Source organism: Pseudonocardia sp. DR1-2, from assembly GCF_023717215.1.
In the GTDB taxonomy this organism is placed as follows: domain Bacteria; phylum Actinomycetota; class Actinomycetes; order Mycobacteriales; family Pseudonocardiaceae; genus Pseudonocardia; species Pseudonocardia alni.
This window is the reverse complement of sequence record NZ_JAMQOF010000003.1, coordinates 1-57,050: the sequence shown is the minus strand read 5'-3', so window position 1 is coordinate 57,050 and position 57,050 is coordinate 1. Positions and strand designations below refer to the sequence as shown.

The window sequence follows — 57,050 nt, the reverse complement described above, 5'->3', positions numbered from 1 at the left end:
CGTTCGTCGAACAGCCGCTGCCCGCACCGGAACCGGTCGGGCAGCTGCGGATGCGCCTGGTCGGGCAGACCCACTACGCCGACCTGCGCGGCCCGACCGCCTGTGAGCTCCTCACCTCGGCCGAGGCCCGCGCCCTGCGGGCCCGGCTGGGTGCGGACCCGCTGCGCCCCGACGCCGACCCGGACACGGTCTGGGCCCGCATCTCGGCCTCGCGCAGCCCGCTCGCGACGCTGCTGATGGACCAGAAGGTGCTCGCCGGCGTCGGGAACGTCTACCGCGCCGAGGTGCTGTTCCGGCACGGCCTGGACCCGCAGCTCCCGGGCCGGTCGCTGGACCGGGAGACGTGGGACGCGATGTGGGCCGACCTCGTCGCGCTCATGCGCGACGGCGTGCGGACCGGCCGTATCGACACCGTGCGTCCCGAGCACGACCCACGCCGGCGCGGTCGGGCCGGACGGAAGGACCGGCACGGCGGCGAGGTCTACGTCTACCGCCGCACCGGGATGGAGTGCCTCGTCTGCGGGACGCCGGTACGGCACGCCGAGCACCAGAACCGCAACCTGTTCTGGTGCCCGGCCTGCCAACCGTCGCGGGTCTAGGGTCGGCCCCGTGGAGCAGAAGCCGATCGAGTGCTGGATGACCGACATGGACGGTGTCCTCGTCCGCGAGGGCAGCATCGTCCCGGGTGCGGACACGCTGCTGTCGCGGCTGCGGGACAAGGGCGTGCCGTTCCTGGTCCTGACCAACAACAGCATCCACACCCCCCGCGACCTGCGCTACCGGTTGCAGGCCACCGGCCTCGACGTGCCGGAGGAGTCGATCTGGACCTCGGCGCTCGCCACCGCCGCGTTCCTCGGCGAGCAGCGCCCGCAGGGCAGCGCCTACGTGATCGGCGAGGCCGGGCTGACCACCGCGCTGCACGACATCGGCTACGTCATCACCGATCGCAACCCCGACTACGTCGTGCTCGGCGAGACCCGCACCTACAGCTTCTCCTCGATCGCGACCGCGATGCGTCTGGTCGAGCAGGGCTCCCGGTTCGTCGCCACCAACCCCGACGCGACCGGACCGTCCCCGGAGGGCATCCTCCCCGCGACCGGCTCGGTCGCCGCGATGATCTCCAAGGCGACCGGGGTCGACCCGTACTTCGTCGGCAAGCCGAACCCGCTGATGATGCGGGCCGCGCTCAACCGGCTCGGCGCGCACTCGGAGTCCACGGTCATGATCGGCGACCGGATGGACACCGACATCCTCGCCGGGCTGGAGGCCGGGATGCGCACGGTCCTGGTGCTCTCGGGCATCACCAAGGAGCACGAGATCGACCGGTTCCCGTTCCGCCCGACGCGGGTCGTCTCCTCGGTCGCGGACCTGATCGACGACGTCTGACCCGCCCCGGACCTGCGGGGTTGCGAACTACACCGATGTGGTTCACCCTCGAACGCATGTACGGAGAACTGGTGTCCTGGCAGCGGTGCGCCGGCTGCGGCGCGGAGGCCGAGCTCCCCGGTGACGAGACGGCGGGCGTCGCCGTCCCGTGCCCGGACTGCCCCGGCTCGATGACCGAGGAGTTCAGCTGGGACGCGGTCGCGGCCTGAGCGGTCCGCTCAGACCTTGAACCCCAGTGCGCTGGGCTCGCCCCGGCGCAGCGCCGCGACGTGCTCGACGACCGTGGTCAGCGAGTGCAGGTCGTGGCCGTTGCGCATGGCCGAGACCAGCGCGCGCTCGGCGGCCTCGATGCCCTCGGCGGTGTCGACGACCTCGGCGAGCCGGTCCGGCGCGGCGATCAGCAGGCCGTCGTCGTCGCCGCACACCAGGTCGCCCGGGCTCACGACGAGCCCGCCGAACGACACCATCTCGTCGACGGTGCCCGGGTCGCTCGTGCTGCCCGAGGCCGGGCAGGTCCCGCGGGCGAACACCGGCAGCCCGATCCCGCGCAGCCCGCGGACGTCGCGGACCAGCCCGTCGACGACGATCCCGGCCAGCCCGCGCCGCTTCGCCTCGGTCGCGAACAGCTCACCGGACACGGCGCGGTGACCACCCGCCCCGGCGACCACGAGCACCGAGCCGGGGCGGGCCGCGGACAGCGCGGCGAACATCGGCAGGTGGTCGTCCACACAGGACACCGTCACCGCGGGCCCGGCCATCGACACGTCCGGCACCAGGGCCCGGATCGCGGGGTCCACCACGGGAAGCGACTTGTCGGCGTCGCAGATGGAGGACACCTGCAGCTCGCGCAGACGGTCCAGGAGGTCGGTCATGGACGTCATCCTGTCGCACCGTCCGCCGTTGCGCGCCGTCGAGCGTCCGCGGCGCGCGCGGCGATCTCCGAGCGGCGCACCTTCCCGGCGTCGTCGCGCAGCGGGTGGTCGACGACGTCGATGCTCCGTGGCTGTTTCGCCCTGCTCAGGCGCCCGTCGAGGAACTCGCGAAGATCGTTCTCGATGCCCGGTTCGGCCTGCACGACGGCGTGCACGACGTGCCCGTAGTCGGCGTCCGGCAACCCGACGACGACGGCGTCCCGCACCCCGGGGTGCGCGGTCAGCGCCGCCTCGACCTCCGCCGGGTACACGTTCGCGCCGCCGACGAGGATCATGTCCGCGCGTCGGTCGGCCAGGTAGAGGTAGCCGTCGGCGTCCAGCGAGCCCATGTCGCCGAGTGACTCCCAGCCGTCGCGCTCGCGGGCGGAGGCGCCCAGGTAGTGGTACGTCGGCGCCCCGCCCGACCGCATCCAGATCTCACCGGTGACACCGGGGCCGAGCTCGCGGCCGTCGTCGTCGCGGACGGTGATCTCGCCGCGGGTGACCCGCCCGACCGACCCCGGGTGGGCCAGCCAGTCGTGGCCGTCGATCGCGGTGCCGGCCTGCGACTCGGTGCCGGAGTAGATCTCGAACACCGTCTCCGCGCCGACCCGGTCGATCCAACCGCGCTTGACCTCCGGCGGGCAGGGCGCGCCGACGTGCAGCACGGTCCGCAGGGTCGCGGTGTCGCAGGCGGCCCAGTCGGCGTCGGGCAGGCGCAGCATCCGGCTCATCATGGTCGGCACCGCGTAGAGCCAGGTGACGCCGTACGCGGGGATCATCGCGAGCGCGCGGGCGGCGTCGAACCGGCCCATGAGCACGACGTGGTGGCCCTGGAGCAACGCCATCAGCGTGAACATGAAGGGCGCGTTGTGGTGCAGCGGCGCGGTGCAGCCGAAGACGCCGTCGCGGTCGATGCGCAGCCCGTCGGCGCGGGCCAGGACCTGTTCGACGCAGGCGGCCTGACCGGCGACGATCACCTTCGGGGTACCGGTCGACCCGCCCGAGGTGGGGGCCTTCCAGCTGGGCCCGACGACGTCGGGGAGCGGGCCGTCGTCGTAGGAGCCGGCGTCGACCGGGGTGTCGACGACGAGTGCCGGCGCGGCGACGGCGAGCACCGCGTCGCGCTCGACGGCGGGCAGCCGGGCCGACAGCGGCTGGGGCACCGCGCCGACCTTCCACGCCGCGACCGAGCTCTCGAGGTGCGCGGCGGTGTTCGGCAGCGCGATCGACACCAGGTCCCCGCGCCGCACCCCGCGGTCGGCGAACGCCCTGGCCAGACGGTTGGTGCGGGCGTCGAACTCCGCGCGGGTGCGCACCACACCGGGGCCGTCCGCGGTGTCCTCGGTGACCAGCGGGCGGTCCGGGTCGGCGGCGACGAGCGCCCGCAGCCGGGCGGCGAGCGCGGTCGCGCCGGCGGGCACCTCGGGCTCGGGGAAGCGGGGCTCGCGGAGTCGTGCGGTCATGCGGTCCTCCCGGTGGTACCGGCGACGGCGGCGTCGAGACGCTCGTCGTCGGGGACCGGTCCGCGGGCCAGCACGTACCGGGCCGCCAGCAGCGAGACGAGCACGATCACCAGCGAGTACCCCACGACGGGCACGATCGACCCGGTCGCGGCCAGCAGCGACTGCCCGACGAGCGGGGCGGTGCCGCCGAACAGCGTGCCCGCCAGCGCGTAGGACAAGGAGATCGCGGTGTAGCGCATCCGCGCGGGGAACGCCTCGGCCAGCATCCCGGCGAGGATCGCGTAGTACATCGTGTGCGGCAGCGTCGCGAGCGCCATGCCGAGCGCGGCCAGCCCGAAGCTGCCGGTGGAGATCAGCCAGAACATCACCGGGAACAGCGGCAGCTCGATCAGCAGCAGCGCGGTGACGACCTTCCGCGGGTTCCACCAGGTCGCCATGAACGCCCCGAGCGGCTGGGTGAAGAACTGCACGGTCGAGCTGATCAGCACGACGTTGAGGAACACCTGGCGGTCGAAGCCGAGGTCGTTGACCGCCCAGGACAGCGCGAACGTGTTCTTGAAGTACGCGGCCGCCGCCACCAGTGCGCACGCGCCCACCGAGACGACCACCAGCATCGTCCGCTCGCGCAGCAGCTCCGCGAGCGGGAACCGCGCCGTCGTGCCGCGCGACCGCATCGCGACCAGCGCCGGGCTCTCCTCGATCCGCAGCCGGATCACCAGCCCGACGACGACCAGCGCCGCCGACACGAGGAACGGCACGCGCCAGCCCCAGGACAGGAAGGCGTCCTCCGGCAGCATCGCGACGAGCGCGAACGAGCCGGTGGCGAGCATCTGCCCTGCCGGGCTGCCCTGCTGGGCGAAGGCGCCGTAGAGGATCCGGCGGTTCTTCGACGCGTGCTCCGAGGCGATCAGCACCGCGCCGCCCCACTCCCCGCCGACGGCGAGCCCCTGCACGAGCCGGGCCACGACCAGCAGCACGGGGGCGAGGACGCCGATGTCGTCGTAGACGGGCAGCAGCCCGATCGCGAGCGTCGAGACGCCCATCAGCAGCAGCGTCGCGACCAGCGCGGTCTTGCGGCCGAGCCGGTCACCGAGGTGGCCGAAGACGATCCCGCCGATCGGCCGGGCGAGGAACCCGACCCAGAACGTGGCGAACGAGGCCAGCACGCCTGCGGCGGGGGAGGCGTTCGGGAAGAACAGCGGCCCCAGCACCAGCGCGGCGGCGGTGCCGTAGATGTAGAAGTCGTACCACTCGATGGTGGTGCCGACGAACGAGGCGATCCCCGCCTTGCGGCGCATCGACGGTGTGCTCGTGCTCAACCCGGTGCCCCCTTGCACTCGTCGTGGAGCGACGGTCGCGACCACGCCGTCGTGACCACCGCCACGCAACGGTAGAACAGCATTGGGACGCCATCGGGACGCTCTTGCTTCCATTCCTGTCGTCGGATCGACATGATCGGAGGGTGGAGCTACGGCAGCTGGAGTCGTTCGTCGTCGTCGCCGAGGAGTTGCACTTCGGCCGGGCCGCGGCCCGCCTGCAGGTCTCGGGGCCGCCGCTGTCCCAGCAGATCCGCAGGCTCGAACGCGAGGTCGGCGCCACGCTGTTCGACCGGCACACCCGCGCCGTCGCCCTCACCCCGGCGGGGGCGGCGTTCCTGCCCCGGGCCCGCCGTGCCCTCGCCGCCGCGGACGAGGCCGTCGAGGCGGCGCGCGAGGCCGCCGCCGGCGGCACCGGCTCGGTCCGCCTCGGGTTCGCCGGACCCAGCTCCAACGCCTGGCTGTACCGGACCGCCCGCCGCTTCCGCGCGCACCGGCCGCAGGCCCGGCTGGTGCTGGTCACCGGCCGGTTCTCCGGCGAGCTGGCCGAGGACCTGCGCACCGACCGGGTCGACGCCGCGCTGATCCGCACCCCGGTCGACGACGACGGCCTCGTCGTCCACGAGATCGACCGGCACCGGCTCGTCGCCGCGCTGCCCGAGGAGCACCCGCTCGCCGGGCGGGACACGATCGAACTGGCGGAGTTGGCCCACGACCCGTTCGTCACCTACCCGGCCCGGCGGATGGCGGTCATGCGCACGTCGGTCGACGCGGCCTGCCTGCACGCCGGATTCCTGCCGCGCATCGAGCAGGAGGCCCCCGAGACGCACACCCTGCTGTCCCTGGTCGGGGCCGGTGTCGGGGTGGGGCTGGCGCTGGACGCGACGGCGGAGCTGCGCACGCCGGGGGTGGTGCTGGTGCCGCTGACCGACCCGCCGGAGGTGCCGCTGGCGCTGGCGTGGAAGGCCGGTGCGGTGAACCCGGTGCTGGCGGGGCTGCTGGAGGCGGCCGGTGTGGGTGGGGCGGTCGTGCGGGGTATCGGGTCGATCTGACAGTCTTCTCGTGCGGGTGTCGCGGACCACAGGCGGCGGACAGGGAGTACGGGCACGGTGACCACGGGTAGCGGCGGCGGAGGTTCCTCCACCTGGTGCCCACCCGGGCGGGCCGTCACGGTCGGCGGGGTGGCCGTGCGTGACGGCGGCTTCTACATCGGCCCGGGGCCCGAGCCGTCGACGGTCGACCCGTACCTCACCGTCGACCTGCAGTTCCCGGACTGGGACGGGCACACCGTCGGCGTGCTGTCCTACGACCGGTTCTCCCCGGCGGCCCGTGGCGCCTACCTGATGTGGCTCGCGACGGGGCGCCGCGCCGCACAGGCACCTCCGGCGTGGGCGGCGCTGTACCTGCGCGGGCTCGAACGGCGGCTGCTCGTCGACGGCGACGACGACCCGACGCTGCTCGCCGAGGCCCGAGCGCTCGGCGCGATCTACGGCGCCACCGACCCCTCGGTCGCGGCGCTCGCCGCCGGGCTGGCGCAGCCACCGCGGGCGACGGCCCCGCCGCCGACGGTGCCCTTCCCCGCGGCGTTCCCCTCGATGCTCGCCGTCGAGGTGGGACGACAGGCGCTGGCCGCCGCGCCGCTGTCGGCCGAGTGGGCCCTCGCCTGGGCGTGGTACTCGCCGGAGGTGCCCCACGGCGAGGCCGCCCGACGTGCCCCGGACCAGTTCGCCGAGCTGTGGCGCCACCACTTCCGGGCCCGCCACCCGCGCGGCTTCGTGATCCCGACCCGGCGCCGGAGGCTGGTGCTGGAGTACGTCCCGGCCAACCCGACCCTGTCGCGGCCGATGGAACGCATGGTGGCCGACGCCTCCGACGTCGTCGACCACCCGGCGGCCCTCGCGGCCCTGCGCGCGGTCACCGCCGAGGTCGAGCGGGAGCTCGCCCCGTTCGCACACCGGGTGGCGCGCAGGCCGGACAGCGTGACGGACGTGGCCGCCCAGGCGGCGCTGCTGCCCGAGCCGCTGCTGTCGGGCAGTGGCGCCTACGCCGCTGTCGTACCGCTGCTGGACTGGGCGGCCGAGGCGGTCGCCTCCGGAGGTCCGGTCGTCGTGCACGCGTCGGAGCTGGCGCAGCGATGGTCCGGTGACCTGGACCGGGCCGGTTCGCTCGCCGTCGCGCAGGTACTGGAACGGCGCGGTGTCGGCGTCGAGCCCGACGTCCGGTTCGGCGGCAGCCCGCTCGGCGACGACGGCCCGGCCGTCCTGTTCCACACCGGTCCCGAGCCGGTGTCGGCCCCGGGCCCGGCCTACGTGCTGGCCGCGGTCGCCACCGAGCTCTGCCTCGCGGTCGCCGCGGCCGACGGACGGATCGACGACGCCGAGGTCGAGCAGCTGACCGACCGGGTCGACCGGATCGAGGAGCTGAGCGCCTCCGAACGGGCCCGCCTCGGTGCCCACCGTGTCCTCGTCGGCGAGCGACGCGTGGACCTGGAGGAGGTGACCGTCCGCGCCGCCGCGCTCGACGCGAGCTCCCGCCGGGAGCTGGCCGGGGCGGTCATCGACGTGGCGCTGGCGGACGGGGCGATCGGGCCCGACGAGCTGCGGGTCGTCGTCGCGGTGCACGAGGTGCTCGGTGTCGTCGTGGACGACCCGCGGCTGGTCGCTCCCGGTGCCACCGAGACCGACCTGGCCGAGCCTGTCCCCGCCGAGCCCGTCCCCGCTGATCCCGATGTCGCCGAGCCCGACCGGGCCGGTGGCGAGCCCGCAGCCGCCGGCGTCGTCGCCCCGGGTGAGACGACCGACCCGGTCCCGGCGGACGGTCGGGAGCCGGCCGGCTCCGAGCGGCCCGAATCCGGGCGTCCCGAGCCCGTCGGCCCTGAGCCCGGTGACGACGGGGCGGAGGACCACGAAGCCGGAGGACCCGCGCCCGTGGTCGAGGTGCCGCCTCACCCGGTGGTCGTCGTGCCGGCGCCGCGCACGGTCTCGCTCGACGAGGTCCGCCTGGCCCGCACCCAGGCGTCGAACGCGGACGTCCGGGCCCTGCTCGGCGCGATCTTCGCCGATCCCGACGAGGACGAGTCCGACGAGGCCACGGAGGCCGCGACCGGCGACGGTGCCGCGCCCGCCCCGGTCGACGACGGCCGTCGCGTCGGCCCGCTCGACGGCCGGCACTCGACGCTCCTGCTCGACCTCGCCGAGGCGGGCGAGTGGTCGCGCTCCGACTGGGAGGCGGCCTGCGCCCGTATCGGCGTCCTGCCCGACGGCGCCCTCGACGTCGTCAACGAGGCCGCGTACGACCTCGCCGACGACGTCGTCATCGAGCTGCTGGACGACGGCTCCGTCGTCGTCGACACCGACATCCTGGAGGAGATGCGCGCATGACCCGACCGGCACGGATCAAGGCCCGCGACCGCGACGCGCTGATCCAGTCCCTGCGGGCCGGCGTGGTCCCACGGACCGGACAGCATCTGATCCAGGTGGGCCGCGCGCCCGAGCTGCACGCGTTGCTGGCCGACATCGGCCGGATCTCCGACGGCGGGTCCGCGGTCCGGTTCGTGATCGGCGACTACGGCTCGGGGAAGACCTTCTTCCTCAACCTGGTCCGCGCCGTCGCGGCCCAGAAGAAGCTGGTCACGCTGCACGCAGACCTGAACCCGGGGCGACGGCTGGCGTCGACCGGGGGCCAGGCCCGCGGCCTCTACACCGAGCTGATGCGCAACACCGGCACCCAGACGAGGGCGGACGGAGCCCTGGCGGCGGTCGTCGAGCGGTTCGTCACCCAGGCCATGGACCCCGCCCGCGAGCAGGGCACCACCCCGAGCAAGGTGATCCGGGCCCGGCTCGACGAGCTCACCGAGCTGGTCGGCGGCTACGACTTCGCGACCGTCATCGACGCGTACTGGCGCGGCCACGACACCGACGACGACGCCTTGCAGGCGCACGCCGTGCGATGGCTGCGCGGCGAGTACTCGACGAGGACCGAGGCGAAGTCCGACCTCGGTGTGCGCACCATCGTCGACGATGCGTCGTTCTACGACCAGCTCAAGCTGCTCGCCCGGTTCGTCCGGCTCGCCGGCTACCAGGGGCTGCTGGTCTGCCTCGACGAGATGGTCAACCTCTACAAGATCGCGCACAAGGGCGCCCGCGAGGCCAACTACGAGCAGATCCTGCGCATCGTCAACGACGTCCTGCAGGGCAACGCCGAAGGCCTCGGCTTCGTGTTCGGCGGCACCCCGGACTTCCTCACCGACTCCCGGCGCGGCCTGTACTCCTACGGCGCGCTGGCGTCGCGGCTCGGGGAGAACAGGTTCTCGACCTCGGACCTCGTCGACTACTCCGGCCCGGTGCTGCGGCTGGAGCAGCTCACGCCGGAGGACTTCCACGTGCTGCTGGAGAACGTGCGGCACGTCTACGCCTCCGGGGACCCGGCGAAGTACCTCGTCCCCGACGAGGCCGTCGACGCGTTCATGGCGCACTGCCGCCGCCAGATCGGCGACGCCTACTTCCGCACCCCGCGGAACACGATCAAGGCCTTCTGCGACCTGCTGTCGCTGCTGGAGCAGAACCCGGGACGGGACTGGCAGGAGGTCCTGGGGCATACCGCCGTCGTCGTCGAGGAGAACCCCGACCTCACGCCCCTGGAGGACGACGACGATGACCTCGTCAGCTTCTGACTCGGCCTACGCCCGCCTCGCCGAGCCGGTCCGCCGCTGGATCCACGGCCAGGGCTGGGAGGGATTGCACGACGTGCAGGCCCGCTCGGTCGAGCCGATCCTGGCCGCGGACCCGGACGTCCTGATCACCGCGTCGACGGCCGGGGGAAAGACCGAGGCGGCGTTCCTGCCGGTCCTCTCGCACCTGGTCGAGCGTCGCGAGTCGGGCACGGCCCCCGGCGGTGTCGAGGTGCTCTACCTGTCACCGCTCAAGGCGCTGATCAACGACCAGCTGCGACGGCTGGAGCCGCTGGGGGAGGAACTGGGGATCCCGGTGCACCCGTGGCACGGGGACGTCCCGGCGGGGCGGCGGAAGAAGGTGTGGCGGGACAGGGCCGGGGTCCTGCTGATCACCCCGGAGTCGGTCGAGGGCATCCTCTGTCATCGCGGGGAACGGGCGAAGTCGCTGCTGGGGGACCTGCGGTTCATCGTGGTCGACGAGCTGCACGCGTTCCCGGGCAGCGCCCGGGGCGCGCAGCTGTCCGCGCTGATGCACCGGGTGGACCTGCTGGCCCGCCGACGGGTCCCGCGGATCGGGCTGTCCGCGACCGTGGGGAAGCTCGACGCCGCCGCCGAGTTCCTGCGCCCCGGCCGCGGCGGTCGAGTGCACGTCGTGGAGTCGACCGTCGACGGCCGGGACCGCCGGACCCGGATCCACGGCCACCTCACCACCCGTGGCGCCGGCGGGTCGTCGGCCGTGGCGCGCCGCCTGCACACCCGGTTCCGCGGTACGACGAACCTGGTGTTCGCCAACGCCCGCAGCGACGTCGAGTACTACGCGGACCGGCTGCGTCAGGAGTGCGAACGCACCGGAACCCCGAACGAGTTCTTCGCCCACCACGGCAGCCTGTCCAAGGTCGAGCGCGAGGACGTCGAGGAGCGGCTGCGCTCCACCGACCTCCCGGCCACCGCGGTCTGCACCTCGACCCTGGAGATGGGTGTCGACATCGGTCAGGTCCGTGAGGTCGCCCAGGTCGGGCCGCCCCCGTCGGTCGCGGCGCTGCGGCAGCGGTGGGGCAGGGCGGGCCGGAGACCGGGGGACCGCTCCGTCCTGCGCACCTACGTCGCCGAGAACGAGCTGGCCGACGATCCCGAGCCGGTGGACGAGCTCCGCCCGCAGCTCGTGCAGACGGCCGCGATGCTGCGCCTGATCCGGGTGCACGACTGGTGCGAGCCGCCCGAACACGGCGGCCTGCACCTCTCGACGGTCGTCCAGCAGGTCCTGTCGCTGACCGCCCAGTTCGGCGGGGTGCGGCCGGAACAGGCGGAGTCCGCGCTGTGCTCGCGTGGGCCGTTCCGCCGGGTCGACGGCGAGACCTTCCACCGGCTGCTCGAGGCCCTCCACGACGCCGACATGCTGATGACCGCCGGCGACGGCACGCTGCTCCCCGGCGGCCGTGGCGAACGCGAGATCGAGCACTACTCCTTCCTCGCCGCCTTCGATACCCCGGCCACCTACCGCGTCGTCGCCGGCGGGCAGGAGATCGGCTCGGTCGACGCCGGCTCGCCGCTGGTCCCGGACTCGAACCTGGTCCTGGCCGGACGGCGCTGGCGGGTGGTCGCCGTGTACCCGGGGGAGTCGGTGGTCGAGGTCGTCCCCGACAGCCGCGGCTCGGTCGCGAACTTCCCGCCGACCGGCGCCGCCAGGGTCCACGACCGGGTCCGCGAGGAGATGCTGGAGGTCTACCGCGGCACCGACGACGGCATCGCCGACCTTCTCGACGACCGGGCCCGCGATCTCCTCGACACCGCACGGCGGGCGTTCGACCGCCTGGGCCTGCGCGACACCGACCTGATCCCGCGCGGGAACTCCGCACTCGTCCTCCCGTGGCGCGGCGACCGGATGCTCGACACCCTGCTGGTGGCCCTGCACCAGCGCGGGCTGCGGGCGGGACGGGAGGGCCCCGCACTGCGGGTCTCGGCGCCGCTGCCGCAGGTCGAGGACGCGCTCGCCGCGCTGGCCCACGCCCCGGCGCCCGACCCGGTCGACCTCGCCGCGACGGTGGCCGCGAAGGCCGAGGAGAAGTGGGACGAGGTCCTCTCGCCCCGTCTGCTCGACCAGGCCTACGCCGCCCGGGCACTCGACGTCGACGCGGTGTGGAGCTGGCTGCGCACTCGCACCCGCACCCCCGCCCCGCGTCCGGTCTCCACCGGGTCCGCGGTCGCGCTGCCGGTCGACGAGCCCGCCGCGGTGATCACGCTGCCCGGTGCCGGGGCGATCCCGGCCGGGACGGGCTACGCCGTCGTCGACGTCGAGACCACCGGTCTCGCGCCGAGCAGCGGGCACCGGATCGTCGAGATCGCCGTGGTCCGCTGCCGCGCCGACGGCACCGTCGAGGACGAGTGGCACACCCTGCTCGACCCGGAGCGCCACCCCGGTCCGGCCCGCGTCCACGGTCTGCGACCCCCCGACCTGGCTGGTGCCCCGCGGTTCGCCGACATCGCGGGCGACCTCGCCGACCGCCTGTCCGGCCGGATCGTCGCCGCCCACAACGCGAGCTTCGACCTGCGGTTCCTGACCGCCGAGTTCGAGCGGACCGGCCACACCCCACCGGCCTGGCCGGTGCTGTGCACCATGCGGCTGCTGGACCGGCTACCGGAGGTCCCGGGCCGCACCGGGCGCCGGCTGCCCGACGCCTGCGCCGCCTACGGGGTTCCCCTGCGGGACGCGCACAGCGCCGCGGGGGACGCCCGCGCCACCGCGGGGCTGCTCGCCGCCCAGCTCGCCGCGGCCGGACGGGCCGACCCGGCCGGGCTCGGCGTCCGGCCCGCGGCGCTGCCCGGGGCGTGGGCGCCCGCTGCGCCGTCGGGCCGCGTCCTGCACCGCAGCGGGGCCGGCCCTGCCGCGGACGCGCGTACCGGTGCCGGTGTCTGGCCGGACGCGGGGACCACCGCCTACGCCGAGGCCGTCGCACGTGCCCTCGACGACGGCGAGGTCACCAGCGCCGAGACCGACCAGCTGATCGAGGTGGCCCGGCTCTGGGCCGTCGGCGACGACGTCGTCGCGACGGTGCACGACCGGCTCACCGCCGGGCGCCCGCTGTCCACGGAGAGCCGGCGCCACCTCGACGTCGTGTCCCGCAGCCGGGTGCTGGCGGCCTGACCGGCCGCAAGCGGCTCAGCCGGTGACCCCGGCCCGGGCGATGTAGTCGATCATTGCCTGGTCCGGGCCACCCGCCGCGGTCACCTCGTCGGGGTTCTCGTCCCGCAGCCGGTACAGCTGCCGCTGCAACGACTCGTCACCACGGTGGAAGGTCGCCAGCAGCTCCGACCACCGCGCGGCGAGCGCCTGCACGCGCGGCTCCGCCGGGTCGGTGCCCGCGTCCATCTCGGCCTGCACGTCGGCGATCAGCCCGGGCCACGCGGCCGCTGCCGTCTCGCCCTCGGCGCGCCGCGCACGGAGCTCGGCGACCTGCTCGGGAGTGAAGTACTGCGCGAAGGTGTCGTTCACCCTGCTCACCTCGTCGATCATCATCAACACGTCCGACGGGTCGGGGTCCGGCGCGTCCCGGAGCCGGTCGACGACCGCCGCGAGCGTGCCCCGCAGGGCGTGCAGCGCCGCCAGCCGGGCGTCGACTTGGTCCAGGTGCGCGGTGAGGACGTCGGCGAACGACCCGGACGAGAGCAGCCCGCCGATCGCCTCCAGCGGCAGGCCCAGCTCCCGCAGGGCGACCACCTGGTAGACGCTGCGGACGTCGCCGTCGTCGTAGACCCGGTGGCCGGAGGCCGTCCGCGCCGACGGCACGACCAGCCCCCGCTCCTCCCAGTGGTGCAGTGTCCGCACGGTCAGCCCGGTCACCCGGGCCAGCTCGCCCACCTTCACCGGAATCCCCTCCTGTCGGGCCGCCACGTCGTGGCGGCATGATGGACGGTGCCGCCTCACGTCGCGTCAGGTGCAAGCCCCGGACGCCACGGTCCCGCCGCGACACGCCGGGTCCCGCGACACGCCGGTCACGGATTCACCCCCGCGAGTGGTCGCCCCCCGCCCACGGTCCGGTCGGTCGATCACCCTTCGCATCGGCCGCCCCGGACGTGGGGACGGAGGGTGTCCGGCGTCCTGGGAGAACCGGTTCCGTCCGTTTCACACCACACTTTTGGTACCCGTGGTGACCGGGTCACCCGTTGGTGTCGCTGCCGTATCCCCGCCGGTGAGCGGCTGCCTACTGTCCGCTTGCCGCGACGCACAGGCGTCCCGGTGGTGCTCACGGGAATCGTGAGACACGTCCGTCCCACCGGACACGATCGGGGAGAAAGACATGCGCAGGAAGCTTGCGGTCACCGGCGTCGCCGTCATCGCCACCATGGTCGCCTTCAGCCCGCTGGCGTCGGCTGCGCCCGCGCCGAAGGACGACGACGGTGACTCCTTCGTCCAGGACGTCGGCAACACCCGGGGCGACCAGTTCGGCCTGGTGAACCTCGATGACGTCAACGTCCTCAACAACGCCAACATCTGCCCGGGCGTCAACGCGGCCCTCGGCAACGTCCTCGGGATCCTCGGCGGCGGGGCGGCGCAGAACCGCGACAACCCGACGTCCTGCGACTGACCCCGACGACGACCTCCGCCCCCTGCCTCCCGCCGCCACGGGACGCAGGGGGCGGTTCCGTCCTGCCCGATGCCGGCCGGGGCTCAGTGGAAGACGTAGTCCGACGGCTCGACGCGGCGGGTGCGCTCGTCGTACTCGCGCATGTAGCCGGGCCAGTTGGTGACGATGCGCCCGGTGTCGTCGCGGTACCAGGAGTCGCAGCGGGTCCACGCGGTGCCGGGGAAGCGGGCCTGGACCTCCTCGTCGTAGGCCTGCTCGACCTCGGGGCGGACCTCCACGCCGGACGCGCCGCGGCGGGCCGCCTCCTGCAGGGCCTCGCGGACGTAGCGGACCTGGTGCTCCAGGTACCGGATGATCGAGCCGCCGGAGGTGTTGGTGTTCGGGCCGTAGAGCACGAACAGCGAGGGGAACCCGGGGACGGTCATGCCGAGGTAGGCGTGCGCGCCGTCGGACCACTCGGTGCGCAGCGACCGTCCGCCCGGGCCGCTGATCTCCATCGGGAACATGAAGTCGGTCGCCGCGAACCCGGTGCCCCAGATGATCGTGTCGACCTCGTGCAGCGTGCCGTCCTCGGTGCGCACCCCGGTCGGCTCGACGGCGGCGATGCGCGACGTCTCGACCGCGACGTTGGGCCGCTGCAGCGCGGGCAGCCAGTGCGAGCTGAACAGGATGCGCTTGCAGCCGAACGTGTAGTCCGGCCAGACCTTGCGGCGGACCTCGGGGTCGCGCAGCTGGGCCCGCATGAACAGCGTCGCGTAGAGCCGCCCCAGCCTGCCCCAGGTGGCGGGGTGGCGGATCATCAGCGTCAGTGCCTCGCAGTACTCGGTGATGAACCGGCGCCGCGCGGCCTGCAGTCCGGGCACCCGCGCGATCGCGGCCCGCCACCACGCCGGGAACCTCCGGTTCCGTCGCGGCAGGAACCAGTTCCCGGACCGCTGGAACACCGTCATGTGCCCCACCTCGGGGGCGATCGCCGGCACGAACTGCACGGCGCTGGCTCCGGTCCCGATCACGGCGACGCGACGTCCGCGCAGGTCGTGGTCGTGGTCCCAGCGCGCGGAGTGGAACATCGTCCCGGCGAACGAGTCGACGCCGGGCAGGTCGGGGGACACCGGCCGGTTCAGCTGCCCGGTCGCGACGATCAGCACGTCGGGGGTCCAGGTGCGGCCGTCGTCGGCGGTGACCGTCCACGGTCCGTCGGCCTCGTCGCGCCGGGCGTCGACGATCCGCACACCGGTCTGCACCAGCTCGTCGACCCCGAACTCGGCGGCGACACCCCGCAGGTAGGCGAGGATCTCGGGCTGCGGTGAGCAGAGCCGCGACCAGTCGGTGCGCTGGGCGAACGAGTACGAGTACAGATGGCTCGGCACGTCGCAGGCGGCGCCCGGGTAGGTGTTGTGCAGCCACGTACCGCCGATGCCGTCGGCGGCGTCGACGATCGTGACGTCGCGGATGCCGTGGGCCCGCAGCTCGATCGCGGCGGCGATGCCGCCGAACCCGGCGCCGACCACGAGAACGCTCGGTGCGTGCACGGGACCTCCCTGTCTCCGGAATGCAGCAGCGATCACCGTAGCGATGCGGCCCGGGGCCCCGGGTGCCCGTCCCGGCCCGTGCGGGCCGTCTCCGACCTCACACGACGGGGCCGTGCGACCCGGCCCGCGACGGAGCACAGTGGAGGGTGAACGGCCGACACCGGGCCGGCCGGGAACGGAGCACAGTGATGAGCACCGTCGTCGTCGGCGTGGACGGATCGGACGCGGCCCTGGACGCCGTCGCATGGGCGGCCCGCGAGGCCGCCGCCCGGCACGCCGACCTGCTGCTCGTGCAGGCCTTCAACGTGGCCGGGCTGTACGCGGACGCCGCCGTCGCACCCCTGCTCGACGACGTCGAGGAGTCGATCCGCGAGGAGTCCCGCGCGACCCTCGACGCGGCCCGGCACGCCGCCGCGCAGGCCGCACCCGAGGTCGCGGTCGACGTCGCCGAGGACCGGCGGGCGCCGTCGACGGCACTGGTCGAGCGGTCCGCCACGGCGGAGCTGCTGGTGCTCGGGTCCGCCGGGCGCGGGGCGATGGGCACCGCGCTGGGGTCGGTGACCCTCGCCGTGGCCTCGCACGCGGGCTGCCCGGTCGTCGTCGTCCGCGGCACGTCGTCCGACGGGCCGGTCCTGGTCGGGATCGACGGCGGCCCGCTGTCCGACGTCGCGCTGGAGCACGCCTTCGCCGCGGCCGCCGAGCACGGCACCGGGCTGGTCGTCCTGCACGCCTGGCACGACGGCCGGTCCCCGGCCCTGCGCGCGACCGGTGCGTTCGACCGGCTGCGCGAGGCCGAGGAGCGGGCGCTGGCCGAGCGGCTCGCCGGCTGGTCGGAACGCTATCCCGACGTCGCCGTCGAGCGGGTGATCGAGCGCGCCGAGCCGGGACGGGTGCTGGCCCAGCGCAGCGGGGCGGCGCGGCTGGTCGTCGTCGCCACCCGGGGGCGGGGCGGGTTCACCGGGCTGCTGCTCGGCTCGACCGGACTCGCGCTGGTCCAGCGCGCGGACTGCCCGGTGATGCTGGTCGGGCCCGCCGCGACGGCCTGAGCGGCTACGACCGGAGCGCGGGGTCCAGCGCCGCGGTGAGCGCGGCGACCGTGACGTCGCCGCGGTACTGCTCGCTGTTGACGAACAGGGTCGGCGTGCCGCGCACGCCCGAGCGCACCGCCGCGTTGAACCCGGCCTCGACGCGGTCCTCCGCCAGCCGCGTCGCCGGCCAGACGACCCGGTCCGGCCGCACCCCCGCGGCGACGGCGTGCTCCCGCAGGTCGTCCTGGCGCAGCCGCGGCGGACCGGGGGCGAACAGGGTGTCGTGCATCTCCCAGAACCGGCCGTCGAACCCGGCCATCTCGGCGGCGAGGGCGGCCGCGATGGCGTGCGGGTGCACCTCGTGCAGCGGGAAGTGCCGGAACGCGAACCGGAGCCGCCCCTCGAAGCGGTCGCGGACCTCCTCCAGCACCGGTGCGGCGTCGCGGCAGTAGGGGCACTCGAAGTCGCCGTACTCCACCAGCGTCAGCTCGGCCTCGGGCGGGCCCAGGACGTGGTCGTACGGTCCGACGGGCGGATCCAGGCTGATGACGGCCTCCTCGTTGCGTCCCGCGACGGGCGGGGCAGGATCAGCACATGGCGGTGGTGACCTTAGCCGAGCGCGGCGACCTCTCCGATGCCGCGCGGCGGTTCCTCGGGACCGAGTCCGGATCGGCGGTCCTGCTGGTCGGGGCGGCCGTCGTCGCGCTGCTGTGGGCCAACCTCGGCGGCGGGTACGAGACGTTCTGGCACACCCCGCTGGCCGTGTCGTTCGGGGAGTCCGCGCTCGACCTGGACCTGCGGCACTGGGTCAACGACGGCCTGATGGTGCTGTTCTTCCTCTCCGTCGGGCTCGAGATCGCCCGCGAGACGACGCTGGGCGAGCTGCGCGGGTTCCGCGCCCTCGCCGCACCGGCCGCGGCCGCGCTCGGCGGACTCGTCGTGCCCGCGCTGTTCTTCCTCGCGCTCAACGCCGGCGGCGAGGCGGCGGGCGCCTGGGGGATCGCGATCTCCACCGACACCGCGGTGATGCTGGGTGTGCTCGCGCTGCTCGGGCCGCGCTGCCCCGACCAGCTGCGGGTGTTCCTGCTGGCTCTGGCCATCGTCGACGACATCGGCGCGGTGCTGGCGATCGCGCTGTTCTACACCGACGAGGTCGACCTGCTCGCGCTGCTCGTCGCCGTGGTGCTGCTCGCCGGGCTGCTCGCGCTGCGCTGGGTGCGGTTCTGGCGGACGCCGTTCTACGCCGTCGTCGGGATCCTGTGCTGGGTCGCGGTGCTGCGGTCGGGGGTGCACCCGAGTGTCGTCGGCGTCGCGCTCGGGCTGCTGGTCAACGCCTACGCGCCGCGTCGCACCGAGATGGTCGAGGCCGTCCGGATCGGGAAGAACTTCCTGCTCGACCCCACCCCGGAGCGGGCCCGCACCGCCCGCGCGGTCGCGGTCGCCGCCGTCTCCCCGAACGAGCGGCTCCAGCAGGCCATCCAGCCGTGGAGCAGCTACGTCATCGTGCCGCTGTTCGTGCTCGCCAACGCCGGGGTGGTGCTCTCCGGCGAGACCCTGTCCGCGGCGGCCACCTCCCTGCTGACCTGGGGAATCGTGCTCGGTCTCGTGGTGGGCAAGCCGATCGGTGTCGCCGTCGGGACCTGGGTCGCGCTGCGCACCGGGATCGGGCGGGTGCCGGACACGCTGCGCTGGGGACAGCTGCTCGGCGGTTCGGCGCTGTCGGGCATCGGGTTCACCGTGGCCCTGTTCGTCACCGAGCTCGCGCTCACCGACGAGCTGCTCGTCGCCGAAGCCAAGATCGGGATCCTGGCAGGGTCGGTGCTGGCCGCGCTGTCGGGCTGGCTGGTGTTCCGGCTGGCGGGGGAGCGGGGCGGGCAGTGCGCACCGAGCGGGCTGCCGACGCTGCCGCCGCGGCCCTGGCGCCCGGTCGACTGATCTGCGTGGTCCTACGGAGGCCCCGCCGCCCGGGATCCGGGCACGGTGGACGGGACCGACGGAAGGAGACGGCCGTGCACGGTGCACTGCGCGCGATCCCGGTCGGCCTGGTCGCGGGGCTCTGCGCGGCCGTCCTCGCCTACCACCTGATCGGCGATGTGAGCGCGGCGTCCGCGCTCGCGGACGGGATCCGGGCTCACGAGCCGCCCGTGGTGGGGTGGCCGGGTGCTCTGCTCGCGGCGGCCGGGCTGGCCGGATGCGGGACCGCGGTCGTCCGCGGGTGGGCCCTGGCCTCGCCGGTCGTGCTGTGCGTCCTGGCCGGCCTGCTGGTCGGGTGGGCCGGGCGCGTCATGACGGCGGCGTCGATCGGCGCGAACATCGGTGGCGGCCTGATGCTGCTGATCGGGCTGCCGCTGTCCGGGATCCTGGTCCTCGCCGCGGTCGTGACCGCGCTCGTGATCGCCCGGCGGTCTCAGAGGGACGCGAGGATGTCGAAACCCGACCCGTCGGCGACGGCCATGTAGATGCGCTGCTCGGCGCGGCCGTCGCGTACGGTCACCGGTCCGCGCGGGCCGACGTAGTGGCACCGTCCGGCGGCCTCGGACAACCGGACCGCGTCGGTGGTGCCGACCCGGTTCGCCAGGGCGGCGAGGACCCCGACGCCCTCGTAGCAGGACTCGCCGGGCGCGCACGGCAGCGGTGCGCCGGGGCCGAACCGGCGGGCGTAGCGGGCGCCGAAGGCCAGGCTCTCCGCGGTCGGGAGGGCCTCGAAGTAGCCGGCGGCGGTGAACACGTCCTGCGACGCCCCGGCCCCGGCGCAGGCCAGCATGCTCTCGTCCATCAACGGGGAGAACCGGGCGTACCGGCTCTCCAGCCCGCGCCGGGCGAACTCGCGGTGGAACGCGACGGCGTCGGAGCCGACGAGCAGCGTCAGGACCCCGTCGACGTCGAGGTCGGCCAGGTCGTCCAGCACCGCCCGGTGGTCCGAGGTGCCGAGCGGCACGAACCGGGTGTGGTCCAGCGTCGGCCCGCCGGACCCGTCGAGCGCGGCCCGGGTCCGCGCGATCGACCGGTGCGGCCAGCGGTAGTCGTTGCCGATCACCGCCCAGCGCCGGACGCCGATCTCCCGGGCCATCCACCGCAGCGCCGGGGTGAGCTGGATGTCCGGTGTCTCACCGATCGGGACGACACCCGGCGTGGTCTCACCGCCCTCGTAGAGCGCGGTGAACACGTACGGCACCAGTCCGCGCAGCGCCGACGCGAGCCGCACCCGCACCGGGGAGATGTGCCAGCCGACGACGGCGTCGATCGCCCCGGTCCGCGCCGCCTGCGCGACCGCCGTCGCCACCTGGTCCGGCGCCCCGGACCCGTCGAGGATCCGCAGGTGGACGGGGCGGTCGAGGACCCCGCCCACCGCGTTCAGTTCCTCGACGGCCAGCCGGGCGCACAGGATGCACGACGGCCCGTAGATGCCGTCGGAGCCGGCCGAGGGCACGACGAGGCCGACGGTGAACGACGGTCTCGCAGTCGACGGCATCGGACGCACCCCCACGGACGCTTCGACGACCGGAACGCCGGCGCGGGGCGGGGTGTTCCCGCCGTCACACCGCGCGGGCCCACGGTCCTTCGGCCCTGAGCGGACCGGCGCCGGCCCCACGAGGATCGACGGCGAGGAGGTGGCCGACGATGACGACCCGACGGACGGTCCCGGTGGTGCTCGCGGTCGCGGCGATGATGACGGTGCCGCACGGATGGCCCGCCGGACCGGGGCGTCCCCGGCCGAGGCGCGCGTGCCGCGGCCCGGCGACACCCTGCTGCCCCGTGCCGGCCTGCAGTACGACCGCGCCCGCACCCTCGCCGCGCCGCCCGCCGAGGTGTGGCCGTGGATCGCGCAGCTCGGCCAGGACCGGGCCGGGTTCTACTCGTTCCAGGCCCTGGAGAACCTCGCCGGGTGCCGGATCACCGGCGCCGACCGCGTGCACCCGGAGTGGCAGCACGTCGAGCCGGGGGACCGGTTCCGGCTGCACCCCGACGTCGCGCTGCGGGTGGCCGCCGTCGAGCCCGGCGCCCACCTGGTGGTGACCTCCCGGGGCGGCGACGCACCCGGCCGCACGGACACCTCGATGACCTGGCTGTTCCACCTCGCGCCGGTCGCGCTGCCCGACGGCACGCCGGGCACCCGGCTGCACCTGCGTGAACGCTACGAGACCGGAGGTCTCGTGGAGCGGGCGGCGGTCCGGCTGACCGGCGTGGTCAGCGCGGTCATGACGTGGCGGATGCTCGGACGGCTCGCGGTGCTCGTGACCGGGGCGCCCGCGCACCCGTCCGGGTGGTCGGGGCCCGGCGTGCCGCTCGGCTCCCGCCGGCCGGCCCGATGCCTGGCAGGGTGGTCGGCCCAGAGGCGCTGAGCCGACCGGACCCGGAAAGGACCTCGATGTCGCAGCCGCACCCCTCCGACTCCAGCCGGATCGCCGCGATCCTCGCGCACCTCTCGGCGCCGATCGCCGCGATCCTCAGCGCCGGGCTGCTGAGCCTGGTCGGCCCGCTGCTGGTCTGGCTGGTCAAGAAGGACGACCCGTTCGCGCGCCGGGCCGCCGCCGGGGCGTTCAACTTCAACCTGTCGTTCTGGGTGCTGTTCATCCTCTGCTGGATCCTGATCTTCACCGTGGTCGGGATCGTGGTGGCGCTGCCGCTGATGCTGGTGCTGTTCGTGGTGTCGGCGTGGTGCCACATCAAGGGCGCGGTGCGGGCGTCGAACGACCGGCCCTACGACTACCCGTTCCAGCTGCGCCTGCTGTCCTGAGCGGGGCGGCCCTCAGCCGGCGTCGGCGGGGGTGAACGTCTCCCGGTGGATCAGGCGGGGGGCCATGCGGCGCCGCTTGAACGCCCTGACCCCGGCCTCGACCATCCCCGGCGGCCCGCAGAGCCAGCCCGACCAGCCCCGGGCCGATCCGACGTCGTCCAGGAACAGGTCGGTCGGGAGTCCGGTGCGGTAGAACGTGCCGTCGGGCGGGCTCTCGTGGGAGAGCACCGGAACGACGTTGACGTTCGGGTGGGCCTCGGACAGACGGGCCAGGAGGTCCAGGTCGTAGAGATCGGCCGCACCGCGGACCCCGTGGTACAGGAGGATCTCGCGGCCCGGTCGGCCGGCGAGCGCGGTCCTCACGATGCCCAGCAGGGGGGCCAGCCCCGTGCCGCCCCCGATCAGCACCATCGGCTCGCCGCCGTCGTCCTCCGGGTCGAGGAAGAAGTCGCCCAGGGGCCCGGCGGCCCGTACCCGGTCGCCGACGGCGAGCCCGTCGAAGATCCAGCGGTCGGTGGCCGTGCCCCCGGGGACGAGCCGTACGTGCAGCTCCAGGACCTGGTCGTCGTCGGCGACGTTCGCCAGCGAGTACTGCCGACGAGCACCCGAGCCCGGGACCGTGAGCTCCACGTACTGGCCCGCGTGGAAGGCGAGCGGGTCGGCCAGCCCCAGCCGCACCCGGCGGGTGTCCCGCGCCATGTCCTCGATGTCGACGACGACGGCGTCCAGATCGCGCAGGGGGTGGGTCCGACGCCCCGCGCTCCCGCCGCCCGGCCCCGACGGTGCGACCTCCGCGTCGGAGCGGAGCCGGGCCTGGCAGGCGAGCGCCAGACCGGCGGACCGCTCGTCCTCGGTCAACGTGCCGAGCGGCGAGTCCCGGTGGTCGACCTCGCCGCTCAGCACGCGCACCTTGCAGGTGCCGCAGGTGCCCTGGTTGCACGAGTTCGGCATCCACGCCCCGGCGCGGAGGAACGCGTCGAGGACCGACTGGTCCGGCCCGCACGTGACCCTCCGCCCGGCGACGGTCGCCGTGAACGCCATGCCCTCACACCTCCCACACGGTGTGCAGGGTGGTCGGACCGCGGAATCCCCAGCCCCAGAACTCGACGTCGGAGGAGGTGTCGCGTTCCAGGTTCGGGATGGCCTCGAGCAGCTCCTCGAGCGCGATGCGCATGACGTGGTTGGCGTAGTAGATACCGGCGCAGGCGTGGTTGCCCGCCCCGAAGGCCAGGTGCGGGAGCGGGGGCCGGTCGATGTCGAACCGGGTCGGCGCCTCGTACCGGTCGTGGTCGTGGTTGGCGGAGCCGTAGGAGAGGATCACCGGGGTGCCGGCCGGGAGGTCCACGCCCGCGACCGTCACGGGCCGGGTCGAGATGCGTGCGGTGGCCGACCAGATCGGCGACGTCCAGCGCATCCCCTCCGAGACCGCTCGCGGGATCAACGCGGGGTCGTCGACGACCCGCTCCATCTGCTCGGGCTCGCCGAACAGCCCGACGAGGGTGGAGGCGATCCCGTGTCCGGGCTCCTGCATCGCGCCGAGCAGGTACACGTAGACGGTCGGATAGATGTACTCGCGGTCGCGGGTGCGCCCGGGGGGCATGCCGTCGTGCAGCCAGCGCGAGATCGCACTGTCGTCGGGGTGGGTGATCCAGTGGTCGATCAGCGGGTCCACCACGGCCTGGATCTCGGCCTTCGCCCGGTCGCCCTCGGCGAAGCCCTCCGGGTTGGCGAACTCACCGCTCTCGGTCATGGCCGCGTTCGTGAACGATCGGTTGAGCTTCGCGAACCAGTCGCGCAGGACGTCGGACTCCACGTCGCGGAGCCCGAGGAGGTCACCGAGGGACCGCACACTGACCGGCTCGCAGTACTGCGCGACCAGCTCGGCGCGGCCGTCGTTCTCGAAGCTCTCCAGGTAGCGGCGGGCGATGGGACGGACGAGGTCCTCGACGTAGCGGTCGACCTCGACCGGCTGCAACGCGGGCTCGACCATCCCGCGCAGGTCGGCGTGGACGTCCCCGTTGACCCCGATGATCGCCGGGTGGCCGAAGGTGCGCCCGCCCGCCGGGGTGATGACGGCCTCGAAGGCGGCGCTCGTGGCCACCTCGCGGCAGACCTCCTCGGTGGACGCGACGTAGGAACCCAGTACCGGGACGTAGGCGAGTGGTGCCTCGGCACGCAGCCGCTCGTAGGTCGCGTACGGGTTCCGCTCGAGGTCGGTCATCGTCACGTCGTCCAGCCACGAGAGGTCCGGGGTGCGGGCGTCGTTCACCGCCGTCATGGGGGTGGCTCCTTCACTGCGTCGGTTCGGGACGGCGAGAAGGTAGGCGGGGTCGTCGGGGCCTGACGACACCGATCGCGCGGTTTCGGCACCCATCGCGCGAGGAGTTCGAACGTGATCGGTGTCGGATACGATCGAGGGCATGGCCGCACGCAGGGGTGCGCCACCTCGGGACTGGGACCAGGTGTCGCAGAGCGTCGCTGACGTGTACTTCCCGCACGAGCTGACGCCCATCGGTCCTCGGAGCAGGCCTCGGCTCACCCTGCAGACACTCGATCTCGGCCCGGTGCTCCTCGGCTACGTCGGCTGGGGCGCCGACATCGCCATCGACTGCGACTATCCCGGAGCGTACGAGGTCAACATCCCGTTGACCGGTCACTTCGTCAGCCAGACCCGTCGCGGATCGATGACCTCCGTCTCCGGCCAGGCTGCGGTCTTCCGGGCCGACAGCGCGTGCCGGATCACGCACTGGGACGCGACGTGCACCGTGCTGGGGGTCAAGTTCGACCGCACCTGGCTCGATCGCGAGGCGGAACGCGTACTGGGCAGCGACCCCGTCCGGGTCGCCGGCGTCCTGCCCGACCAGCTCGATCTCGACCGGGGCGGAGGTGAGGACTGGCGGAGACTCGTCAACAGTCTCGCCAGCCACCTTCGTCGCCCGTCACTGTTCGCCGGCTCGCCCGTGGTCTCCGAGCAGCTGGCCGGCGCGGTGGCCGCGGGATTCCTGCTGACGAGCTGCCCCGACCTGGGCACCGGGTCGCCCGCGCGGCCGCGCACGGTGTCCCGGGTCGTGGACGCGGTCCGTGACGACCCGGCCCGGCCCTGGACCGTGGCGGACATGGCGGTCCTCGGGAGCACCACCGTGCGACGGCTGCAAGAGGGCTTCCAGGAGTGGATCGGATGCTCCCCGATGGAGCACCTCACGACCGTCCGCCTGCAACGGGCGAAGGCGGACCTGGAGAGCCGGACGTCGCACTCGGTCAGCGATGTCGCGGCGAACTGGGGGTTCTCGAGCCCGAGCCGGTTCGCAGCCGCATTCCGCCGTCGCTACGGCCTGTCGCCCTCGGAGTTCCGTCGGTACCACCACCACGGCGGCTCGCCCTGAGCACGTCGCCGCTGCGGGCGGGCGGCCGGACCACGGCTCGGTGCGGGCGCCGGGCGGGACCACCGGCCGGGGCCGGTCGCTGTCGGACGTCGCTGTCGACCGTCTGCGGAACGCCGCTCTCGGCGACGTTCCCGCTGGTCGGGGTGGCGGGATTTGAACCCACGGCCCCTCGCTCCCAAATCGGTGAATCGGTGTCCGGGGGTGTGCACGACCGGAGGCGTTGCGTCCAGGCAGCCCAGGATCATGCGCCTGTGTCGTGGGGTGTTGCTGTCAGCGTTCGCTGTCAGGCTGATGCCGGTCCGGGGCGGGTGGCGCCGGCAGGCTTCCGGTCAAGCGTCTGGCTCCGCCGTGTGGTCACGACGGTACCGGAGCCAGGTTCGGACGATCATGGCAATGCATATCGCCGCGAGACCGAACCCCAGGATGGAGATCATCAGAGAGCCAGTCCGGCCAGCGGCAGAGTAGGTCAGAGCGGACCCCGTTCCAGTGCACGCCATCGCGACACACAAGCCCCACCACGGCGCGGATCTTCGCCAGAAGGAGCTAGCCACCAACGCAGTGTGGCGCAGGTACACGATCATCCGCCTCGGTAGGAGGCGGTTGGGGGTGATCGGCGAACGGCTGCGCGCCGGGCCGACCGAGTTGCAGGTGAGGTTCCACCGTCGGGCGACTGTCTGCTCGCCTGGCACCTAGAGATTCCCAGGTCGTGGTTCTGGACGGTCCGGGGGAGTGCGGGACGGTGCCTCTGAGCTGGGGGAACGCATCGGGACGGTCGTGGCCGGTGGGTGCTACTGGTGGTGGTTTCAGGTAGGTAAACGTGGGGTTCGCTCTTGAGGTAACCGGGTGAGGGGGTTGGGCCCACACCTCCCCGGCTTCCTCGTCCTGACCCCGCACCTCGTCGTGGTGGTGGTGTCCAGGGGCGGCGTAGCCGCTCGCGTAGCGACGCGGAGCGCCCTGGACGGCAGCGCCGCGGCGTGGACACTACGAGGAGAGGGGCAGTGCTGCCCCCGTGGTTCACCCGGTGTCCTCTTCGATGTGAAGGCTGTCCCGGTGTGTCAGGCCGTCTCGGGAGCAACCGTCGAACGTGCGATGAACAGCGATCTCCTGACGCTATGTGGTATCGCTACACGGGAGAGCGAACGCTGTCGCTGCCTAAATGCTGCCGACGATCACAGCGTGCCCCCGGACGTAGCACTCGGCTCGATCTAGTTCGGCCGCCGTCCAAAGTTCAGATTGAGCGAGAGCGCCAGGGCTGTGTGGACAATAAACGGCCCGCCTAGCGAGAGATCCGCATGATTGCGTCGATGGTAGAATTTGACATAGTTCTCATCTCTACCCGGGAAAATGTTGGCTATAGCGCCCGCCAGAAACAACTGCTGAAGAACCTGGTCAACATCGAAGTCTTCGGTCTTTGCAATCTGATCGAAAAGCGCTTCGAACTCACTCCTTGTGAATCGTCGGTATTCCAGGCGAGACATGCTTCCGATAACAGTATTCGAAAGGTTAGCCGGAAGTAGCCCAATAAGTTCGTTTGCCATCTCGTTGCCAAAATACTGCTTGCAGTAGGAGTTAACACCCGCTCGAATATTCTTTATCGACAGCTCAGAGACCTCACGAGACTGCTCCTGAATCTTCTTCAGCAGAACGATCATGTCGCGAGGGGTACCCCTCGTTAGCTCCATCAAGTAGCGCGACATTCCGAACGATCGTCCGCCGGTCCGCTGAGCAACTTCCATGCGTGCAGGAAAATAAGACTCGACCAGGTTATCAATCACAGCGCCGCTTGCGGAGGCTTTCTTCTCGATGAGATCCCAAAGGTAGCTATCCTCGGGGGTGTCAAGACCATAAGACCAGTCGAGCTCAATCGCCCAGCTTTGGCGAATCTTATTCGAGTCCGGAAGCGGAATCTTCATGAAGATATCGCTTCGACATAGCAATACAATCCGTAGTCCGCTACGCGCCCCACGAAGGCGCATGTGCACCGCGTTTGCGGCCCTCAGTAGGGCGGCAAGTTGATCCCAGTAGCCTGCACTGCCGATTACTGCGCTGTCCAAGCCATCGATCGCCAATATATGCTCGTTCGGCGAATCAACCGCCGCACATATCTCGGATAGAACATCTCGCAACTGACCTAGATTTACCCGCCGAGCTCCGCTCGCCTCAGTCGAGTATTCGTAGACTTTTGGTGCCGTAAACTTGTGCTGCTTCTTTCGAATCTCTTGAATCACCGAGCGAAAATCACCGTCGATGGCACCGAGAGTCCTTAGTTCGGAGAATAGAGACTGCGAGTCAAGGTCGCGCTGACACGAGGCAGCCTGATCGCTCATTACCGAACCGAACAACTGGCACCAGATCCACACCGACCAAGATAGTTCAGTAACCTCGTGACTGCCCGACATTGTCGCATCATTCTTCAGGGCGCCGCGAATCTCTCCCAAGTCACGCCGGATTACGAATGAGTCGTAAGCACCTTCGGCTTTCAGTCGACGATACTCGACATAACTGGATTTTCCTGCACCTTTTGGGCCAATCAACAGAAACGCGTCACGTGATTCGACACGCTCAGATGTGTCCGCGAGATCGTAGTATCCTCGAACAAGCAGCTCTGGTCGCTTCTCTCCCTCGGCTTCTGCGGACGCCTCGCCAAAGTAGAGCCTACTGAACTCCCGCAGGTTCCGGGCCACAGTGCACATCCTCGATCGGGGCCAACGTCATGGATCTCCACCGAGCAGCTTAGCGGAGACCGTGCGGCACCATTACCATCATCAAGTACTGCTCGTTCAAGGTCTCCGTGGTCATGTGGCGATCAAAGTCGTTGACCTCTGACTTGTCGGCGCCTGTCGGCCCCGTCCCTGGTGGCGGGGTGCGTTCCCCCGCCTCCGCGCGGAGCGCCGGTCATGACCGTGGAGGCTGCTGTGTCAAGGGCCGCCGAAAGTAGTCGGCGCTAGTCGATGCGCAGCACCCTTGATGCAGGGGGCGGCCATGTGACGCTGCAGGGGCCGTCAGGTCCCCGTAGGAGGCGGTCCGCCCGATCCCTTGGCCTGCGGCCTTGAGCACGATCCTAATCCGCAATCGTCCCCCGGCCTGGGTCGCTTGTCCCTGTCGCCTCAGCTCGTCGGCGGTGGGGCTTCTCTGTCTGCGCCGGGACTGACTCCGTGGCGGGCGTGCGCGCGCCGGCCGCCGGGCCGGAGGCAGGAGGCGGATGGCGGCGACGCCGCCCGTCCGGCCCGTCAGGGCCGGCTTGAAGACGTAAAGAAAGTTCTCACCGACTCGAGCGCTGGTTGCTGGACGCCGAACGGGCGTCGTGCTGGCCGCCGTTCAATGGCATCGGTCAGTCGACTGGGTCGGGTGATGACGGCCAGAAGCGGATGAGCCAGGACTCAGTTCCGCTCACTGGTCTCGCCAGACCGATGGCATAGATTTCAAGCGACGCTGCTCGGCCGTGAACAATCGCTTCTACTGTGTAGTGACCTGCGGTCGGGAGGGGTACTGTCGACTCTTTGTCGCTTCCCCACAGGATCACTTGATTTTTGCTGAACTCCGCTTGCACAACCACTAGCTGGCCTCCCTCTCCGGTTGAGCAGGTCTCGGGAGGGCCGTCCCAGACTTCGTACTGGCACCGGATGACCTGATATGTGGCACCGGTGGTGAAGTAGACACCATCCTGGTTCGTTGCCGCGACAGGTTGTGAATCGCCGAACAGGACGTCTGGGTAGTCGAATGCTCCAGGGGTGACCTCGAAGGAGAACGTCCCGGCGTCGACGGTCAGCGCGACGTCGTGGCTGACGTGTAAGCGAGCAGGGCGCGGTCGTTCAATGGTCACGACTGTCAGGATTGCATCGGACAGGCATCCGATGCTGACAGTCCACTCTGACGGGTCCTTTCGGCTGCCCCGACTCTTGGTGGCTCATCGGATCGGATGCTCCAGTGGGAGCTGTCGGCTACTCGCCGAGCAGGGGGATGAGGTCTCCGAACAGTTCGGGCGAGAGTGCCACCGTGCTGGTCGACTCCAGGGAATGCTGCTCGCCGAAGCGGTCGACCACCAGCGCACCGGACTCCCGGGCGATGAGCGTTCCCGCTGCGGTGTCCCACGGCTTGTTCGCGAGGATGACGGTGGCGTCGATCTTGCCGTGGACGACCCAGGCGAGGTCGGTGGCTGCCAACCCCACCATGCGGACCACCACGAAGAACGTCGACGACGCCATCGCGGTTCGGCGCCAGCGGGTCACGTCCGGTGCTGCCCCCCGGCCGGTCCAGCTTGCCGCCCGCGACCTCGACGACGCCGCGGAGATCACCACGACCGCCGTCGCCGCCTACCTGGCCGAGTACGCGACCAAGGCCACCGAGACCGCCGGGCACCTGTCGACCCGGCTGCGGCCGGACACGGTGCGCTCCTACACCGACCACACCACCCACACCGGGCGTCAGATCGACGCCTGCTGGCGCCTCGGACAGCGCCCCGGTGGCTGGGACCCCGACGAGTGGTCCGCGTCGTGGGGGCCGTTGTGGCGGTGGGCGCACATGCTCGGGTTCGCCGGGCACTTCTCCACCCGCTCGCGGCGCTACTCCACGACGTTGACTGCGCTGCGGCAGGCACGGCGGGACTGGCAGCGCGACCACGCCAACCCCCGCCCCGCCGCCGACGAGGTCGAGCGCCTGGAGAGGGCGAGGACACCACCGAGGTCGTCATCTCCGCCCTGCACTTCGCCGGGATCGGCTGGCACACCGCCGACGCCCTACTGGCCAACACCGCCGCCGCACAGGCGCGGGCCAGGAGGCGCACCGCTCGCGAGGAACTGGCCACCACGACCGCATGAGCCCTGGGAGACCCCATGAACCGCGTGTTCCTCACGGCGGAGGAAGCCGCCGACGCACTGCACATCAGCCGCAGCAAGATCTACGACCTGATCCGCAACGGCGACATCGTCTCGATCAAGATCGGCCGCCTCCGTCGCGTCCCGGTCGACGCCGTGCAGGACTTCGCCCGGCGGCTGATCGAGGCGGGGGAGGACGCCGCATGAGCAAGAACGTCAACGGTGACGGCAGCGTCTGGAAGCGCAACGACGGCCGCTGGTCCGGCGCCGCGTACGTGAGCACCAGTACCGGCCGGATCGAGCGTCGGTATGTCTACGGGAAGACGAAGAAGGAGGCCCTGAGCAAGCTCGTCGGCCTCCAGGGCCGCCACGACAAGGGCATCCCGGCCGGGCCGACGAAGCTCACTGTGGAGCAGTTTCTGACCGAGTGGCTGGACCACATCAAGCTGCACGTGCGGCCTCAGACCTGGGCGGGCTACGAGAGCAACGTGCGCAACCACCTCGTGCCGAGGCTCGGTAGGAAGAAGGTCACCGCGCTATCGGTGCGCGACGTCCGGCTCATGGTCGATGACCTGAAGGCCGGCGGGACCAGCGCGCGCATGGTCCAGTGGATCCACTCCACGCTCCGGGTCGCGTTGCAGCACGCCGTTTCCGAGGAACTGGTGACCCGCAACGTCGCCCGCAGCGTCCGGGTCGCCCAGCCGCCGCGCGACACCCTGAGCGAGCCGCTGACCGCCGACGAGGCCACGGCGTTCCTGCGGGCGGTCAAGACCCATCGCCTGCACGGGCTCTGGGTGACCGTCCTCGTACTTGGTCTCCGGCGCTCGGAGGTGTGCGGGCTGCACTGGGACGACGTCGATCTCGACCGCGGCACCCTCAAGATCCAGCGCGGACTGCAGCGCACGGGGGGACGGTTGCAGGAGCTGCCGACCAAGACCCGCCGGTCCCGCCGGACGGTGCCGCTGCCCGCGATGGTCGTCGACGCCCTGCGCGAGCACCAGGAGCGCCAGCGCGCCGAACGGACCGCGGCCGTGCGGGGGACCTGGACCGACACGCCCTACGTGTTCACCTCGTCGATCGGCACCCCGCTCGAACCGCGGACCCTGACTCGCACGTTCCACGCGCTGCTCGAACGGCACGGGTTCCGCAAGGTACGGCTGCACGACCTCCGGCACACCTGCGTGAGCCTGCTGCTCTCGCTCGGCGTGCACCCACGGATCGTCACGGAGATCGTAGGCCATAGCGCGATCGAGATGACGATGAACGTCTACGGGCACGTGACGCTCGACAGTCAGCGCGACGCCCTGGACCTGCTGAACACCCAGCTCGGCGCCGGTGCCGAGAACACCGACGAGCACTGAGGTTGCTGTCAGCTGCCGCTGTCAACCGCCTCCGGAACGCCGCTCGCGGCGACGTTTCCGCTGGTCGGGGTGGCGGGATTTGAACCCACGGCCCCTCGCTCCCAAAGCGAGTGCGCTACCAAGCTGCGCCACACCCCGTCGCCCGCAGTCTAGCCCCGTCCCGGCCGCGCCCCGGCGCCGCCGTCGGCCCCCGGTGTGTCCCGCGCTACAGCGACCGGGCGTTGCTCCCTCCGCTCCCGTCTTCCTAAGGTAAGCCTTACCTTAGTGAAGGAGGAGCGCCACGTGGCACCGTCCGGACTGCACGACCCCGCCGCCGACCACGCGAGCTGCGGCGTCGGGCTGATCGTCCGCAAGGACGGGGTGCAGACCCACGACGTGCTCACCCTCGCCCATCGTGCCCTCTGCTCGGTGCCGCACCGCGGCGGGATGTCCGCCGAGGGTGTCGGTGACGGCGGCGGCGTCTCGGTGGACCTGTCGGTGCCGTTCTTCTCCCGGCTCGCCGGCCGCAAGCTGACGCCGGGGCGGTTCGCCGTCGCCAACGTCTTCCTCCCCGCCGACCCCGGACGCGCCGCGGCGGCCGCAGCGCTGGTCACACTCACCCTGACCGCGCACGGCTGCACCGTCCTGGCCGTCCGCGACGTGCCGGTCGACCCGTCGGTGCTGCGCCCGGCGGCCGTGGCACAGCAGCTGCCGGTGCGGCAGTGGATCGTCGAGGTGCCGGACGTCGCGGACCCGGAGCGCCTGGCGCACGGCGCACTGCTCGACATCGAGTCCGTCGCCTACACCGATGACGCCGTCGCCGGCCTCTACCCGCTCAGCCTGTCCACCCGCACCCAGGTCCTCAAGGGACGGCTGAACTCGTGGGAGGTCGTGCCGTACTTCGCCGACCTGACCGACCCCGAGCACCGGGTGCGCAGCCTCTACTTCCACACCCGCTTCTCGACCAACACCGACCCGCACCCGTCGATGGCGCAGCCCTTCCGGCTCCTCGCGCACAACGGCGAGCTCAACACCGACCGGAAGAACCGGATCGCCGACGAGGCCCTCGCCCGCGCCCGGGGCCGCCGGATCGTGCGCCCGCCCGGGCAGTCCGACAGCGCGCGGTTCGACCAGACCCTGCACGCGCGCGTGGCGGGCGACGGGCTCGACCTCGTCGCGGCCGTCGTCGCCGCGATGCCCCCGGCCTGGGAGAACGACCGCACGCTGCCCGCGCCGGTGCGCGCGATGCTGGAGTACCGGTCGCTGGTCGAGGAGATCAACGACGGCCCGGCCGCGCTCGTCTTCTCCGACGGCGAGGTCGTCGGCGCCCGCCTCGACCGGCTCGGCCTGCGTCCACTGCGGACCTGCGAGACCGCCGACTACCTGACCGTCTCCTCGGAGGCGGGCCAGTGGGCCTTCCCCGACGACGACGTGCTGCGCCGCGGCCGCATCGAGGCCGGCGGGATGCTGTGGTGGAGCACCCGCGAGCGTCGCAGCTACGACACCGCGCAGACCCTGGAGCTGCTCACCGCCCGCGCCGATTACGAAGCCCTCCTGGCCGGGGCCCGCACCCCGGCGGCCGCGCTGCCGCCCGCCCCCGACGGGGCCGCCCCCGAGGTCCCCGGGTCCGCCGGGAGCGGTGATCTCACCGTCCACCAGCGCTACGTCGCCTACGGCCTGGACGCCGAGGCGTTCCGCGTCCTGCTCGACCCGATGCTCGACACGGGGGCCGAACGCGTCTCCGCCATGGGCTATGGCAACGCCATCAACGCGCTGAGCGACCGCGAGGGCGGCGTCGCGCACTACTTCTCCCAGCGCTTCGCCCAGGTCACCAACCCGCCGCTGGACCCGATCCGCGAGGCCGACGGCATGACCCTGCGCGTCGCGCTCGGCGCCCGCCCGGTGCACGACGGCCCGTTCCACCGCATCGTCCTCGACTCACCCGTCCTCGACGCCGACGGCCTCGCCCGCATCGGCGCCCAGCACGTCGTCCCGGTCGGCCGGTTCGCCCTGCTGTACGAGCCCGGCACGCTGGAGGCCGCGGTCGAGGGACTGTGCGCCGAGGTCGTCGCCTTCGCCCGCGACGGCGGTGGCATCGCCGTCCTCGACGACCGCGCCGTCGCCCGCGACCGGGCCGCGGTCCCCGCGGTACTCGCCGTCGCCGCGGTGAACCGCGCGCTGGTCGCGGCCGGTCTGCGTCCCGCGGTGTCGCTGGTCGTCGCCACCGGGCAGGTGTGCTCGGCGCACCACCTCGCCGTCGTCCTCGGGTTCGGGGGCTCGGCGGTGCACCCGCACACCGCGCACCTGCGTGCCGCGCAGCAGCATCCCGGCGACCCCGGCGCGGCGTTCGCCCGCTTCCGTGCCGCCGCGGAGAAGTCCCTGCTCAAGACCATGGCCCGGATCGGGCTGTGCACGATGGAGAGCTACGTCGGCGGCGAGTTCTTCGAGGCCGCCTACCTCGACACCTGCGACCCGGTACTCGCCCGCTGGCTCCCCGAGGTCGACGCCCCGGTCGGCGGCGCGGGGTTCGCCGACATCGAGCGCTCGGTGCGCGCCTGGCACGCCCGCGCGCTGACCGTCACCGGCCCCGAGGACGTGCCGCAGCTCGGCCTGTTCAAGGAACGCTCCGACGGCGCCGGGCACTCCTACGGCGCCGCCGCCGTCACCGCGTTCACCGGCCTCGTCGACGAGCGGACCGGCCTCACCGCAGGCCCGGCCGACCGGGAGCTGCGGCTGCTCCCACTCTCCGCGCTCACCGACTCCCTCGGCCTGCACGACGACGCCTACGTCCACACCGGACTCGGTGCGCTGACCGCCGCCGAGATCGACGCGTCCGCGCCCACGCCGGGCTACCGCGAGCTCGTCCGGTCCCTCACCGCCGAGCGTGCGCGACGCCCGTCCGCGCTGCGCGACGTGCTGGTGGGGCCGCCGGACCTGCGCGACGGCCGCCCCGCCGAGGTCCTCGACCGGATCGACCCGGCGGGCAGCGCGTGCATCGCCGTACGCGGCCTGCGTCGCGACGGCGACCTGCTGCACGTCGACGGCGACGCCGCCCCGCTGGCGTCCTGGCTGGCCGAGCGGTTCGGCGCGTCCGTCGCACGCCTCGACCACGGGACCCTGCGGGTGGTCGCGGCCGGGACGGCGGAGGACTGGCTGGACCTGCTGGTCACCGCCCCCGACCCGGTCGCTCTCGACGACGTGCAGCCCGCCTCGGAGATCACCCGCACCCTCGCCTCGGGTGCGATGAGCCACGGCGCGCTCGTCGCCGGCGCGCACGAGGCCGTCGCGCACGGCACCAACATGGTCGGCGGGCTGTCCAACTGCGGCGAGGGCGGCGAGTCCCGCAGCCGCTTCGGCACCATCCGCGGCTCCCGGGTCAAGCAGTTCGCCTCCGGCCGCTTCGGCGTGTGGGCGGGCTACCTCGCCGACCCGATGCTGGAACAGGTCGAGATCAAGATCGCGCAGGGCGCCAAGCCCGGCGAGGGCGGCCAGCTGCCCGGCGCCAAGGTGACCGTCGACATCGCCGCCGCCCGCGGTGCGACGCCCGGCGTCGAGCTGGTGTCCCCGCCGCCGCACCACGACACCTACTCCATCGAGGACCTCGCCCAGCTCATCCACGACGCCACCGCCGCGCGGGTGAGGGTGGTGGTCAAGCTGGTGTCCTCGGAGGGGATCGGGACGATCGCCGTCGGCGTCGCGAAGGCCGGCGCGCACGTCATCAACGTCGCGGGCAACACCGGCGGCACCGGCGCCGCGAACGTCACCAGCCTGAAGTTCGCCGGGCGCTCCGCCGAGCTGGGCGTCGCCGAGGTGCACCAGGCGCTGTCCGCGCACGGCCTGCGTGACGCCGTCGAGCTGCGGTGCTCCGGGGCGCACCAGACCGGCGGCGACGTCGTCGTCTCCGCGCTGCTCGGCGCCGACGGCTTCGAGTTCGGGACGACCGCGCTGATGATGCTGCGCTGCGTCATGGCGAAGAACTGCAACGTGAAGTGCCCGGCCGGGATCACCACCGACGCCGACGCGTTCGACGGCGACCCCCGCGCGCTGGCCCAGTACCTGCTCGGCGTCGCCCACGACGTCCGCGAGATCCTCGCCTCGCTCGGGCTGCGGAGCCTGCGCGAGGCCCGCGGCCGCGCCGACCTGCTGCATCTGGCGCGGCACCCGTCGCTGGTCGGACGCCTGGACCTGCGCCGCCTGCTGCACCGGGTGACGACCCCGCAGGTCGCCGACCCGGTGCGGGTCGGCGCCGACCACGACCACGACGAGCGCTGGTCGGCGACCGTCCGCGCCGCCCTGACCCGCGGTGGGTCCGGAGTGGACATCGACGGGGGAGCGCTGGGCAACCGGCACCGCTCGGTGGGCGGGCGCCTCGCCGTCGACGTCGAGCGGATGCTGAACCACGAGCACGTCCCGGGGCCGGCACTCGTCGACGACCGTGGCCGCCGCTTCCTGCCGCAGCAGTGGCTGCGGATCCGCACCCGCGGCGCGGCGGGGCAGTCGTTCGGTCTGCTCTGCAACGACGGGATGTGGCTCGTCCACACCGGCACCGCCAACGACGGCGTCGGCAAGTCCGCCTGCGGCGGCACCATCGCGATCCGCTCACCCGCCGCCGTGCACGACGACCGGCCCGGCAGCAACGTGCTCGTCGGCAACTTCGCGCTGTTCGGGGCCACCGGTGGCCGGCTGTTCGTCCACGGCGAGGCGGGGGACCGGTTCGCGGTGCGGAACTCCGGTGCGAGCGCCGTCGTCGAGGGGCTCGGCGACTTCGGCTGCGAGTACATGACCGGCGGGGCCGTGCTGAACCTCGGCGCCGCCGGGTCCGGCCTCGGCAACGGCATGTCCGGCGGGTTCCTCTACCAGTACGACCCGGCCGGGACGGTCGGGTTCTCGACCGACTCGGTCGACGTCGCACCGGTCTCGGGGTTCCACGTGCCCGCCGTCCGGCTGCTGCTGGAGTGGCACGCCGAGGCCACCGGCTCGCCGCTCGCCGCCCGGCTGCTCGAGCACTGGGACCGCGAACGCGCGCACCTGCTCGTCGCGACCCCGCGGGCGCTGCGGCTCTACCAGGACGCCGGGGAGATCCTCGCCGCCCGCAGCCGCCGCGAGCTCGTCAACGAGCTCGCCGCCGCCCTCGCCGCGCACCAGCTGCGCCGGCACAAGCTCGCCCAGCGCGACGGCGTCCCCGTCGCGTCCGGGGCGGTACCCGACGGCGACGCCGGGGAGGAGATGTTCGTCCTGCTCAACGGCCTGACCGTGCAGACCGTCGCCGAGGAGGTCGCCGCCCGCCGCGGCGTCGACGCCCGCACGCTGCTGCTCACCGAGGACCACGCCGTCCGCACCCGGCTGGTCCGCTACGCCCGCGACGCCCTGGCCGGCTACACCGACGACGAGCTCGCCGTCCTGGTCTCCGACAAGCGCGTCGGCGACCTCAAGCGCTCCCTCGCGCAGCGCGACGTGTACGGCACCGACAGCCCCGGCACCTACGGCTGGATCCTCGCCCAGGACGCCGCCAACACCGCGCGGCTCGGCCGCATCCCGGGCGTCGAGGAGCTGTTCGCGGCCCGCGCCGCACCGGACCTGGTGGGCGCCCCGTGACCGCGCCGCCGCCCCCGACCGAGCTGAGCAGCCTGGCGATCTCGCCGGACGCGCCGTTCACCGCCGAGCAGCGGATCTGGCTGTCCGGCTACCTGGCGGGCGCCCGCAGCGCTGCCGCCGCGCCCGTCCGGAAGGAGACCGGGATGACCCCGGTGCACGTGCTGTACGGCACCGAGACCGGCAACGCCGAGTACGTCGCCGACCTGCTCACCGAGCGCCTCACCGAGGCGGGGGTGCCGTGGGAGCTGCACGAGCTCGACGCCGTCGGCGCCGACGCCCTCGCCACGATGAGCAGGGTGGTCGTCGTCTGCTCCACCTACGGCGACGGCGAGATGCCCGACAACGCCGACCTCTTCCGGAAGATGATCACCGCCGACGACGCGCCGCGCCTGGACGCGACGTCGTTCGCGGTGTGCGCGCTGGGCGACGAGTCCTACGAGGACTTCTGCGCGGCCGGGCGGCTGCTCGACACCCGCCTCGCCGAGCTGGGGGCGACCCGGATCCTGGAGCGCCGCGACTGCGACGTGATGTGGGAGGACGCCTCCGCGCAGTGGTTCCCCGAGATCGTCGCCGTGCTGGCCGCCGCTCCGGCCGCGACCGTCGCGCCGGAGCCCGCACCCGAGCCGGAGCCGGTCCGCCGCCGCGACCGCCCGGCTCCGGTGCCCGCGGTGCTCGCGCACCGGGTGCGGCTGTCCGGTCCCGCCTCGGACAAGGAGATCCACCACCACGAGTTCGACCTCACCGGCACCGGCCTGACCTACGCCGCGGGCGACTCGCTCGCCGTCGTGCCCGCCAACGACCCCGCGCTCGTCGAGGCGTTCCTGGCGCACCTCGGTCACGACGGCGACGCCCCCGTCGGGGACCGTCCGCTGCGCGAGCTCCTGACCAGCGCACACGAGATCGTCACCCCGTCGCGGGACCTGCTCGACGTGCTCGCCGAGCGTGCCGCCGACGCCGGGCTGCGCGCCGCCCTGCGCGACGACCGGGCGGCCTGCCTGTGGGACCGGGACCTGCTGGGGCTGCTGCACGCCGCGCAGGTGCGGCTCGACCCGGAGGAGCTCGTCGGGCTGCTGCGCCCGCTCCAGCACCGGGCGTACTCGATCTCGTCGAGCCCGTTGCTGTTCCCGGACCGGGTGCACCTGACCGTCGCCGCGGTCCGCTACCGGTGCGCCGATCGCGCGGTCGGCGGAGTCTGCTCCACCCACCTCGCGGACCGGCTCGCGGTGGGGGACACCGCCGTCGTCTCGCTGCAGCCGAACACCGGGTTCCGGCCGCCCGCCGACGACGTCGACATGATCATGATCGGGCCGGGGACGGGTGTCGCCCCGTTCCGTGCGTTCCTGCAGGAGCGCGCCGCGCGCGGGGCGCGTGGCCGGAACTGGCTGCTGTTCGGCGACCGCCGCTCCGACCACGACTTCCTCTACCGGTCCGAGCTGCTCGGCTGGGCCTCCGACGGCCTCCTCACCCACCTCGACCTGGCGTTCTCCCGGGACCAGGCGGAGAAGGTCTACGTCCAGGACCGGATGCGCGAACACGGAGCCCGCCTGCACGCGTGGCTGGCCGGGGGCGCCCACCTCTACGTGTGCGGCGACGCGAGCCGGATGGCCCGCGACGTCGACGCCGCGCTGCACGAGATCCTCGCCGCCCACACCGGGGGCGGGGACGGCGCGGCCGAGTTCGTCGCCGATCTCAAGCGCGGGAAGCGGTACCTGCGTGACGTCTACTGACCCGGAGCGTGTCCCGTGACCCTGCCCCACACCGATCTCGACGTCCTGCTCTCCCACCTCGTCGGCGACCGGCTCGATCTCGACGCCGGCACGCTGGCGCGGCACCTCCCGCTCCTCGACGAGGTCGTGGCGACCACCGCGAACGGCAACGCCCTGATCAGCGAGCTCGGCACCTACGCCGAGCCGAGCTTCACCGGCGAGGCGTTCCCGGTCCGGCCCGACGCGGTGACCCTGCGCCTGTCCTGCCCCGCGGTCGCCTCGGTCGTCGCGACCCGCGCCGACGACGGGCGTCGCGAGCCCGCCGCCCTGTGGCTGTTCGACGGCGACGGCGCGGCCGTGCACCGCGCGCACCTGCTGTCACCCGACGCGCCACTGGTCACCGAGGTGCTCCGGCTCGCCCCGCGCGCCGACGACCCGCCCGCCGCCCCGGCGCCCGGCGCCCCCGACGAGCTCGACCACCTCGGCCTGCTCGACGCGCTCACCGACGGCGGTGGCCGCGTACCCGACGGGCTCGTCCCGGCCACCCCGCCCTGCGGTGTCGCCCGGGCCGTGGACCTGCTGTGCCTGCTCTGCGAGCACGGCGTCCCGGCCGGGCTGGCGGTGCCGAACGGCGGCTGCCTCCAGATCGGGACGGGGTCGGTCGACCACGTCGAGACCGGCGACGTCGTCGGCGTCGTGTCCGGACCGGTGCAGTTCGCGTTCGCCCCCGCCGAGGTCGACGCGGTCCGCCCGGTCCGCACCCACGGCCCGCACGGTCCGATGACGACGGTGCTCCTGACCGCCGCGGACGGTCGCTGCCTGGCCCTGTTCGGCCAGTTCGGACTGCCGTCGACCGGAGTCGTCGCGGCCTGGGAACGCATGGTCCGGGACGTGTTGCTGCACCCGATCGGGTGAGTCGTGAACGCGGCCGACCCGGTGGTCGTAGAGACGGTCAACCAAGGATGAACCCGTCAGAAAGGACACCGGGATGCGTCGCACCCTGCCCCGTCTCGCCGCCGTCACCGCCGCCACCGCACTCGGCTTCGCCGCGACCGCGGGCATCGCGTTCGCCCAGGAGACCGAGGTCCCCGAGCCCTCCACGTTCACCAGCATGTACACCGTGAGCGCCACGCCGGACACCATCATCAACAACGACGGGCAGTCCGTCCCGGGCGAGCCCGGCGCGACCGGTGAGTTCAACTTCCGGATCAACTCCGACGACGAGATCATCTGCTACGACATCACCCTGCGCGGTGTGACCGGCGAGTACCAGAGCCCGGCCAAGACCGCGACGCACATCCACGAGGCCGCCGTCGGGCAGCCCGGCCCGCCGCGCCTGGCGTTCCCGAACCCCGAGGGTGACGGCGACGTCCGCACCTCCTCGGGCTGCATGCAGGGCCCGTTCACCACCGGGCTCGAGGGCGACAACGGCCAGGACACCGCGACCGGCTTCTCGCTGAAGCAGATCGAGGCGAACCCGACCGGCTTCACCGGTGACACCCACACCGCCGACTTCGCGGCCGGCACGGTGCGCGGCCAGCTCGCCGCCGTCCCGATGGGCGGCGTCGAGACCGGCGCCGGTGGCTCCTCCTCCGACTCGACCGCGCTCTACGCGGTCGGCGCCGCCGGTCTGGCCGCCGCGGCCGGAGCGGGCGTGCTGATGGCCCGCCGGGGCCGTGCGCAGAGCTGACCAGACGCGTGACCGGCGCCCGGGAGCCCTGCTGCTCCCGGGCGTCGTCGCGCTGGTGTTCCTGCTCGTGGGGTGCGCGGCACCGCCTGCTGCCGCTCCGACCGTTCCCGCGCCCGCGGCACCGCCGGCCGGCGCGCCGCCCGCCGCGGTCCCGGCCGCGGCCGGAGTGCCCGTCTCGCTGCGCATCCCGGCGATCGGGGTGGACGAGCCGGAACTGCTGCGGCTCGGCATCGCCGACGACGGCACCGCCGAGGTCCCGCAGGACTACGACCGCGTCGGCTGGTTCGACCGCGGCACCGCGCCCGCCCCGACCGTCCTGCTCGGGCACGTCGACTCGCGCGACGGGCCCGCGGTGTTCATCGACCTGCGGGAACTCGTCCCGGGCGACGTGATCGAGGTCGGCCGCGAGGACGGCTCCGTCGACCGGTACGCCGTCGAGCGGACCGAGCAGATGCCCAAGGACGCGTTCCCGACCTTCGCCGTGTTCGGCGGTGCGTCACCGGAACAGCTGCGCCTGGTCACCTGTGCGGGCGACTTCGACCGGGGGGCGCTCAGCTACCTCGACAACATGGTCGTGCACGCCCGGGCGCTGTGACCGTTGCCCGACGCGCCGAGACGTCCGGTTCCGCCCCGGACGCCCGGTCCGGGACCACACTGATCGGGTGACGGTGCCGCGACAGCGCGACCCGCGCCCGACGGGCGCCACCGCCGGACGCCCCCGGGCGTCGCGGCTCGCCCGGCTGCGCCGCGTCCCACCCCTGCACCTGCTGCTCGGTGCGACCGGCACGCTGCTGGCGGTCGGCGTCGTGATGGTGCTGTCCGCGTCGGCGGGCGGGCGGACCGTCGCCGACGGGATGGTGCTCACCGTCTTCGCCCGTCACCTGATCTTCCTGCTGCTCGGGGTCGGCGCGTTCGCGCTCGGGATGTGGGTGTCACCGGTCCGGCTGCGCCGGTGGACGCCGTGGCTGCTGTTCGGCTGTCTCGCCGCGCTGGTGCTCGTGCTGGTCCCGGGGATCGGCGAGGTCCGCGGCGGTGCCCGCCGGTGGATCTCGGTCGCCGGGTTCACCGTGCAGCCGGGCGAGGCGGCCAAGGTCGTGCTGCTGCTGTGGGGTGCGCACGTGCTCGCGCTGCGCGGTCGCGCCGTGCGCCACGGCCGCTACGCCGTCCTCCCGCTGGTCCCGGTCGCGCTGCTGGCCGGGGCGCTGCTCATGCTGCAGCCCGCGCTCAGCACGACCGTCGCGCTCGGCGTCATCGTGCTGTCGCTGCTGTTCTTCGCCGGTGCGCCGCTGGTGTTGCTCGCGGGCCTGTCCGGCGGGGCGCTGCTCGGCGTCGCCGTCCTGGGGCTCACCGCGGACTACCGCCGCGACCGGATCAGCACCTTCCTGGGCGCCGGCGACGAGCTCGGCGCCGGCTACCAGTCCCGCCAGGCGCTGCTGTCCCTCGCCGACGGCGGCCTGCTCGGCACCGGGCTCGGCCAGGGGCGCGCGAAGTGGGACTACCTGCCCAACGCCGCGAACGACTTCATCTTCGCCGTCATCGGTGAGGAGCTCGGGCTGGTCGGCGGGCTCGCCGTGCTGGCGCTGTACCTGCTGCTCGCCTGGGTCGGGCTGCGCGTCGCCGCCCGCACCCGGGACACGTTCCTGCGGCTGGTGACGGCGGCGACCGCGACCTGGGTGGTCGTGCAGGCCGTGATGAACGTCGGCTACGTCGTCGGTCTGCTCCCGGTGACGGGTCAGCAGCTGCCGCTGGTGTCGGCGGGCGGGACGGCGCTGGTCAGCACCCTGTTCCTGCTCGGGCTGGTCGCCAACGCCGCCCGCCGCGTCAGGTAGCCAGGCTGCCGCGCAGCACCGTGGACCCGGCGACGTCGACGACCCGGAACTCCTCCGCGTCGGCCCGCAGCACCGAGGAGTTGAGGTTGCACACCATCGGGGCGGTGCCCGTGCCGATGAACTCGCCCGCGCTCACCTCACGCCCGTCCTCGGCCTCGACGACGACGCGGTAGGTCGCACCGGAGCGGAACCCGTCGCCGTCCAGCACGATCTCCACGCCCCAGGTGTGCGGGATCGCGACCGCCGTGGCCTGCACCGCGGGATCCATCGCCTGGACCGCGACCGGCTCGCGGGGGATCCCGTCGTGGTCGCCGACCAGGTACCCGGCGACGCCGCCGACGAGCAGCGCGGCCGCGGCCGCCGCCGCGACCGGGGCCCACCGGTTCCGTGCCCGGACCGCGGCCGACGCCGGGCGCTCGGCCCGCGCCGCCGCCACGATCCGGTCGCCCAGATCCGGTGGGGGAGCGGGAGTGTGGTCGAGCCGGTCGGGGGCGACCCGGCCCAGTGCGGGCAGCACACTCGCGACCTCGGCCAGCTCCTCGCGGCACGCCGGGCAGCCCTGCAGATGGGCCTCGAGGGTCGCCAGCTCGTCGCCCTCCAGCCGGCCCATCGCGTGGTCACCCAACGACTCCCGCATCGCCCGGTGCTCGTCCGGAGTCACGGTTCCACCCCCATCTCGTCCATCGCCAGTCGCAACGCCTTCAACCCGTAGAAGACCCGGCTGCGGATCGTCCCCACGGGCACCCCCGCCTCCGCGGCGATCTCGGCGTGTGGACGCCCCCGCAGGTACGCCTCGACGATCGCCTGCCGGTGCTCGGGCCGGAGCCGCCGCAACGCCTCCTCGACCAGCCAGCCGTCGACGAGGGCGTCGTCGGCGGGGCCGATGGAGTCGTTCCCGGTCTCGGGCTCGTCGGTGAGCTGACGACGCCAGGGTCGCACGCTCACCCGGCGGATCTCGTCGATGACCACGTTGCGCGCGATGGCGAACAGCCACACCCGCAGGCTCGCGACCGACGGATCATAGGAGTCGGCGCGACGCCAGGCGCGCAGGAAGACCTCCTGCACCGACTCCTGGGCCGCGCCGTCGTCGCCGAGCTGGCGCAGGGCATAGCGGTAGAGCTCGGCTCCGTGCGCGGTGTACGCGGCGCGGAGCCCCGGCTCGGAGTCGAGCCCGGGTTCGGCGGGGCGCGCGTCGACGGAGCGCAGCCTGCGGTGGGGCGCTTTCATCGGTGTCTGCGAACCTCCTGAACGTCCCTGTCCTCGTTGTGTACGCACCCGGGGGCGGGGGTGTTCACGGGGTCGGAGTGGGATACGCTGCGGGGGTCCTGATCGACGAGATCGGGGCATGCGGGCGTAGCTCAATGGTAGAGCCCCAGTCTTCCAAACTGGCTACGCGGGTTCGATTCCCGTCGCCCGCTCCACCACCTGACCAGCGGAAACGCTGATCAGCTCTGATCTTGAGACAGACTTAGTGCATCAAACGTGGTGCGAGTCGGTCCTAGCGTTGACTGCATGGCAGGTCGACAGCCCGCGAGCACGGCTCGCGCCCGGGGCAGCATCACTACGCTTCCGAGCGGCACCATCCGCGTCCGGGTCTACGCCGGGATCGACCCGGTGTCCGGGCGCCGGCACTACCTCACCGAGCTGGTCCAGCCCGGGAAGAAGGCGCAGCGCGAGGCCGAGGCCGTGCGGGCCCGGCTGCTCGCGCAGGTCGAGGAGCGCCGGAACCCGCGGACGAACGCCACGGTCGACGAGCTGGTGCGGCGCCACCTCGACCAGTTCGCCGGGGCGCCGAACACTCTGCAGATGTACCGCGGGCACGTGAAGAACCACATCTCCCCGCTGCTCGGGCGGATCAACATCGGCCGCCTGGACCCCGAGATCCTGGACTCCTTCTACGCCGAGCTGCGCCGCTGCCGGATCCACTGCTCCGGGTCCGGGCTCGTCGACCATCGGACCCGCCGGGACCACGAGTGCGACGGCCGGTGCCGGCCGCACCGCTGCAAGCCGCTGTCGGCGACGACGATCCGGCACATCCACTTCATCCTCTCCGGTGCCTACAAGCGCGCCGTGCGCTGGCGCTGGGTCGCGGTGAACCCGCTCGCCCAGGCCGAGCCGCCGCCGGCCCCGAAGTCGAACCCGCGGCCGCCGAGCGCCGAGCAGGCCGCGCAGCTCCTCAACAAGGCGTGGGACGACCCGGACTGGGGCGCCCTGATCTGGACGGCGATGACGACCGGCGCCCGCCGGGGCGAGCTGTGCGCCGTCCGCTGGACGTGGCTCAACTTCGAGGAGGGCCGCGAGACGCTCTGGTTGCAGAGCGGGATCCGAAAGAGCGACGACGGCTGGGTCGAGGGCGACCTCAAGACCCACCAGCAGCGCCGAATCGCCCTCGACGCCGAGACGGTCGCGGTGCTTACAGACCTGCGCACCCGGGCGGTGAAGCGCGCGGAGATGCTCGGGATCGAGCTGGCGCCGGACGCGTTCGTGTTCAGCACCGCGGCCGACGGCGCGACGTTCCCGACGCCGGACAGCGTGACCCAGCGCTACGACCGGATGGCGAAGAAGCTCGGGATCGTGACCACGTTCCACAAGCTCCGGCACTACTCGGCGACAGAGCTGATCGTCGGCGGGGTCGACCCGCGGACGGTCGCGGGACGGTTGGGGCACGGGGACGGCGGGACCACGACGTTGAAGACCTACACGGCGTGGGTGTCCGAGGCAGACCAGCGGGCCGCTACGGGGCTCAGTGCGCGGATGCCTGAGCGTCCCAGCCGAGCCGAGGAAGCGCAGCGAGCGGTTCGGGTCTCAGTGCATCCATACGAGCACCTGGCTCATGCACTTATCACGAAGATCGCGGCGGGTGAACTCGCGGTCGGAGACTCCCTCCCGCCAGTGGACCAGCTCGCGGTGGAGGGCGGGGTTTCGCTGTCCACAGCGCGGCGGTCCGTTCGACTGCTCAAGGATCGAGGAATCGTGGCGTCTGTCCGCAATCGCCCGACCGTGACCGCGGTGGGTCTCCTTGATCTTAGTGCGTACTGCGATCGGGCCAACATTAATCCTTCAACTACTGTGGCTCAAGAAGGACTCCAGCAGGGCATCGCTATTGAGGAGAATCGCTGGGTGGCGGTCTTGCGAGGACCAAACGGCCTAAGATCTACAGCTCGAGTTATCGATGGCTCCCTTGGTGACTCTAGTGGCTTTCGTCGGCATCTCATTAGTATCGCTAGAATTGAGGACCCATGCGGGACAGATTCGGGGGAGTCCTGGATAGGGGAGTATGAGTTGGAGATTAGGCCACTGAGGGGTGGTGAAGTCGTCTCGCTTCGATGGTGACTGGCGGTTTCTTGCCTATTGATAAACTGGGCCTATACCCGTCAGTCGCTATTGTGTACAGAGTTGTAGATCAACTTATCGACAAAGCCGGACTACCTTCCAATATGTGTGAGCGTTCAGAACGTGGAGTCGAGCCCTTTTTTCTGTTGGGATCGACTTGATGTTGCAGCCTGTCCCCTAGGTTGCAATTCGGGTACCAAGGATAGCTCGACCGGTCGGCCGGCCGGGTAGATGCTTGCTGAGTCGCGTGCGCGGGCGGCTGCCGGGCGAGTTCGCGTAGTAGCCATCGCTGTTCGCGGGAGTGAGCTGCAGCTCGTGGGTGTCGCACCAAGAGGTTGCCGACGAGTTGTCCTGACTCAAGACGGAGCAGCAGGAGGTGCTGGACGAAGCGGTCGTGGATGGGCAGTCGGTAACACGGCGTCCGCTCAAGTCGAGGGCTTCTCTGAAGCTCGATCGATACGACCTAACCCAAGGGGCACGCAATGACTGCTCTACGTCGGTTTCTCACGCTCCTAGCGGCGACGACGTTCCTTGCCGCCTGCTTGGGTGTTGGGACCGCCGTGGCGGCTCCCCCCACTGGAGAACTCGGTCCGGACGCGCATCCCGGTCCGTTGCACTATGTGGCGCTCGGCGACTCATTCAGCTCGGGTGAGGGTGCCCCGGTCGACGTCGGCTTGCTCGGCGATCGCTGGTGGAAGCTCGCGACTGTCGCGTCAACCGACGGCTGGCTCGGCGACACCGGCGAGAATGGTTGTCATCGGTCCCGTGAGGCGTACGCGCCGCGTGTGTGGGCCGACCTCGACGCCCGCGACACAAATTGGGGCGTGTCCTTCCGTGCCTGCTCCGGAGCGACGAGTTCGGCCTACTATCAATCGTTCAAGGGTGAGGACCCGCAATCATGGTCGTTTGACGACTTTCGCCGGCTCGGTCAAGCGGACCTGGTAACAATCGGCTTCGGCGGCAACGATCTTGGGTTCGCCGATATTGTACGGGACTGTGTGGGTGAGGGTTTCGTCGAGGAACGGATCGGCAACAGCGCCCCGAGTCGCCTGGTTGCGAAGTACGACTTCTGTCGCAATAAGTGGACGCCGATCGTCGAGAAGCGACTGACGGTGGTTTCGCTGCGGCTTAGTGATCTAATCGATCAGGTCCGGCCGAACCTGAAGCCCGGAGGAAAGATTCTCGTCGTCGGGTACCCTCGTCCCTTTCGGGACAACCCACCCGCGCAGTGTCGCAGTGGTGCTGGAATCGAGGGCGGAATTGACCGTCCGACGATGAACTGGCTTAACAGCGGGGTGGCGGACCCGCTCAACTGGATCCTCGCAAGGGAGTCGGCCTACGCGGGCGTCTCGTTTATCGACACGAGTCGGTTTATGACGGCGTTTGGCGATCATGACCTGTGCTCGCAGGATCGCTGGATGAACCGATTGATCGAGTCCGATAAGAATCAGAGTTTTCACCCGAAGAGTGAATACCATGAGAAGGTCGCAGAGGCGATCCTCCGTTGCTGGGACGAGTGCCCGCCGACTGGGCCGCGGATCGTGGAGCACGCCTGATAGCTGGCCCCTGCCACTCTCTCGTCCGATTGGCTGGCCAGCCTAGGCTCTCGACGTATGGGCGAAATCCTCACTGTCTCCACGGCGGCCCCAACGCGCGACGCCGCAGTCCGGCTCTCTCGGTCGGCGATCTCTGCTGGACTCGCGGCTGGTGGCCAGATCGCCGGCCCGGTCAGCTCCGTGTTCTGGCACGCGGATGAGTTTGGCGAGGGGGAGGAGTGGGTGGTCGCGTTCAAGACCACCGCGGCCCGCTACGACGAGTTGGAGGCGCACCTCATCGAGCACCACGAGTGGCAGAACCCCGAGGTGACGGCGGTGCAGATCGCGCGGGCGTCAGCGGCGTACGTCGAGTGGGTGGAGCGCGTCACCGCGAAGTAGCTCCCGCACGGCGGGGACGTCGCCGTGGTGCTGCCCGAGCCGCCCGGCGACCTCGGCGAGCCGCTGGCGCGGTCGCACCGAGGCGACGTTCCCCATCACCCGCAGGCTGGCCGTGATCGTCTCGGCGGCCTGCTCGACCTCTCCGGCGTCGGCGTAGCTCTGCGCGAGCCAGGAGGAGTAGAGCGCCTTGTCGCGGGCGTGCGCGTCGCTGTAGCGGCCGAGCGCGCTCTCCAGGATGGGGACGGCGCGGAGCGGCCGGCGGAGTTCGGACCAGCAGCGGCCCGTCATGATGGCTAGCTCGTCGGCGTCGATCCACGCGGCGTAGTCCGGGGTACGGGCTCCGGCGGCGGCGTGGGCCTCCTCGGCGAGCCCGAGGCAGCGGGCGGTGGTGTCGGCGTCGCCGTCGAGGGCGAAGGTCCACGCGGCGCGGGAGTAGAGCAGAGCGCGGACGCCGGGGTCGACGCCGTCCTGGGCGGCGGCCTGGACCGACTTCTCCGAGATCGTCCGGGCGGGCTTGCCGAGGGCGATGAGCTGGTAGGCGTGGAAGGCGAGGGCGTTCCCGGCCAGGCCGGGGTCGCCGGATTCGAGGGCGGCGGCGTGGCTGCGGCGGAAGTGCTCGCGGGCCAGGTCGTGCCATCCGGCGTCGAACGCGGCCCATCCGGCCTGCTGCGACTGCTCGGCGTGCACGGCCAGGAGGGCGCGCTGCACGACGTCGCGGGCGGTGCCGCCCTGGAGGATGCGCGCGGAGAGTTCGGCCTCGGCGTTGTAGAGGCGGTAGGTGTCGGCGCCGCCGAGGGTGTCGTCGAGGCGCCGCAGGCTGGTGAGCCGGTTCGACAGGTCGGTGGCGACGTCGATCGTCGCGGCGTTCGAGCTGGTGTCGCCGAGCACGCTCCCGAGGAGGCCGGAGAGCGCGAGCGAGCCGCTGGCTCGCAGGAAGTCGCGTCGCAGCACTGAACTGTCACCGTCCCAGGCGTCGGAGTCCCGATCGGACGGCGTCGACGCTACGGAGATCGGTTCGGCAGGAGCAGGGCATCCACCCGGCATTCCCGCGACCGGCCGGGTGACGGCGGGCGCACGCCGGGTGGACGGGGCCGGGGCGCCGAGCTGGTCGAGCAGGCGTCGGTAGACGGCCTGGGGTCGCTGCACGGCTCCGGTCTCCCAGCGGCCGACGAGGCGGACGTCGAGCTTGGTGCCGCGCTCCTCGTTCGTCGTGTAGGCCAGGCGCACGACCTGGTCGACGAGGTCCTGCTGGGACCAGCGCTGCACCTCGTCGCGCCAGCGCCGGAGCTGGTGGCCCCAGGGCTCGTCGCTGCTGTCCTGATCCACGCCGGCGGCCACCCCCGATCGCTCGCCGAACCCAGTCTGCCGGGCGAATGCCCTGCGCTACCAGGGTTCTGACCTGCTTTGTTCCGCCGCGAATCACCATCGTCGACGGCATGAACAGCAGTGCACCACAGCCACGGGAGCCCCGGGCCGAGTTCGCGGAACTGCGCGAGCTGACCCGCGAGATGGCCGAACGGATCGAGTTGCTCAGGCGCCGCCGGCGTCGGGACCTAGCCGACGCTCGATGGCGTCGATCCGTCGAACGAGAGCGCTCACGTCCGCCCTGAGTGCGTCCAGCTCGGCGAGGACGGGGTCGTCGGCGTCGGGGTCGTCGACCTGGTCGCCGTCGAGGATTCGGGCGATGTGGTCGCCGGACCAGCCGAGGGCTTCGGAGACGGCGGCGAGGGTGCGCGGGCTGCGTCGGCGGGGCGTGAGGTTGTGCTGCAGCTCGCGGACGGTCATCAGGGCGACGCCCGCGCGGGTCGCGAGTTCGGCCTGGGTCATGTCGAGCTCGGCCAGACGCGTCTTGATCGCCTCGGCGACGGCGTCCCAGTCCTTGGCCACGCAGACCTTCCTCGGTGCCTCAGTAGGTACGGACCTGCTGATTTCGGTGCTGAGGCTAGCGGCCGCAGGCTCGTCCAGGTGCGACGACCTGCCCAGCCACACGATGAGACTATTATTAGCAGCTAATATTGGTGCTATTGTTAGCGCACAGCGGATCGAGAGGAAGGGGCAGTCGATGAGCAAGCAGGAGCCGGTGGCCGTGGCGGCGGCGCCGCGGTTCTACAGCGTCGCGCAGGTCGCGGCGATGTTCGGGATGTCGACGATGACGGTCTACCGGGCGATCGCGGCGGGGGAGTTCCCGGCCGTGAAGGTCCGGGGGCGGCTGATCATCCCGGCGAAGGCGATCGAGGCGATCGCCGACCTGGCGGTGGCCGAGCAGACGGTCGTCGACACGTCCGGGTGGGCGCCGGTGCAGCGTGGGAGCGCCGTCTGATGGGCGGCGTCGGTGTGGTGTTGCTGGTCCTGGTCGCGGGCGCGTTCATCTGCGCGAAGGCGCGGTCGGCCGCGGGAGCGGCGCTGTTCACGGTGGTCGCGGCGGTGGTGTTCGTGGCGACGCCGGTCGGGCAGGGCGTACCGGGAGCGGTCGCGACGTTCATGTCGGCGTTCGACCAGGCGGCGACGCCCGCGCTGAACCGGACCCCGGCCGAGCACGCCGCGACCGAGGGCGGTGTGGGGTGACGGCCGCGGCCGAGCGGGTCGAGCTGTCCGCGCTGGTCTGCCCGGGCTGCGGGCGCCCGGTGGCGGGGGAGCCGCCGACGGGATGGCCCGACCGGGCCGGGCGTCCGCCAGCGTTCTCGCACCGCGACGGGTCGGTGCTGTGCCCGGACGGCCGAGGCCGGGTGCCCGAGCCGGTCGAGGTGCTCCGGTGATCGGAGCGTTGCGGCTGGCCGATCTCGACCCGCGGCTCGCCGAGGTCACCGATCGGACGATCCGGTTGCAGGTCCTCGTCGACCACAGCGCGCGGAGCGCGGGCCGGTGCCCGACGTGCCGGTGGGCGGTGAGCCCGACCCGGCCGGGGTGCCCGTCGCACGTGGTCGCGCTGTCGCTGCTGGAGAACCGGCCGCTGCCGTCCTGGCTGGCGCAGCTGGCCGGAGAAGTGCCGGGCATCCGGGTCCGCGCCGAGACGCCCAGCGACGACGAGCGCCGCGCCGCCGAGGACTCCGCGGCCGGCCTGTTCCCGGCTCCCCGCCGAGTCCGGCCGAGCGGAGCGCGGCCATGACACGAGCACACCACCTGGGACGGCCCGGCGACGGGTTCTTGGCGGGACACAGCCGCCGGGCCGCTCTCACCGCACATCAGCAGAAGGCAGGAGAGGCAACGATGGTAGAGCGAGACGACGACCGGTGGCGCGCCCGCGCGGCGTGCCGGTCGGTGGACCCCGACACGTTCTTCCCGACGGCGGAGAGCGGCACCGCGTACGACCGACAGGTGGCCCGCGCCAAGCGGGTCTGCCGCCGCTGCCCCGTGCAGACCGCGTGCCGGGACTGGGCGATCGACGACCTCCCGCACGGCGTCGCCGGTGGGCTGACCGAGTACGAGCGCCGCCGCGCCCGCCGGGCGACGACCCGCCGGGCCCGTCGCGCCGAGCTGCGCCCCGCCGTCGCGTCCGCGCCGGTGCTGCGCACCGACCGGGCGCCGGTCATCTCCGCCGGCCGCGCCGCCCTCGCCGCGGGCGTCGACCGGGACGACATCGCCCGTGCCCTCGGCGTGACCCGTCGGACTGTTGACCGCTGGGCTGCCGCCGGCGCCGTCGTCGCGGGTGGTGGTCGGTGATGGCCCCGTTCGACGTCTCCCCGACGACCACGGCGTCCGGCCGGATCCGTGAGCTGCTGCGGCGGATCGCGGTCGAGGCGTTCGGCTCGACCGAAACCGAGGTCCCGATCCCCGGGTTCACGGTGTTCACCGACCGCCGTCTCGACGACCCGTTCGCCGGGATCCGCGCGGCGCTGCTGATGCGCACCGTCGCCGAGGGGCAGCTCTACGAGTACGCCCGCGCCGCCCGGGCGGCGGGCCGGTCGTGGGACGAGATCGGTGCCGCGCTGGATCTGCCGTCGGGGGAGTACCGGGCGGTGGGGGAGCAGGCGTTCGACTGGCTGGTCTGCGGCCGGGTCCCGGACTCGGAGCCGCAGGGGGTGCGGTCGTGGCGGACGCCGTCGGCGTACTGGCGCTGCCCGAGCTGCGAGGCGGTGGTCACCGACCACGGCCCGTGCGGCTCGCACCCCGACGACATCGAGTCCGGCCACACCGACGGGTGCGCGCGTCACCGCGCGGACATCGCCGCGTGGACCGCCCGCACCGGATGGGACGACTGACGATGAGCATCCTTTTCAGCTCCATCAGCCTCGTCCTCGCTATTCTCGCCGCGGGCGCCCTGCTCGCCTGGGCGCGCGGCGCCCGCGCGCTGGCCGCCGGCCTCGCGCTGGTCGCGCTGCTCCCGGCGGCGACGATCGTCACCGCCCTGTCCTGGCCCGCGCTCGTCGCCGTGGTTGGCCTGGCGGGGGTGATCGTGTGGCACCGCTGGTCGCGCTCCTCGGCCACGGTGTCCCGGTGGGCGGCGCGGTCCCGCCGGAAGGTCGGGGTGGCATCGTCGCTGGACATCGTCCGCCACGCCGGAACCCTCGCCGTCCGCCGCCGCACCGGCACCGTGCGCCCGTCCCTGGCCGCCCTGCCGGGCTGGCAGCGGGCCCGGCTCGCCACTAGCGAGGCCGCCGTCGAGCTGTGCCGCACCGGTGTGTTGCGGGTATGGGCGTTGGTCGAGGACGTCGTGATCGTCGTCGGCGGCCCCCGCACCGGCAAGACCGGATGGCTCGCCGGACGAGTCCTCGACGCCCCCGGCGCCGCCCTGGTCACCTCGACCCGCACCGACCTGCTCGACCTCTGCGGGCCGCTGCGCCGCCAGACCCGCGGGGAGGTGTTCGTGTTCAACCCCGCCGGCCTCGGCTCCCGGGCCAGCACGATCACGTTCGATCCGCTGACCGGCTGCACCGACCCCGTCACCGCCACGGAGCGGGCCACGGACATGCTCGCCGCCGTCGCCTCCGGATCCGGCGGGGACCGCGAGTTCTGGGACGGTCAGGCCCGCCGCGTTCTCGCCGCGCTGCTGCACGCCGCCGCGCTCGGGCACAAGCGGATGGCCGATGTCCTGGGGTGGGTCGCCGACCCGGACACCGCCGGCCGGGAGGTCCCGGCCCTTTTGCGCCGGTCCGGGGTGACGGCGTTCGAGCAGGACGTCATGCAGTTCCTCACCACGAACGAACGCACCCGTTCCTCGATCACCTCCTCGGTGATGCCCGCCCTGGGCTGGCTGACCCATCCTGCGGCGGCTGCGGCGGCGGAGCCGGGGGATGGGTTCGACGTCGCGCGGCTCCTGGACGAGCGGGCGACGGTGTTCCTGCTCGGCGCCGAGGAGTCCCAGACCGCACCCCTGGTTTGCGCTCTCACGGGGCACATCGCCCGCGAGTCCCGACGTCTGGCCGCAGGCCAGCCCGCGGGTCGCCTCGACCCGCCGCTGGGGCTGTTTCTCGACGAGGCCGCCCTGATCTCCCCGGTCCCCCTGGAGTCCTGGACCGCGGACATGGGCGGGCGCGGGGTCACGATCCTGTGCGCGTTCCAGTCTCGCGCCCAGCTCCTCGCCCGGTGGGGCGAGCACAAGGCCGCCACGATCCTCAACAACACCGCCGCGGTCATGATCTTCGGTGGGACCAGGGACAAGGCCGATCTGGAGTTATGGTCCACCCTCGCGGGGGAGCGGGACGAGCGGGTCACCACGACCGATGACCACCGCCGCGTCGCGTCCCGGTCGGTGCGCAAGGTGCCGGTGCTGGCGCCGGCGCAGATCGCGAACCTGCCTGCGGGGCGGGTGGTGGTAATCCGGCGCGGGATCGCCCCGGTGATCGGGCGCGCTCAGATGGCGTGGAAGCGGCGCGACGTCCGGCGTCGCGCGCGGCTGCTGGCGCGGATCGAGGCGGAGACCCGCTGGCACTGCCGCGGCGAGGCGGTCCGGACGTGGACGGATCTCCAGCTCGAACACGCCCTCACCGTGCTCGCCGGCCGTTGGCCGGGGCGGTTCGGCGAGGCGGCGGAGCGGGCGCGGTCGTCGAACCGGATGTTCGCGGAGCTCCGCGCGATCCGCCGGAGCGGCGAGCACGACCAGGCCGTCGAGGCGACGGCGCTGCTCGAACCGGGCCCGGACGGTGAGGGCGGTCGTCCGCCCGGCCCGGCCGATGGCGCGGGTGACGGGCGGTGGACCCGATGAGCGAGCGCTACGAGATGTGGACCCCGGCCCAGGCCGCCGACCGGCTCGCCGCCGACCTCCCTGGCGGCCGGGCGGACGCGGAACAGGTCGTCGCGTCCTACCTATGGGACGCGACCGGTGTGCATGGCCGGCCGTCGTCGGGGTGGCGGATGGATGAGTTCGACCTCGACGACGCCCGGGCCCGGTTCGGGTGGGTCGACTTCGCGGGCGGGGAGACCGTTGCACAGGCCCGCGCTCGGGCCGATGCTGCCGCGGTTGCGGCGCTGCGCGAGGCGCGGGGGACGTCGGCGATCACCGACCGGACCCGGCTGTTCGGGCTGCACTCCGATGCCGAGATGTGGGGCTACCGCGCCCATCAGGTCGGGCTGGACGAGCTGACCAACACCACGGCGTGTGACCCGCAGCCGCGGTTGGTGACGGTCGCTCGGGAGGGGCGGGAGCGCTCGCACCGCGAAGCGTGCGCGGTCCATGACGCCCGCCAGGCCGCCACGGAGGCGACGGCCGAGGTCGCTGCGCTCGACGAGCACTCGAACGACCGGGCTGCCGACGATGGTCCCGCTGACCAGAGCGAGGCGGACCGGGTGGACCCGAAGGACGACCGCGACCGGGCCGCGCAGGATGCCCGCGTCGAGATGGAGACCGGCGAGCGAGGCGACCGGGAACGGGTGCTCGACGAGGGCCCGGGGTCGTTCGTGGGCGGCCTGTGGTTCACCCCGGACCCGGCCGTGGAGGGCGGGATCCGACCGCTGACCGATACGGAGATGCGGCGGGTCTCGGACCTGGTCCGTGCGACGCAGGCCGAGGCGCTGGCCGAGGACCTGGCGCCCCACGACATCCCGTCGTCCGCCCCGCGGGCCGACGACCACGCGACGGAGTGGGGCCGATGAACACGCCCCCGCACCCCGCCACCCCGTCGAAGGCGGAAGGTCCGACCGGTGTCGCCGTCGCCGGGCTGGCCCGGCAGGTCGACGACCTGAACCGCAGGCTCGACGCGCTCGGTCCCGTCAACGGACGGATCGACGAGTTGACCCAGGTCGTCGCGGAGCTGAGCCAGACCCTCGCGACGGTCGCCGCGCGACGGCGGCCGACCCCGGCCCCGTCGTGGCTGCTCGCCCCGACCGAGCCGGAGAAGGTCGCGACGCTGCTCGACGAGCTGACCGGGTGGCTACGTCTGGTGTTCCTGCGCTACCCCGACGGTGCCGCGGTCGTGCCGGAGTGCTGGGCCTGGCACACCGACGTCGTCGAGGAACTGCTGTGGCTCATGCACGCCTGGTGCGCCGCCTACCAGGGCCCGGACGCATCGGTGCAGCTCGCGGGGGACTGGCACGACCGCCAGCGTCCCGGGGTGGTCAACCGGCTCCGCAAGTCCGTCGGGTCGTGCTCGATCGAGAGGCACCAGACCCGACCCGGGTGGGGTGCCCCGCCCGGCGCTCCGCCGACGGTGCCGGGGGAGCAGCACGCGTCGCTGATCACCGCGTGGTGGGCGGACGGGCGCGAGCAGGCACCACCCGAGCCGGGGACCACCGCCGCTGCGGGGTCCGGTCCGATCGGCGGTGCGCTCGGATGACCGCGCCCGGAATCCGGGGCGGCCGGGCGGGTCGGGCCGCGATCTGGCTGCCGGGCCTGGCTGTCGCGATCGGGGCCGCGGTCGCGACGGCGCACGGCCTGTTCGAGGTCGCGCTCGCCGCGCGGGTCCCGGCTGGGATCGCCTGGATCTACCCGCTGATCACCGACGGCCTCGCACTGGTCGCCTACACCGCCACGGCCCGTCTGTCCGGGTCCGCGGCCCGCTACGCCTGGTCGGTCGTGATCGCCTCGGCCGGGCTGTCCGGGTTGGCGCAGGCGGTCTACCTCGCTTCCGACACCGTCACCGCGGGCGGGGAGCTGACCGTGAACGCGGCGCTGCGGTTCGGGGTCGGGGCGTGGCCGGCGATCGCCGCTGCTGTCGTCGCTCACCTGCTCTACCTCCTCGCCGAGACCCGCATCGACCAGCCCGTGGCCGACAGTGGTCGGCCGAAGCTCGACGGCGCGTCCGGATCGCGGGTCCGGGCGACCATCACCGTCCCGCCGCCCGACCGGACACCGGTGGAACACACAGATCCGGTGGGACCCGGGACAGATGTCCCGCCTGCGCTGGACGGACCGGTCATCTCCGCCCCGCTGCCGCGGCCGGTGTCCCACCATGCGGCCCAGCCGGAAATCCCGGCGGCAGGTGGGACGGGCATGCCGGGTGCGGGCGCGCAGGAGCGCGCCCGCACCACCGCCCAGACCCACCGCCAGCGCCACGGCGCCCTCCCCACGGTGCGCGAGTTGCAGGATCTGGCCGACGTCGGCCGGGGCACCGCCGCCCGAGCACTCCAGCAGCTCCGCGACACCCCACCGCATGCCGCGAGCGGCCTGCACCTCGTCCCCGACGAGCCCCAGAACAGGACCACCCGATGAGCACCGGCAGCGAGAAGACCACCGCGACCGAGCAGAACGCCAGAACCGAGAGCGACTACCCCGAACAGAGCAACAAGAGCCCAAGATCAAAAGCAGCACACCGATGCATCACGATCCGAGGGTGCGGGCCGGCCTCCGGCCGGCCACGCCGGACCCCGTGCGCTGTCGATCTCGACGGGACCCGTCGCAAGGTCGTGTCGAGGTGGTCGGGGTGCTGAGCATCGCCTCGGGCTACAGCCCGGAGTACCTGTTGAAGGAGGTCGCGGCCGGGCGGGAGAACTACTACACCGGCGCGGTCGCCGAGGGGGAGCCGCCGGGGCGCTGGTGGGGTGCCGGGGCGGAGAAGCTGGGGCTGCGCGGGCTGGTCGAGGCCCAGGACATGCGCGCGGTCTACGAACGGTTCCTCGACCCGCGGGACGAGGGGTTCCACGACCCGTCCCGATGGGACGAGGTCGGGACACTGGGACACACGGGACGCAAGTACCTGTCCGAGGACGAGATCTACGCCGCCGCGCTGGAACGCGAACCGGACGCCTCGGCGGAACGCCGGGCCGAGCTGCGTACCGAGGCCGGGAAGTCGGCCCGGCACAACGTCGCGTTCCTCGACGTCACGTTCAGCGTGCAGAAGTCGGTGACGCTGCTGCACACCGCTTTCGAGGCCCGCGAGGTCGCCGCCCGCAACGCCGGCGACGAGACGACCGCGGCGGCGTGGGGCGAGTTCCGCCAGGCCGTCGAGGACGCGATCTGGGCGGGCAACAACGCCGCGCTCGCCTACCTGCAGGACAAGGCCGGCTACTCCCGGGTCGGGCACCACGGCGGCGACGCCGGGCGTTGGGTCGATGCGCACAACTTCGTCGTCGCGTCGTTCTTCCAGCACGACTCCCGCGACCGGGACCCGCAGCTGCACATCCACGACACGATCCTCAACCGCGTCGAGGGCCCCGACGGGGTGTGGCGGACCCTGGACGGGCGCAGCCTCTACCGGTGGCGCCCGGCCGCCGCCGCGGTCGCGGAGCGGACATGCGAGGAGCGGATCACCCACAGCCTCGGGATGCTGCTCGCGACCCGCCCGGACGGCAAGTCCCGCGAGGTCGTCGGGATCGCCGAGGAGACCCTCGCACTGTTCTCCCAGCGCCGCCGCGCGGTCACCGCGAAGACCGCGGAGCTGTTCGAGCTGTTCGAGGCCCGCTACGGGCGGGCCCCGAACTCG

At 72.6% G+C, this 57,050-nt stretch carries 52 protein-coding genes, 2 tRNA genes and 1 pseudogene (1 of these 55 running past the window's edge); 38 read left to right on the top strand and 17 right to left on the bottom strand.

The features are described from left to right. The 3 genes in view from ND486_RS09275 to ND486_RS09265 are tightly spaced (at most 56 nt apart) and all read left to right on the top strand, a layout consistent with a single transcriptional unit that may run on beyond the window. Positions 1-599 carry the 3' portion of an Fpg/Nei family DNA glycosylase gene (locus ND486_RS09275; protein ID WP_251783844.1) on the top strand. The gene continues 217 nt to the left of window position 1, outside the view, so 599 of the gene's 816 nt are visible here — the last part of the coding sequence; its start codon lies off the left edge, out of view; it ends in the stop codon at positions 597-599. Positions 600-645: 46 nt separating this feature from the next. After that, positions 646-1,386, top strand: a complete 741-nt coding sequence (locus ND486_RS09270) for an HAD-IIA family hydrolase (protein ID WP_208826864.1) — start codon at positions 646-648, stop codon at positions 1,384-1,386. 56 nt (positions 1,387-1,442) lie between these two features. Further along, positions 1,443-1,595, top strand: a complete 153-nt coding sequence (locus ND486_RS09265; RefSeq protein ID WP_168172127.1) for a hypothetical protein — start codon at positions 1,443-1,445, stop codon at positions 1,593-1,595. A 9-nt stretch (positions 1,596-1,604) separates the two neighbouring features. Here the strand turns inward: ND486_RS09265 and ND486_RS09260 are convergent, their stop codons facing one another. Genes ND486_RS09260 through ND486_RS09250 form a run of 3 tightly spaced genes read right to left on the bottom strand, consistent with a single transcriptional unit; the run spans position 1,605 to position 5,082 of the window. Continuing rightward, positions 1,605-2,258 carry an RraA family protein gene (locus ND486_RS09260; RefSeq protein WP_226350288.1) on the bottom strand — a complete coding sequence of 218 codons (654 nt, stop codon included), beginning with the start codon at positions 2,256-2,258 and terminating at the stop codon, positions 1,605-1,607. Between the two features lie 5 nt (positions 2,259-2,263). Further along, entirely contained in the window at positions 2,264-3,763 is a 1,500-nt protein-coding gene (locus ND486_RS09255; protein ID WP_251783841.1) for an AMP-binding protein, read from the bottom strand. Continuing rightward, entirely contained in the window at positions 3,760-5,082 is a 1,323-nt protein-coding gene (locus ND486_RS09250; RefSeq protein ID WP_251783839.1) for an MFS transporter, read from the bottom strand. The genes ND486_RS09255 and ND486_RS09250 overlap by 4 nt, the downstream gene beginning before the upstream one ends. Positions 5,083-5,225: 143 nt before the next feature. Here ND486_RS09250 and ND486_RS09245 point away from each other — a divergent pair, with 143 nt between their 5' ends. Genes ND486_RS09245 through ND486_RS09230 form a run of 4 tightly spaced genes read left to right on the top strand, consistent with a single transcriptional unit; the run spans position 5,226 to position 12,893 of the window. Beyond that, on the top strand, positions 5,226-6,131 hold the full coding sequence (locus ND486_RS09245; RefSeq protein ID WP_251783829.1) for a LysR family transcriptional regulator: 906 nt from the start codon (positions 5,226-5,228) through the stop codon (positions 6,129-6,131). 57 nt (positions 6,132-6,188) lie between these two features. Further along, complete coding sequence (locus ND486_RS09240; RefSeq protein ID WP_308215829.1) at positions 6,189-8,459, top strand: TerB N-terminal domain-containing protein; 2,271 nt, start codon at positions 6,189-6,191, stop codon at positions 8,457-8,459. Further along, a complete protein-coding gene (locus ND486_RS09235; RefSeq protein WP_251783825.1) occupies positions 8,456-9,751 on the top strand; it encodes an ATP-binding protein in 1,296 nt (431 codons plus the stop codon). Before ND486_RS09240 ends, ND486_RS09235 begins: the two co-directional genes overlap by 4 nt. Beyond that, positions 9,732-12,893, top strand: a complete 3,162-nt coding sequence (locus ND486_RS09230; protein ID WP_251783823.1) for a DEAD/DEAH box helicase — start codon at positions 9,732-9,734, stop codon at positions 12,891-12,893. Before ND486_RS09235 ends, ND486_RS09230 begins: the two co-directional genes overlap by 20 nt. Positions 12,894-12,908: 15 nt before the next feature. Here ND486_RS09230 and ND486_RS09225 read toward each other — a convergent pair whose 3' ends face one another. Further along, entirely contained in the window at positions 12,909-13,613 is a 705-nt protein-coding gene (locus ND486_RS09225; RefSeq protein WP_251783821.1) for a MerR family transcriptional regulator, read from the bottom strand. Between the two features lie 433 nt (positions 13,614-14,046). Here ND486_RS09225 and ND486_RS09220 point away from each other — a divergent pair, with 433 nt between their 5' ends. After that, positions 14,047-14,334 (top strand): hypothetical protein, encoded by a 288-nt coding sequence (locus ND486_RS09220; RefSeq protein WP_062396993.1) that lies wholly within the window; start codon positions 14,047-14,049, stop codon positions 14,332-14,334. Positions 14,335-14,417: 83 nt separating this feature from the next. On the opposite strand, the gene ND486_RS09215 is transcribed toward ND486_RS09220, so the two are convergent. Continuing rightward, positions 14,418-15,866: an NAD(P)/FAD-dependent oxidoreductase gene (locus ND486_RS09215; protein WP_251783817.1), complete on the bottom strand. Its 1,449-nt coding sequence runs from the start codon at positions 15,864-15,866 to the stop codon at positions 14,418-14,420. Between the two features lie 188 nt (positions 15,867-16,054). Between ND486_RS09215 and ND486_RS09210 the strand changes: the two genes are divergently transcribed. Continuing rightward, positions 16,055-16,912: a universal stress protein gene (locus tag ND486_RS09210; protein WP_251783815.1), complete on the top strand. Its 858-nt coding sequence runs from the start codon at positions 16,055-16,057 to the stop codon at positions 16,910-16,912. 4 nt (positions 16,913-16,916) lie between these two features. Here ND486_RS09210 and ND486_RS09205 read toward each other — a convergent pair whose 3' ends face one another. Then, the gene (locus ND486_RS09205) at positions 16,917-17,402 is read right to left on the bottom strand and encodes a DsbA family protein (protein ID WP_285898520.1); all 486 of its coding nucleotides are present in this window, start codon (positions 17,400-17,402) and stop codon (positions 16,917-16,919) included. 86 nt (positions 17,403-17,488) lie between these two features. Between ND486_RS09205 and nhaA the strand changes: the two genes are divergently transcribed. Together nhaA and ND486_RS09195 are read left to right on the top strand one after the other, a co-directional pair. After that, positions 17,489-18,829 carry a Na+/H+ antiporter NhaA gene (gene nhaA / locus ND486_RS09200; protein WP_251783811.1) on the top strand — a complete coding sequence of 447 codons (1,341 nt, stop codon included), beginning with the start codon at positions 17,489-17,491 and terminating at the stop codon, positions 18,827-18,829. 74 nt (positions 18,830-18,903) lie between these two features. After that, positions 18,904-19,353 (top strand): hypothetical protein, encoded by a 450-nt coding sequence (locus ND486_RS09195; protein ID WP_251783810.1) that lies wholly within the window; start codon positions 18,904-18,906, stop codon positions 19,351-19,353. On the opposite strand, the gene ND486_RS09190 is transcribed toward ND486_RS09195, so the two are convergent. After that, complete coding sequence (locus ND486_RS09190) at positions 19,302-20,366, bottom strand: substrate-binding domain-containing protein (protein ID WP_251783809.1); 1,065 nt, start codon at positions 20,364-20,366, stop codon at positions 19,302-19,304. The genes ND486_RS09195 and ND486_RS09190 overlap by 52 nt on opposite strands. 214 nt (positions 20,367-20,580) lie before the next feature. On the opposite strand from ND486_RS09190, the gene ND486_RS09185 reads away from it, so the two are divergent. Both ND486_RS09185 and ND486_RS09180 read left to right on the top strand, forming a co-directional pair. Then, the gene (locus tag ND486_RS09185; protein WP_251783808.1) at positions 20,581-21,237 is read left to right on the top strand and encodes a hypothetical protein; all 657 of its coding nucleotides are present in this window, start codon (positions 20,581-20,583) and stop codon (positions 21,235-21,237) included. 26 nt (positions 21,238-21,263) lie between these two features. Next, complete coding sequence (locus tag ND486_RS09180) at positions 21,264-21,632, top strand: DUF4870 domain-containing protein (RefSeq protein ID WP_251783807.1); 369 nt, start codon at positions 21,264-21,266, stop codon at positions 21,630-21,632. A gap of 12 nt (positions 21,633-21,644) precedes the next feature. Here ND486_RS09180 and ND486_RS09175 read toward each other — a convergent pair whose 3' ends face one another. Next, entirely contained in the window at positions 21,645-22,673 is a 1,029-nt protein-coding gene (locus ND486_RS09175; protein WP_251783806.1) for a 2Fe-2S iron-sulfur cluster-binding protein, read from the bottom strand. 4 nt (positions 22,674-22,677) lie between these two features. Continuing rightward, positions 22,678-23,910, bottom strand: coding sequence for a cytochrome P450 (locus ND486_RS09170; RefSeq protein WP_251783805.1), 1,233 nt, complete (start codon positions 23,908-23,910; stop codon positions 22,678-22,680). A gap of 142 nt (positions 23,911-24,052) precedes the next feature. Between ND486_RS09170 and ND486_RS09165 the strand changes: the two genes are divergently transcribed. Next, on the top strand, positions 24,053-25,015 hold the full coding sequence (locus ND486_RS09165; protein ID WP_251783796.1) for an AraC family transcriptional regulator: 963 nt from the start codon (positions 24,053-24,055) through the stop codon (positions 25,013-25,015). Between the two features lie 1,205 nt (positions 25,016-26,220). Here ND486_RS09165 and ND486_RS09160 read toward each other — a convergent pair. From ND486_RS09160 to ND486_RS09150, 3 genes are all read right to left on the bottom strand, one after another. Next, positions 26,221-27,699, bottom strand: coding sequence for a P-loop ATPase, Sll1717 family (locus ND486_RS09160; protein WP_251783794.1), 1,479 nt, complete (start codon positions 27,697-27,699; stop codon positions 26,221-26,223). A 647-nt stretch (positions 27,700-28,346) separates the two neighbouring features. Continuing rightward, complete coding sequence (locus ND486_RS09155; RefSeq protein WP_251783792.1) at positions 28,347-28,838, bottom strand: hypothetical protein; 492 nt, start codon at positions 28,836-28,838, stop codon at positions 28,347-28,349. 118 nt (positions 28,839-28,956) lie between these two features. Further along, the gene (locus ND486_RS09150; RefSeq protein WP_251783790.1) at positions 28,957-29,187 is read right to left on the bottom strand and encodes an inositol monophosphatase family protein; all 231 of its coding nucleotides are present in this window, start codon (positions 29,185-29,187) and stop codon (positions 28,957-28,959) included. Here ND486_RS09150 and ND486_RS09145 point away from each other — a divergent pair. From ND486_RS09145 to ND486_RS09135, 3 genes are read left to right on the top strand one after another with little or no spacing between them, the layout of a single operon-like run. Then, positions 29,186-29,851 (top strand): replication initiator, encoded by a 666-nt coding sequence (locus tag ND486_RS09145; protein WP_251783788.1) that lies wholly within the window; start codon positions 29,186-29,188, stop codon positions 29,849-29,851. The genes ND486_RS09150 and ND486_RS09145 overlap by 2 nt on opposite strands. After that, positions 29,848-30,036 carry a helix-turn-helix domain-containing protein gene (locus ND486_RS09140; protein WP_251783786.1) on the top strand — a complete coding sequence of 63 codons (189 nt, stop codon included), beginning with the start codon at positions 29,848-29,850 and terminating at the stop codon, positions 30,034-30,036. Before ND486_RS09145 ends, ND486_RS09140 begins: the two co-directional genes overlap by 4 nt. After that, the gene (locus ND486_RS09135) at positions 30,033-31,190 is read left to right on the top strand and encodes a site-specific integrase (protein WP_251783777.1); all 1,158 of its coding nucleotides are present in this window, start codon (positions 30,033-30,035) and stop codon (positions 31,188-31,190) included. The genes ND486_RS09140 and ND486_RS09135 overlap by 4 nt, the downstream gene beginning before the upstream one ends. Before the next feature lie 61 nt (positions 31,191-31,251). On the opposite strand, the gene ND486_RS09130 is transcribed toward ND486_RS09135, so the two are convergent. Continuing rightward, positions 31,252-31,328, bottom strand: a tRNA-Pro gene (locus ND486_RS09130). 144 nt (positions 31,329-31,472) lie between these two features. Between ND486_RS09130 and ND486_RS09125 the strand changes: the two genes are divergently transcribed. From ND486_RS09125 to ND486_RS09100, 6 genes and pseudogenes are all read left to right on the top strand, one after another. Continuing rightward, positions 31,473-36,764 (top strand): glutamate synthase-related protein, encoded by a 5,292-nt coding sequence (locus ND486_RS09125; protein WP_251783775.1) that lies wholly within the window; start codon positions 31,473-31,475, stop codon positions 36,762-36,764. Further along, complete coding sequence (locus ND486_RS09120; RefSeq protein WP_251783773.1) at positions 36,761-38,491, top strand: sulfite reductase flavoprotein subunit alpha; 1,731 nt, start codon at positions 36,761-36,763, stop codon at positions 38,489-38,491. Before ND486_RS09125 ends, ND486_RS09120 begins: the two co-directional genes overlap by 4 nt. Positions 38,492-38,506: 15 nt before the next feature. Then, positions 38,507-39,385: a hypothetical protein gene (locus tag ND486_RS09115; RefSeq protein WP_251783771.1), complete on the top strand. Its 879-nt coding sequence runs from the start codon at positions 38,507-38,509 to the stop codon at positions 39,383-39,385. A 73-nt stretch (positions 39,386-39,458) separates the two neighbouring features. Beyond that, positions 39,459-39,953 (top strand): annotated as a pseudogene (locus ND486_RS09110) (CHRD domain-containing protein); the annotation flags it as partial. A gap of 193 nt (positions 39,954-40,146) precedes the next feature. After that, entirely contained in the window at positions 40,147-40,755 is a 609-nt protein-coding gene (locus ND486_RS09105; RefSeq protein WP_251783767.1) for a sortase domain-bontaining protein, read from the top strand. 67 nt (positions 40,756-40,822) lie between these two features. Then, positions 40,823-41,989: a putative peptidoglycan glycosyltransferase FtsW gene (locus ND486_RS09100; protein WP_251783765.1), complete on the top strand. Its 1,167-nt coding sequence runs from the start codon at positions 40,823-40,825 to the stop codon at positions 41,987-41,989. On the opposite strand, the gene ND486_RS28965 is transcribed toward ND486_RS09100, so the two are convergent. Together ND486_RS28965 and ND486_RS09095 are read right to left on the bottom strand one after the other, a co-directional pair. Next, entirely contained in the window at positions 41,982-42,650 is a 669-nt protein-coding gene (locus ND486_RS28965) for a zf-HC2 domain-containing protein (protein WP_308215828.1), read from the bottom strand. The two genes, ND486_RS09100 and ND486_RS28965, sit on opposite strands and share 8 nt — an antisense overlap. Next, complete coding sequence (locus ND486_RS09095) at positions 42,647-43,216, bottom strand: sigma-70 family RNA polymerase sigma factor (protein ID WP_208824968.1); 570 nt, start codon at positions 43,214-43,216, stop codon at positions 42,647-42,649. Before ND486_RS09095 ends, ND486_RS28965 begins: the two co-directional genes overlap by 4 nt. 120 nt (positions 43,217-43,336) lie before the next feature. Here ND486_RS09095 and ND486_RS09090 point away from each other — a divergent pair. The 4 genes from ND486_RS09090 (at position 43,337) to cutA (ending at position 47,256) form a co-directional block, all read left to right on the top strand. Next, positions 43,337-43,410: transfer RNA gene (locus ND486_RS09090), tRNA-Gly, on the top strand. A 91-nt stretch (positions 43,411-43,501) separates the two neighbouring features. Then, entirely contained in the window at positions 43,502-45,322 is a 1,821-nt protein-coding gene (locus tag ND486_RS09085) for a tyrosine-type recombinase/integrase (RefSeq protein ID WP_251783763.1), read from the top strand. 620 nt (positions 45,323-45,942) lie between these two features. Further along, complete coding sequence (locus ND486_RS09080) at positions 45,943-46,878, top strand: SGNH/GDSL hydrolase family protein (RefSeq protein ID WP_251783761.1); 936 nt, start codon at positions 45,943-45,945, stop codon at positions 46,876-46,878. 57 nt (positions 46,879-46,935) lie between these two features. After that, positions 46,936-47,256, top strand: coding sequence for a divalent-cation tolerance protein CutA (cutA, locus tag ND486_RS09075; protein ID WP_251783759.1), 321 nt, complete (start codon positions 46,936-46,938; stop codon positions 47,254-47,256). Here cutA and ND486_RS09070 read toward each other — a convergent pair. Together ND486_RS09070 and ND486_RS09065 are read right to left on the bottom strand one after the other, a co-directional pair. Then, entirely contained in the window at positions 47,212-48,582 is a 1,371-nt protein-coding gene (locus ND486_RS09070) for a hypothetical protein (protein WP_251783756.1), read from the bottom strand. The genes cutA and ND486_RS09070 overlap by 45 nt on opposite strands. A 204-nt stretch (positions 48,583-48,786) precedes the next feature. Continuing rightward, positions 48,787-49,143, bottom strand: a complete 357-nt coding sequence (locus ND486_RS09065; protein ID WP_251783754.1) for an XRE family transcriptional regulator — start codon at positions 49,141-49,143, stop codon at positions 48,787-48,789. 175 nt (positions 49,144-49,318) lie between these two features. On the opposite strand from ND486_RS09065, the gene ND486_RS09060 reads away from it, so the two are divergent. The 11 genes from ND486_RS09060 to mobF all read left to right on the top strand — a co-directional run. Continuing rightward, complete coding sequence (locus tag ND486_RS09060; RefSeq protein ID WP_075333733.1) at positions 49,319-49,576, top strand: helix-turn-helix domain-containing protein; 258 nt, start codon at positions 49,319-49,321, stop codon at positions 49,574-49,576. Beyond that, positions 49,576-49,821 carry a hypothetical protein gene (locus ND486_RS09055; RefSeq protein WP_251783753.1) on the top strand — a complete coding sequence of 82 codons (246 nt, stop codon included), beginning with the start codon at positions 49,576-49,578 and terminating at the stop codon, positions 49,819-49,821. Before ND486_RS09060 ends, ND486_RS09055 begins: the two co-directional genes overlap by 1 nt. Beyond that, positions 49,818-50,012 (top strand): hypothetical protein, encoded by a 195-nt coding sequence (locus tag ND486_RS09050; RefSeq protein WP_251783751.1) that lies wholly within the window; start codon positions 49,818-49,820, stop codon positions 50,010-50,012. Before ND486_RS09055 ends, ND486_RS09050 begins: the two co-directional genes overlap by 4 nt. Then, on the top strand, positions 50,009-50,362 hold the full coding sequence (locus tag ND486_RS09045; RefSeq protein WP_251783750.1) for a hypothetical protein: 354 nt from the start codon (positions 50,009-50,011) through the stop codon (positions 50,360-50,362). Before ND486_RS09050 ends, ND486_RS09045 begins: the two co-directional genes overlap by 4 nt. A gap of 101 nt (positions 50,363-50,463) precedes the next feature. Then, positions 50,464-50,916, top strand: a complete 453-nt coding sequence (locus ND486_RS28960; RefSeq protein WP_285898490.1) for a WhiB family transcriptional regulator — start codon at positions 50,464-50,466, stop codon at positions 50,914-50,916. Then, positions 50,916-51,455 carry a hypothetical protein gene (locus ND486_RS09035; protein ID WP_251783748.1) on the top strand — a complete coding sequence of 180 codons (540 nt, stop codon included), beginning with the start codon at positions 50,916-50,918 and terminating at the stop codon, positions 51,453-51,455. The genes ND486_RS28960 and ND486_RS09035 overlap by 1 nt, the downstream gene beginning before the upstream one ends. Positions 51,456-51,457: 2 nt before the next feature. Continuing rightward, positions 51,458-53,398, top strand: a complete 1,941-nt coding sequence (locus ND486_RS09030) for a type IV secretory system conjugative DNA transfer family protein (RefSeq protein WP_251783746.1) — start codon at positions 51,458-51,460, stop codon at positions 53,396-53,398. Then, a complete protein-coding gene (locus ND486_RS09025) occupies positions 53,395-54,285 on the top strand; it encodes a hypothetical protein (protein ID WP_251783745.1) in 891 nt (296 codons plus the stop codon). Before ND486_RS09030 ends, ND486_RS09025 begins: the two co-directional genes overlap by 4 nt. After that, entirely contained in the window at positions 54,282-54,965 is a 684-nt protein-coding gene (locus ND486_RS09020) for a hypothetical protein (RefSeq protein WP_251783743.1), read from the top strand. Before ND486_RS09025 ends, ND486_RS09020 begins: the two co-directional genes overlap by 4 nt. Beyond that, positions 54,962-55,840 carry a hypothetical protein gene (locus tag ND486_RS09015; RefSeq protein ID WP_251783741.1) on the top strand — a complete coding sequence of 293 codons (879 nt, stop codon included), beginning with the start codon at positions 54,962-54,964 and terminating at the stop codon, positions 55,838-55,840. The genes ND486_RS09020 and ND486_RS09015 overlap by 4 nt, the downstream gene beginning before the upstream one ends. Before the next feature lie 211 nt (positions 55,841-56,051). Beyond that, a partial coding sequence (gene mobF, locus ND486_RS09010) for a MobF family relaxase (protein WP_251783739.1) occupies positions 56,052-57,050 on the top strand: 999 nt, incomplete at its 3' end.

Bases quoted from the DNA above. Each gene is read 5' to 3' on its own strand.
- ND486_RS09270 (WP_208826864.1), top strand. From the start codon at position 646: ATGGACGGTGTCCTCGTCCGCGAGGGCAGCATCGTCCCGGGTGCGGAC.
- ND486_RS09265 (WP_168172127.1), top strand. From the start codon at position 1,443: ATGTACGGAGAACTGGTGTCCTGGCAGCGGTGCGCCGGCTGCGGCGCG.
- ND486_RS09260 (WP_226350288.1), bottom strand. From the start codon at position 2,258: ATGACCGACCTCCTGGACCGTCTGCGCGAGCTGCAGGTGTCCTCCATC.
- ND486_RS09255 (WP_251783841.1), bottom strand. From the start codon at position 3,763: ATGACCGCACGACTCCGCGAGCCCCGCTTCCCCGAGCCCGAGGTGCCC.
- ND486_RS09235 (WP_251783825.1), top strand. From the start codon at position 8,456: ATGACCCGACCGGCACGGATCAAGGCCCGCGACCGCGACGCGCTGATC.
- ND486_RS09230 (WP_251783823.1), top strand. From the start codon at position 9,732: ATGACCTCGTCAGCTTCTGACTCGGCCTACGCCCGCCTCGCCGAGCCG.
- ND486_RS09220 (WP_062396993.1), top strand. From the start codon at position 14,047: ATGCGCAGGAAGCTTGCGGTCACCGGCGTCGCCGTCATCGCCACCATG.
- ND486_RS09210 (WP_251783815.1), top strand. From the start codon at position 16,055: ATGAGCACCGTCGTCGTCGGCGTGGACGGATCGGACGCGGCCCTGGAC.
- nhaA (WP_251783811.1), top strand. From the start codon at position 17,489: ATGGCGGTGGTGACCTTAGCCGAGCGCGGCGACCTCTCCGATGCCGCG.
- ND486_RS09190 (WP_251783809.1), bottom strand. From the start codon at position 20,366: ATGCCGTCGACTGCGAGACCGTCGTTCACCGTCGGCCTCGTCGTGCCC.
- ND486_RS09185 (WP_251783808.1), top strand. From the start codon at position 20,581: ATGGCCCGCCGGACCGGGGCGTCCCCGGCCGAGGCGCGCGTGCCGCGG.
- ND486_RS09180 (WP_251783807.1), top strand. From the start codon at position 21,264: ATGTCGCAGCCGCACCCCTCCGACTCCAGCCGGATCGCCGCGATCCTC.
- ND486_RS09175 (WP_251783806.1), bottom strand. From the start codon at position 22,673: ATGGCGTTCACGGCGACCGTCGCCGGGCGGAGGGTCACGTGCGGGCCG.
- ND486_RS09170 (WP_251783805.1), bottom strand. From the start codon at position 23,910: ATGACGGCGGTGAACGACGCCCGCACCCCGGACCTCTCGTGGCTGGAC.
- ND486_RS09165 (WP_251783796.1), top strand. From the start codon at position 24,053: ATGGCCGCACGCAGGGGTGCGCCACCTCGGGACTGGGACCAGGTGTCG.
- ND486_RS09145 (WP_251783788.1), top strand. From the start codon at position 29,186: ATGCGGACCACCACGAAGAACGTCGACGACGCCATCGCGGTTCGGCGC.
- ND486_RS09150 (WP_251783790.1), bottom strand. From the start codon at position 29,187: ATGGTGGGGTTGGCAGCCACCGACCTCGCCTGGGTCGTCCACGGCAAG.
- ND486_RS09140 (WP_251783786.1), top strand. From the start codon at position 29,848: ATGAACCGCGTGTTCCTCACGGCGGAGGAAGCCGCCGACGCACTGCAC.
- ND486_RS09135 (WP_251783777.1), top strand. From the start codon at position 30,033: ATGAGCAAGAACGTCAACGGTGACGGCAGCGTCTGGAAGCGCAACGAC.
- ND486_RS09095 (WP_208824968.1), bottom strand. From the start codon at position 43,216: ATGAAAGCGCCCCACCGCAGGCTGCGCTCCGTCGACGCGCGCCCCGCC.
- ND486_RS09085 (WP_251783763.1), top strand. From the start codon at position 43,502: ATGGCAGGTCGACAGCCCGCGAGCACGGCTCGCGCCCGGGGCAGCATC.
- cutA (WP_251783759.1), top strand. From the start codon at position 46,936: ATGGGCGAAATCCTCACTGTCTCCACGGCGGCCCCAACGCGCGACGCC.
- ND486_RS09060 (WP_075333733.1), top strand. From the start codon at position 49,319: ATGAGCAAGCAGGAGCCGGTGGCCGTGGCGGCGGCGCCGCGGTTCTAC.
- ND486_RS09055 (WP_251783753.1), top strand. From the start codon at position 49,576: ATGGGCGGCGTCGGTGTGGTGTTGCTGGTCCTGGTCGCGGGCGCGTTC.
- ND486_RS28960 (WP_285898490.1), top strand. From the start codon at position 50,464: ATGGTAGAGCGAGACGACGACCGGTGGCGCGCCCGCGCGGCGTGCCGG.
- ND486_RS09035 (WP_251783748.1), top strand. From the start codon at position 50,916: ATGGCCCCGTTCGACGTCTCCCCGACGACCACGGCGTCCGGCCGGATC.
- ND486_RS09030 (WP_251783746.1), top strand. From the start codon at position 51,458: ATGAGCATCCTTTTCAGCTCCATCAGCCTCGTCCTCGCTATTCTCGCC.
- ND486_RS09025 (WP_251783745.1), top strand. From the start codon at position 53,395: ATGAGCGAGCGCTACGAGATGTGGACCCCGGCCCAGGCCGCCGACCGG.
- ND486_RS09020 (WP_251783743.1), top strand. From the start codon at position 54,282: ATGAACACGCCCCCGCACCCCGCCACCCCGTCGAAGGCGGAAGGTCCG.
- ND486_RS09015 (WP_251783741.1), top strand. From the start codon at position 54,962: ATGACCGCGCCCGGAATCCGGGGCGGCCGGGCGGGTCGGGCCGCGATC.